Source organism: Massilia sp. TWR1-2-2 (assembly GCF_049897565.1).
Classification (GTDB): Bacteria; Pseudomonadota; Gammaproteobacteria; order Burkholderiales; family Burkholderiaceae_D; genus JAFCUW01.
Genome location: NZ_JAFCWM010000018.1, coordinates 55,515 through 104,178, shown reverse-complemented (window position 1 = coordinate 104,178; position 48,664 = coordinate 55,515). Strand labels below are relative to the sequence as shown.

The window sequence follows — 48,664 nt, the reverse complement described above, 5'->3', positions numbered from 1 at the left end:
ATTATCACAATGACAGTGCCGCCGCAGGCCGATCTTTTGCTCGCCTGGCGGCAGCAAAGGGCAGCGTGCGACGGATGGGGCCGTGTCCGATTGTCGGCACTGACCCCCGGGGCAGTTAGGCACGATGGCAGAGCGGCGGCGCGCCCTGAAGGCACGCCGCCGCTCACATTATCACAATGACAGTGCCGCCGCAGGCCGATCTTTTGCTCGCCTGGCGGCAGCAAAGGGCAGCGTGCGACGGATGGGGCCGTGTCCGATTGTCGGCACTGACCCCCGGGGCAGTTAGTTCTTGTACTGCTCGAGCTGGACGGCGAGGGCGGTCTTGTGGTTCTTGACGAACTGGACTGCCTCGGCGCGCACTTCGGCGCGGGTGGCGCCGGCGTTCTTGGTGATGCTGACGACCGGCAGGTTCAGGTTGGCGGCCAGTACGGCCGAGGCGGCGCTGGCGGCCGCCGGGGCGGCGACGGTGGCGTCGGCGGCAAACGCGGAACCTGCGGCAACGAACACGGCGGCGGCGGCGAGGAATTTTTGAACGGTCATGGTGTTTCTCCTGTTGCGGTTATCGGTGAGCCAATGAATCCAGTGTACGCATTGCATGTTCCGCAAAAAAGGCGAATAATCGCAATAGATAATTGCGGAATTCGCAATAATGAACAAGGAGTGGCGGATGGACAGGCTGGTATCGATGCGCGTGTTCGCCAAAGTCGTCGAGCAGGGCAGCTTTGCGCGCGCCGCCGAAGCGCTGGAGATGTCGGCCACGGTGGTCACGCGCAATGTCGCCGACCTCGAGGCGCACCTGGGCACGCGCTTGCTCAACCGCACGACGCGGCGCCTGTCGCTGACCGAAACGGGCCAGCAGTACCTGGAACGGGTGCGCCAGATCCTGTCCGACATCGACGACGCCGACGCGCTGGCGTCATCGAGTTCGCGCAAGCCGAGCGGCACGCTGCGCATCTACTGCCACCCCGGCTTCGGCCAGTCGCAGCTGGCCATGCTGCTGCCGCTCTACGCGCAGTCGATGCCCGACGTCGTGCTCGACGTCACGCTGGCCGACCACGCGGTCGACCTCGTCGAGGAGGGCTTCGACGTCGGCATCTTCATCGGCCTGCAAAAATTCGACGCCAGCATGATCGCGCGCCGGCTGGCCACGTCGAGCGTGGTGCTGTGCGCCTCGCCCGACTACATCGCGCGCCGCGGCGCGCCGGCCACGGCGGCCGAAGTGTCGCAGCACGACTGCCTCAATTTCGCCTTCGAGCAGCTGCGCCATTCGTGGCCGGTGGAGTGGGACAACCAGCAGATCAATGTGCCGATCGTCAGCCGCATGGTGTCGAACAGCGGCGCCGTGCTGCGCCAGGCGGCGCTGGCCGGCATGGGCATCATGGTGCGCTCGTCGTTCACGCTTGAAGGCGACCTTGAAAGCGGGCGGCTGGTGCAGCTGCTGCGCGGCCACCACCTGGGCGACCTGTCGGTGCGCATGGTGTACCCGAGCCGGCGCCTGCTGTCGGCCAAGGTGCGCAGCTTCGTCGATTTCATGAACGCGCAGTTCCCCCATCCGGAGCGCGACCCGTGGCTGCCTGACGCTTAGCCCCGACGGCGCATGCGGTCGTCCACCGCGCGTGTATAGTTAAGGAAGTCGCAACAATATTCGTCACTTAACTTCCCTTCGAGGCAAGCCATGGCCACGCTCACGGTGCGCAAGCTCAACGTCGACCTGTCGAAAGGCTTCGGCCGCCACTGGCTGGGCGGCGATCCATACCGCACCCAGTTGTTCAATGCACTGTCGATGACTTTTCCGCTCGGCGAACAATCGTTCATCGACAGCGTGCGTGCGATCCCCGAGGCGATGCTGCCCGATCCCGCCATGCGCGCCGAGATTCGCGAATTCATCGGCCAGGAGGCCAGCCACCGTTTCGTCCACGCGCAGTACAACCGCGTGCTGGCGGCGCAGGGACTGGTGTTCGTGTGCGGGCCGAGCATCGGCCGGCGGCTGCAGCGGGTGTCGCGCGCCGGCCCGGAAATCCGGGTGGCGGCCACCTGCGCCATCGAGCACTACACGGCCATGCTGGCCGACGGCGTGCTGGCGCTGCCGAGCTGGATGGAAGGCGCCGAACCGGACATGCACCTGCTATGGAGCTGGCACGCGGCCGAGGAGAACGAGCACAAGGCCGTCGCCATCGACGTCTATCGCGCCATCGGCGGGCGCTACGTGCCGCGGGTGCTGGTGTATATGCAGGCCAGCTTCTTCCTTGCCTTCGACATCTTCTGGCAAACCGCCGACAACCTGCGGCGCGACGGCCAGCTGTGGAAGGCGCGCACCTGGATCAGCGCGTGCCGCACCTGGCTGGGACGCGACGGCATCTTCTGGCACCTGCTGCTGCCGTCGCTGCGCTACCTGGCGCCGTCGTTCCATCCGTGGCAGCACGATAACCGGCAGCTGTCCGAGCGCTGGCTCGACGAGCACCGCGGCGCCTTTCGCAGCAGCGGCGCGCGCGGCGCGCAGGGCTAGCGTTTGCGGTATTAATGGCGTCGGCTCGCCGTGCGGTGTCATAATGGAGGCGATACCCACCTACGCAAAAACCAGGAGCCTGCCATGACCAAAGCACAAGACAACAAAAAAGAGACCAAGAAGGAACCGGCCAAGACCATGAAGGAAAAGAAGGAAGCCAAGAAGGTCAAGAAAGAAGAGCGCTCGCGCCAGTAATCGCGCCGCATATCGATGCGCCAGCACGCCGGCCCGGGAACCACAGCAGCGCGCGCGGCCCTCGCCGCGGCGCTGCTGTGGCTCGCCGCGCCGCCGCCGGCCGGCGCCGGTCCGCTGCCGTCCACCTTCGGCCCGGTGATCGGCAACGCGGTGCTGTGCCGCAGTCACCTCGATAACGCCTATTTCTACTCCTACCTGTCGAGCGCTTTCGGCCCGTCCTACAAGCACGAAGGCGGCGCGTTCTGGTTCAAGACCGAGGGCACTTTGTGGGGCGCGACGGTCACCGACATCGTCGTCAGCGACGACACCAGCGAGCTCGTATTCATCGGCGCCGTCACACTGAGTCCGCCCGACAAGCTCGAGGAAGCGATCCGCGCCGCCGTCGGCACCCGTCACCGCGCGCTGGACGGCTCGGCATTCCCGGTGCGCGCCTCCGGCCCGGGCAGCCAGATCGTCTACTTCAACGACAAGTCGAAAATCTACTGCGCCAAGTACAAGCCGCTGCCCGTGGCGCGCTAGGGAATCCATGTACACGCAATACTTCAACCTGAAGCAGCCGCCGTTTTCGATCGCGCCCGATCCGCGCTACCTGTTCATGAGCGAACGCCATCGCGAGGCGCTGGCGCACCTGCTGTACGGGGTCGGCAGCGGCGGTGGCTTCGTCCTGCTGACGGGCGAAATCGGCGCCGGCAAGACCACCGTGTGCCGCTGCTTCATGGAGCAGATTCCGGCCAACTGCAAGCTTGCCTACATCTTCAATCCGAAGCTGTCGGTCGAGGAGCTGCTGCTGTCGATCTGCGACGAATTCGGCATCGTGCTGGCCGCGCCCGGCGCCGGCGCCGTCAGCGTCAAGAGTTATGTCGACGCCATCAACGGCTACCTGCTCGAGAGCCACGCGCAGGGCCAGAACAACGTGCTGGTGATCGACGAGGCGCAGAACCTGTCGGCCGACGTGCTCGAACAACTGCGCCTGCTGACCAACCTCGAAACGAGCGAGCGCAAGCTGCTGCAGATTATCCTGATCGGCCAGCCGGAACTGCGCGCGATGCTGGCGCGGCCCGAGCTCGAACAGCTGGCGCAGCGCGTCATCGCCCGCTATCACCTTGGCTCGCTGACCGAAAGCGAGACCGCCAGCTACGTCGCGCATCGCCTGGCGGTGGCCGGCGCTGGGGCGGCGTCGCCGTTCCCGCGCGCGCTGATGGGCACGATCTACCGCCTCACCAAAGGCGTGCCGCGCCGGATCAACCTGCTGTGCGACCGCGCGCTGCTTGGCGCCTATGTCGAAAACAGCAGCGTGGTCACGCGCGCCATCGTGCGCAAGGCGGCCGGCGAAGTGTTCGCCGTCGTCGCCGGCCCGCAAGCGCCGGCGCGCCGCTGGCCGCTGGTTGGCGCCGCGCTGCTGGCCGGCGCCGCCGTCAGTGGCGCCGCCGCGTGGCAGCTGATGCCGCAAAAAACCGCGGCGCCGCCGACCGTGGCGGCGAAGGCCGCGCCGGCGCCGGCGGTCAAAACACCGCCGCCTGCGCCTGCCGTGACGCCTGCCTACGCCAGCAGCAGCGACGCGCTGCGCGAACTGGGCGGCCTGTGGGGCAAGCCGCTGCCGGCGGGCGAGCCTTGCCAGGCCGCGCTGAAGCTGAACCTGCGCTGCTACCAGGGCAAGGGCAGCCTGTACGAACTGCGCCTGCTCGATCGGCCGGCCATCCTCACGCTGCACGACGGCCGGCAAGTCGGCTACGCGGTGCTTACCGCGCTCGACGACAATACGGCGACGCTGCGCGTGAACGGCAAGCCGCACACGCTTGGCGTGGCGGCGCTGGCGGCGCGCTTCGACGGCGAGTTCTCCACCTTCTGGACCGCGCCGCGCGGCTTTCGCGACCAGGTGGCGCTCGGCTTGAGCGGCCCGGACGTCGACTGGATCGGGGCGCGCCTGGCGCAGTTGAACGGCATCGCGGCGCCGCAAGCGGACCAGCCGCTGGACGCTCGCATGCGCAAGCTGCTGCGCGAATTCCAGGCCGCGCAGCATTTGAAGGCCGACGGCGTGACCGGACCACGCACGTGGATGCGGCTGTCGCAGCTGAGCGGCGTGGCCGAACCGCGCCTGCTGGCGGCTAACGGGCAGGGGAAATAAGATGTCGTATATTCTGGAAGCGCTGAAGAAGTCGCAGGCCGAACGGCAATTGGGCAGCGCGCCGACGATCAACGCGATCGCGGTCGGCGCGGCGCCGCGGGCCGATGGCCGGTCGAGCCGGCGGCCAGTCTGGATCGCGCTGTCGGCCGCCGCACTGGCGTTGGCGCTGGCGCTGCTGGCCTGGCGCCTGATGTCGGCCGTTCCGGCGCCGGCCGTGGCGGTGCTGGCGGCGACGCCGCCGCCGGTGGCAGCGGTCGCGGCGCCGCCGCCGGCGATGGCCGCCGTCGCGCCCCCGCTGGCAATGGTGCCGCCTTCTTCGCCGGAGCCGGCGCGTGCCGCTCCACGTTCGCCACCGCCGGCTTCGGTGAAGGCCGCCTTGCCGGTGACCGCGCCGGCGCCTGCAAAGGCCGCCGCGCCGGCGCCGTCCGCGGCCGACGACGAGCGCTTGCCGACGCTGCGCGAGCTGCCCGAGGCGATCCAGCGCACGGTGCCGCCGCTGACCTTCGGCGGCTACATGTACTCGAAGAACCCGGCCGACCGCCTGCTGTTGATCGACAAGGCGCTGCGCCGCGAAGGCGAGGAAGTCGCTCCCGGGCTGGTGCTCGAGAAGCTGTTGCCGAAGGAGGCCGTCATGAATTTCAATGGATACCGCTATCGAGTCCCGTACTGATCCCATCGTCGCCGTGGTCGGCTGGTCCGGCAGCGGCAAGACGACGCTGCTGGAATACCTGATCGCACAACTGGCCGCGCGCGGGCTGCGCGTCAACGTCATCAAGCATAGCCACCACGATGTGCTGCTCGAGCCGCCGCGCAAGGACAGCGCGCGCCTGCGCATGGCCGGCGCCGCCGAGGTGATGCTGGCGTCGCCGTTCCGCTTGTCGGTCGTGCGCGAACTGCGCGGGGCCGCCGAGCCGGCACTGTCCGACCTGGTGGCGCGCCTGGCGCCGGCCGACCTGACCCTGGTCGAAGGCTACAAGTGGGAAGCGGTCGACAAACTCGAAGTGTACCGGCCCGCGCTGGGCAAGCCGGCGCTGTTCATCGAGGATGCAAACGTTGTCGCCGTGGCATCGGATGCGCCGCGTCCGGACACGGCGCCGGCGCGGTTGTCCTGGCTGGACCTGAACCGGCCCGACCAAGTGCTCGAGTGGCTTGCTGGTGTTGTTGCCGCGCGATCCTAAAGTTTCCTCGAAGGCGTCCGTTAAGAATGGATAGCCCATCAAATGGAGACCGACATGGATATTGCAGGAATGGCCAAACTGGCAAGCAGCATTGCCGAGACCGGCACCAAGCAGGAGGTCGGCATTGCGGTCCTGAAGAAGGCGCAGCAGATCGAAAGCTCGACCGCCGCCCAACTGATCAACTCGATCACGGCCGTGCCAGCCCCACAAAACCTGCCGGCTCACCTGGGCAGCAAGATCAACACCACTGCCTGATAAAGACACGCCGCATCGAAGCCGGCATCTTCCTTTGGAAGCGCCGGCTTTTTTATTGGCAGTCGCGCTACTGGTGAAGAATTCGGTTATGTTGCGAATTGAAAACGGCGCCGTCAGGGCGCCGCGCGGACTTGCAAGCAGCCGCGTTTCAGTGAAATGCGCGGAACACGCGCGCTTCGCCGCTTTTATCGCCGTGCCGGGCGCTAGATGCCTCGGCGGCAAGGATCATGCGTTCGAGCTGGGCGTCCTCGAAACGGGCCAGCTCTTCGGTCGCCGCCGACAGGGCCAGCGCCAGCTTGGCGCGCGCGCTCTGGTACAGCTGGCTGGTGTACCGATCGGTACTTTTCAGCAGTTCTTCAGCGTTATCGATCACCAGGCGCAAGTCGCCGATGAGTCGTACCTGGGTTTGCGGGCTGTGTTCGGGCCTATTCATGGCGGTCACCTTAGGGGCCGGTTGATCACGTCTTATGATATAAGCAAGCAAGGCCAGGTCATTTTGTGTCCACGCAAATGACAGGAACCGCTCGCCTGCATTTTACCTTTGTACTGCCGCCGCGCATGTCAGGCGCCGTCGGCATTTCCGGCAATCACGCTAATGCGCACGTCGCCCACGCTGACGGTCTGGCCGGCGCGGATTTTCGCGGTCTTGCGTAATTCCTTTTTGCCGTCGACCGACACCGCGCCGCTGGCAACGAGGTTCTTGCCGGCGCCGCCGCTGTCGACCAGGCCGGATAACTTCAGCAGCTGGTTGACTTCGACAAATTCGGAATTCAGTTCGAAAGTAAGTTTTTGCATCTTATCCTTGTAAAAATTAAATGATCGTTCGATAACGCACAGTGCGCAACACGCGCGAGGATTTTATCCCGGCCCGGGCCGGGTCATCTCGAGCGGCACAATCCACTGGTCGAATTGCTGCTCGGTCACAAAGCCAAGCTGCAGCGCCGCTTCCTTCAGCGTGGTGCCGTCGTGCTGTGCCAGTTTCGCAATCTGCGCCGCGCGGTCGTAGCCGATGTGCGGCGCCAGCGCGGTGACGAGCATCAGCGAGCGCTCCATCAGCTCGGCAATGCGGGTGCGGTTCGGTTCGATGCCATGGGCACAGTGATCGTCGAACGAGCGCATGCCGTCGGCCAGCAGGCGGGCGCTTTGCAGAAAATTATGCGCGATCATCGGCTTGAAGACGTTCAGTTCGAAGTTGCCGGAAGCGCCGCCGATGGTGATGGCGACGTCGTTACCGAACACCTGGCAGCACAGCATCGTCAGCGCCTCGCACTGGGTCGGATTGACCTTGCCCGGCATGATGGAGCTGCCCGGCTCGTTTTCCGGGATGGTAATTTCGCCCAGCCCGGAGCGCGGTCCCGATGCCATCCAGCGCACGTCGTTGGCAATTTTCATCAGCGCGGTGGCCAAGGTTTTCATGGCGCCATGGACGGCCACCAGTGCGTCGTGGCCGGCCAGCGCGGCAAACTTGTTCGGCGCCGTCTTGAACTGCAGGCCGGTGCGCGACCCCAGTTCGGCCGCGATGCGGTTGGCAAAATCGGGATGGGCGTTCAGGCCGGTGCCGACCGCGGTGCCGCCGGCGGCCAGCAGCAGCAGGCCGGGCAGGGCGCCGCGGATCAGTTGCTCGGCATACTCGAGCTGGGCGACATAGCCGGAGAACTCCTGGCCCAGGGTCAGCGGCGTTGCGTCCTGCAGGTGGGTGCGGCCGATCTTGACGATGTCGGCGAACTGGCGCGCCTTGCCTTCGAACGTGGCGCGCAGCTTCGCCAGCGCCGGCAGCAGTGCCTGCGCGACGGCGCCCGCCGCCGCCACGTGCATTGCCGTCGGGAAGATGTCGTTCGACGACTGGCCCAGGTTGACCTGGTCGTTCGGATGCAGCAGGCGGCCTTCGCCGCGTGCGCCGTTCATCAGCTCGGAGCCGCGGTTGGCCAGCACTTCGTTCATGTTCATGTTGGTCTGAGTGCCGGAGCCGGTCTGCCAGACGGCCAGCGGAAACTCGTCCGGATGTTGCCCTGCCAGCACTTCGTCGGCGGCGCCGATGATGGCGGCGGCCGGTTCGTCCTTGAGCAGGCCGAGCGACCGGTTCACGGCGGCCGCGGCGCGCTTGACCTGGGCCAGCGCGGCGATCAGTTCGGGCGCCATCCGCTCCGACGAAATATGGAAGTGTTCGAGCGAGCGCTGCGTCTGCGCCCCCCATAAACGAGCGGAAGGCACCTCGATCGGCCCGAAACTGTCCTTTTCGATTCTGCTTTCCATGCTCGATTCCTGTTCTTGGTGAGGATAGTATTAAAGAGTTTACTCCAACGCTCCGTTAACGACGCTGGGAGTGCCGATTTTGACATCCAACAATTACCAGCCGATCGAGTCCAACTATATGCGTCAACGCCCTTACGCCGTCCTTGCCTTTCTTGCCTTGCTTGCCTCCGCCGGCGCGCATTCGGTCGAGTTGGGAGAGACGCGGGTGCGCTCGCACATCGGCCAGCCCTTGTCGGCCGACATCGAGCTGAACGGGATGGAGAATGACAAGGCGCCGCTGCAGGCGGCTTTGGCCGACATGGACGTCTACCGCGGCGCCAACATCGCCATGCATCCGGCGCTGACGGGAGCGAGCATTTCCGTCATCCAGCGCGAGGGCAAGCGCTACCTGCGCATTTCCTCGCCGCGCCGGGTCGAGTCGGAGCTGGTCAACGTGTTTTTCGAGCTGATCGAAAACGGCCAGCGCTCGGTACGCCAGGTGACCTTGTGGCTGAAGGCCGATCCAAGCCCGGCGCCGCCGCCTGCGGCGGAGGTGATCGCGGCGGCGGCGCCGCCGCCGCCGCCGGTGCGTGCGCCAATCGTCGCGCCGATCCTGCGCGCTGCTTCACCGGTCGCGCCGGCTGCCTGCGTCGCGCAATTTAGCGCCGCCCAGATCGCTAGCTGTACCGCGCTCGACGCCAAGAACGTCGCGCTGAAGACCCAGATTCTCGATCTCGAAGAGAAAGTCAAGCGCCTGACGGTGGCGATGCAGGCCGGCGCCCTGGTGCCGGCCGTGGCGGCGCCCGCCGTGGCGACGGCTGCGCCAAAGCCACTGCCGTCCAAGCTGACCCCAATGGGTGCGCCGGAGGCCAAGCCAGCCGGCTCGACGCCGTGGTTGTTCATCGGCGTGGCCGGCGCCGTCGTGTTCGTGCTGATCGGCTTGCTGTTACTGTTACTGACGCGCAAACGCAACGCGACCAAGGTGAAGCCGCAGGCGAAAGTCGGCCTGGGCTTCATCGCCAGCGTCAAGAACCGGCTGCTGCCAGCCAAGAACGAGTTCAGCCTGACCACTGCAGAAGAGCCCGCCGCAGGATAATTTTTAGGAAATGTTGCTAAAAAGAGAGGCGCGCACACGCTTGTCTACACAAGCTTGCTTTTTGCGCTATACTTATTTCCGTGCTCCTGAGGGAACACAAAAAACGCGGCAAGGATCTGGCGCAGCCACCAACGATAGTGTGGCGCGGCAAGCAGATGAACGTTGAAGAAACGCCTGTCCCGGAAGCGGTCTGTTGGGCCAACGATGTGCTCGCGGACGCCGGATGCAACCGGCACGAGGCGACACCAGGAGATACCTGGTGTTCGCTCTCCCCCATTCAGCGGGTTCCACCAGGAACCGGCATAAAAATAGCGCCCCGCGGGGCGCTTTTTTTATGTATCTGGTGCTCAGTGGGCGGCCATCGCCTTTTCCAGCTGGCCCATCCATGGCTCGGTCGCGTCGCGGATTGCGCGGTCGTTGGCCATGATCTGCTTGAGCAGGTCGATCTTGCGCATCCGTGGCGCGCCCGACAGGGCCGGCACGCCGCTGTCGATGGCCGCGGCGTGGCTGGCGCACTGCTGTTCCATGTTGGAAAGCGCGTTCCAATCACCTGCCTGTGCTGCCAGCGACATCTTTGCTGTCAGCCCTGCAAGGTTTTCGTACATCGAGAGAACGTCGTTGGATGTCATCATTACACCAGCTAAAAAATTAGAGCGGATCACCGCGTGTCCCTACATAACGGTGCGCCTGAGCACAACTTTAGGTTTTTTTTGAAATTAATCAAAAAATTATTTCAATTTGTTACGCGGGAAAGAAACCTTAGCCGATTCGCCACGCCGTTCAACGGCCATTCCGCGGTTTCGACGTTCTGCCCCATGTCTATGCAGTTCGTCGCATTTGTCGCCCGGCGCTGCCGCGCTTTCCCTACAGTGCATGCTCGGCGCGTACGCCACCGTCATCGACCAGAACAAGAAAAGGATCTTCATGAGACATTTTCAACCCAAGCACCTTGCCGGTGCTGCCGCGCTCGCCGTGGCGGCCCTCGCCGCCCATGCCGAGGCGCCGTACAAATTCGCCGCCACGCCCGGCAAACTGCCGAAAGACGTGGTGCCGGTGCAGTACGCCGCTCACCTGGTGCCTAATATTGCCGACAACACCTTCCTCGGCGCGCAGACGGTGGAAATCGACGTGCTCAGCGCGACCTCGAAGATCATGCTCAACGCCGTCAACCTCGAGATCGACAGCGCCAGCCTGTCCGGCCGCGACATCGGCGAGATCAAGCTCACGCCCCAGCTCGACAAGGCGCAGGAAACGCTCAGCTTCGACCTGACGCGGCCGCTGGCGCCGGGACGCTACAAGCTGGCGCTTAAATTCCACGGCCTGATCAACCGCGAGGCGCGCGGCATGTTCCACATGGATTACAAAGTGGGCGGCGCCGACAAGAAGATGATCGCCACCACGATGGAGCCGACCGACGCGCGGCGCCTGCTGCCGACCTGGGACGAGCCGTCGTTTCGCGCCACCTTCAAGCTGACGGTGGACGTGCCGGCCAGCTTCAAGGCCTATTCCAACACGCCGGTCGAAAAGCTCGAAAAGCTCGACGGCGGCCTGCAGCGCTTCTCGTTTGGCGTCACGCCAAAGATGCCAAGCTACCTGGTGGTGCTGGTCGCCGGCGAGCTCGAAAGGCTAGTCGGCAAGCAAGACGGCGTCGACCTCGGCATCGTCACCACCGCCGGCAAGCTCGGTTCGGCGGCCTACCCGATGGCGGTCACGCGCGACGTGCTGCGCTACTACAACAATTACTTCGGCGTGCCATACCCGCTCGCCAAGCTCGACCAGATCGCCATTCCGGGCGGCTTCAATGGCGCGATGGAAAATTGGGGCGGCATCGTCTATAACGACGCCGCGCTGCTGTTTGACCCGAAGACCAGCACCGAAAGCACGCGCCAGCTGACATTCAAGGTCAACGCGCATGAAGTGGCGCACCAGTGGTTCGGCAACCTGGTGACGATGGCGTGGTGGGACAACCTGTGGCTCAACGAAGGCTTCGCCTCCTGGATGGCAGGCAAGGCCACCGAGCACTTCCACCCCGAGTGGCGGCCTTTCCTCGACGACCAGGTCGACCGCGAGTCGGTGCTCAATCTCGACGCCCGCAAGACCACGCACCCGATCCAGACGCCGATCCTTAACGAGGCGCAAGCGGCCAACGCGTTCGACGCGATTACCTATGGCAAGGGCCAGGCTTTCCTGCGCATGCTCGAGGCCTACCTCGGCGAGGAGCCGTTCCGCAAGGGTATCCGCGCGTACATGGCCAGGCACCAGTATTCCAACACCACCAGTGCCGACCTGTGGATTGCGCTGGAAAAAGCATCTGGCAAGCCGGTTGAGAAACTGGCTTCCGACTGGACGACCCAGCCGGGCTTTCCGCTGGTGAAGGTGGAACAGGCGTGCGAGGGCGGCAAGCGCAAGGTGACCTTGTCGCAGGAACAGTTCCGCCTCGACGAGCCGGCCACACAAAAGCGCCTGTGGAACGTGCCGGTGCAGGTCGGCACCGTCAACGGCAAGGCGTATTACACCTTGCTGTCGGGCCCAAGCACGACGGTGATGCAGGGCAGTTGCGACGGCACCCTGGTGGTCGATCCGGCCAGCGTCGGCTTTTTCCGCGTGCAATACGACCAGGCGTCGTTCGACGCGCTGGCCAACCAGGCCGGCAAGCTGACCGACACCACGCGCCTCAAATTGCAAAGCGACGCCTGGGGCATGGTGATGGCCGGCCGCATGCAGCTCGACAGCTACGTCAAGCTGATCTCGCGCTACGGCGACGAGCCGCGCTTCGCGGTATGGAGCGGCATCCTCGACAACCTCGGCACGCTCGAGCGCCTGACCGCCGGCGAGCCGGAGCAGGCGCAGGTGTACCGCTTCATCATCGCGCTCGTCAGCCCGAAGTTCGCCAAGCTCGGCTGGGACGAGCGGGCCGGCGAGCCGGCGGAAGACCGCCAGCTGCGCTCGCGCCTGGCCGGCATGCTCGAGCGCGCCGGCGACCCCGCCGCCGTCGCCCAGGCGCGCAGCCGCTTTGCGCGCTACCTGGCCGATCCGGCCAGCGTCAGCCCGTCGATGATCGACTTCGTCGTGCGCGGCGCCGGCCGCAGCGCCGACCAGGCCACCTACGATGCGCTCACCGCGCGCGTGCTGCAAACGCAAAGCACCGAGGAACGCAACCGCCTGAGCGGGGCGCTGGCAAGCGCGCGCGATCCGGCGCTGAGCGCGCGCACGCTGCAGCTGTCGTTGTCGCGGCAATTGCCGCCGCAGGTAACCACGATGATGGCGCCGATGGTGGCCGGCAATGGCCACATCGACCAGGCCTGGGACTTCGCCGTCGCCAACCGCGAGGCGCTGGCCAAGGACACGGATGCGATGAGCCAGAACCGCGCGTTTTCGGGTATCGTAGCCAGCTCGACGAAGGAGGCCGATGCCGACAAGATGGAGTCGTTCGTCAAGCAACACTTCGGTCCGGACGCGCTGGTCGAAGCGCAGCGGATCGGCAACGGCATCCGCATCCGCGCCGCACTTAAAGCGCGGCTGTTGCCGCAAGTGCGCGCCGCACTCAAATAAAAGTCATCTCTTACGGAAAAGGACATCATGAAAACCAGCTGGACTCCCATCAAGACCGCCGTCAGCGTCGCCCTTTGCAGCGCCGCCCTTTGCAGCGCCGCCTTCTTCACGTCGCCTGCCTTTGCACAAAGCACGCCTGCCGCCGCGCCCCAGGCACAAGCGAACATGGCGCTGCTGCCGGGCGACGACTTCTTTACCTACGCCAACCGCGAGTGGCTCGACAAGACCGAGATACCTGCGGACCGCAGCAGCTGGGGCGCATTCGCCGCCATCGCCGAGGACACCAACGCGCGCATCGTCAAGATGTTCGACACGATTAACGCCGACAAGAAAGCCAGCGCCGAAGCGAAGAAGGTTGCCGCGTTCTACCAGACCTACATGGATGAGGCGGCGATCGAAGCGAAGGGCGCCGCGCCGCTCAAACCAATTCTGGCGAAGATCGACGCCATCCGCGACAAGGCCGAACTGACGCGCGCGCTCGGCGCGTCGGTGCGCGCCGACGTCGACCCGCTCAACAATACCAACTTCTTCACCGAGAATGTCTTCGGCGTGTGGGTGGCCCAGGGCCTGACCGATCCGTCGCGCAACACGCCGTACCTGCTGCAGGGCGGCCTCGGCATGCCTGACCGCGCCTACTACCTGACCGACAGCACGCGCATGGCGGAGCTGCGCGTCAAGTATCAGCAGCATATCGCCGCGATGCTGAAGCTGGCCGGCTACGCCGACAGCGATGCGCGCGCCGCGAAAGTGTTCGCACTGGAAATGGCGATCGCCAAGTCGCACGCCACGCGGGAAGATTCGGCCGATGTCCAAAAAGGCAACAACACGTGGACCTTGAAGGACTTTTCCGCCAACGCGCCCGGCATCGACTGGCCGGCTTTCTTCAAGAGCGCCGGCCTGGGCGGGCAGGGCAAGTTCATCGTCTGGCATCCGGGCGCCGTCAAGGGTGAAGCGGCGCTGGTCGCCAGCGCCGACCTGGCCAGCTGGAAGGACTACCTGGCGTTCCACCAGATCAACCACTTCGCGCCGCACCTGTCGAAGGCCTTTGTCGACCAGCGCTTCGCCTTCTACGGCACAGCACTGTCGGGCACGCCGGAGCAGTCGCCACGCTGGAAGCGCGCGCTCGGCGCCACCAATACCGCGCTCGACCAGTCGGTCGGCAAGGTCTATGTCGAGCGCTACTTCGCCGCCGAAGACAAGACGCGCGTGCGCCAGATGGTCACCAACATCATCGCAGCGTTCAGCAAGCGCGTCGACAAGCTTGACTGGATGGCGCCGGCCACCCGCGCCCAGGCGCAGCAAAAGCTGAAGACGCTGTATGTCGGCGTTGCCTACCCGGATCGCTGGGATTCGTACGCCGCCCTCAAAGTGCTGCCGGGCGATGCATTCGGCAACGTCGTGCGCGCCGAGGAATTTCACACCGCGCAGCAATTGGCCAAGCTGAACAAGAAAGTCGACAAGACCGAATGGTCGATGCCGCCGCAACTGGTCAACGCCGTCAACATGCCGCTGCAAAACGCCATCGTGTTCCCGGCGGCGATCCTGCAGCCGCCGTTCTACGATCCGAAGGCGTCCGACGCCACCAACTACGGCGCCATCGGCGCGGTGATCGGCCACGAAATCAGCCACAGCTTCGACGACCAGGGCGCCCAGTTCGACGCCCAGGGCCGCCTGCGCGACTGGTGGACCAAGCAAGACATGGAGTATTTCAAGAAAGCGTCGGCCAAGCTGGCGGCGCAATATTCCGCCTACAAGCCGTTCCCCGACCTGGCCGTCAACGGCAACCTGACCTTGTCGGAGAACCTGGCCGACTTGGCCGGCCTGTCGGCTGCCTACGACGCCTACCGCGCCACCTTGGCCGGCAAGCCGGCGCCGGCCGATGCCGACAAGGCGTTCTTCCTCGGCTTCGCCCACAGCGAGCGCAGCAAGATGCGCGAGGCGCAACTGCGCCGCATCGTCATGACGGATGGCCACGCGCCGTCGCAGTACCGCGCCGCGACCGTGCGCAATGTCGACGCCTGGTACGACACGTTCAACGTGCAGCCTGGCCAGAAGCTGTACCTGGCGCCGGCGGAACGCGTGCGCGTCTGGTAATGTGATGCTCGGGATCGCGCGGCATGTGCCGCGCGGTCCGCTCACTGCGCCCCGACATGACCGACAACATCGACAACATCACCCGCCGCACCCTCGACTATTACGACGGCCACGCGCGCGAATTTTTCAACGGCACCATCGACCACGACGTCACGCAGAACATCGATGCGCTGCTCGGCGCGATCGGGGCGACGCCGCCTTTCACCATTCTCGACCTCGGCTGCGGGCCGGGACGCGACCTGAAGACGTTCAGCGCGCTGGGCCACCGCGCCATCGGCGTCGATGGCTCCGCCGAGTTCGTCGCGATGGCGCGCGCCTACAGCGGCTGCGAGGTGTGGCAGCAGGATTTCGTCCACCTCGACTTGCCCGCCGAAATGTTCGACGGCATCTTCGCCAACGCGGTACTGTTTCACATACCGAGCCGCGCCTTGCCGAAGGTGCTGGCCGACCTGTACGCGGCGCTGAAACCCGGTGGCGTGCTGTTCAGTTCAAACCCGCGCGGCGACAACGAGGAGGGCTGGAACGGCCCGCGCTACGGCAGTTATTACGATTATGAAACTTGGGAGCGGTTCATGATTGCCGCTAAATTTTCCGCCGTGCATCACTACTACCGCCCGCCGAATCTGCCGCGCGACGAGCAGCCGTGGCTGGCGAGTGTGTGGCGCAAGTAATATGTGAAGTACCGAACAGAAATGATGCCTGGATCGTCTTATCGTGATTGCTCATCCACGAAGTGAGGTAGCGCCATGAACAAGGACCAGGTCAAAGGCAAGGCGAAAGACATCGGTGGCAAAATCCAGGAGGAAGCCGGCAAGGTAGTAGGCAGCAACAAGCAGCAGGCCGAGGGATTGGCGAATCAGGCCGAGGGCAAGCTGCAGGAGAAAGCGGGCGACGCCAAGGAAGTCATCCGGGACAGCACCCGCGGCAATCGCTGATCAGCTTGTCGTTACAAATTCAGCCGCGATCCTGTCGCGGCTGTTTTTTTGCTGGACGCCATCGCTAGTAATTGCGTCCGCCAAGACTTTGCCCATCCGCGCGGCTGATGGTGAACTTGGCCCGGTTGCCAAGGGTTCCTCCCGCGCTCGCTTCAATGCAGTCGACTTCGCCGCCGATGTTGGCGCCTTCGGCATTGGTCTGCTTCGACGTGATGCAGAACAGGGTCACGCCCGCGTCTTCTTCCACCGACCAGCTGAATGCCGTCGAGCCCAGGCGCTGCCCGGTGACCTTGCAGCCGGCGTAGCCGTCGAGTACGAACAGGTCGCCCTGCTGGCCGACACTGGCCGCCGCCGGCAGCGCCGCGATCGCCCCGCGCGCCGGCGCGCAGGAGCCGTCGGTGCTGGCCTCGCCGATGAAAGTGTCGTTGGTGAAGTACAGCGCGCCGTTGGTCACGTTGGTGGCGCCGTTGATGGTGAAGCGCACCGACTGGTCGACCGTCTGGCCGCTCGATCCGGTCATGGCGAAAGTGGCGGTGGGCCCGGGCTTCATGTCGACCGCCAGTTCGTAGGCGCGCCCGTCGCTGCCTTTGCCTGCCATTTTCCAGCTGTGCGCCACGGTCAGGTAATCGCGCCACGCGGCCGCGACGTTGACCGTAGCGACCACCGGTCCGGGCGAGACCACTGGTGGCGGTGACGCGCCGCCGCCGCCGCCTCCACCGCCACAGGCCGCGAGTAGTGCGGCGCAGGCAGCGATCGGCAATGTCCATCTGGCCAAGTGGGTCATGACAACCTCCTATCGATTATGGGTATTGATCGTTAGAGCCAGCCGTTCGCGCCGTGACCGATGAGAATGAAGGTTGTTTGATATTTCGTAAGGTCGAGCCAATTGATGAGCTATGGTTCGCTTCCGCACAGACCGCCAGGCGCGCGGCGGATATTCTGGCTTCACTGCATGGCGATCCTGCCACGCGCTTTCCCAAGGAGCTCATCATGAACAAAGACCAAGTCAACGGCAAACTGCAAGACATCGGCGGCAAGATTCAAGAAGAAGCTGGCAAGCTGGTCGGTAGCACCGAGCAGCAGGCCAAAGGCCTGGCAAACCAGGTCGAAGGCAAGACGCAGGAAAAGTTCGGCGATGCCAAAGAAGTCATCAAGGACGCGACCAACTGATCTGGTCCCGCACCGGATAAGTGGTAGCAAATAGAAACAGCCGCGATATCGCGGCTGTTTCTATTTGTACTGCAGTTTTTCATACTGCAGTTTTTTTGCTGCGGCGTTTATGGCTGCAGGTTTTTCTTGAAGAAAGCCTCGATGGTGCCGTACACGTGGCGCTGGCCGGCGCGCGACGAAATGCCGTGCTTGGCGCCCGGATACGTCATCAGGTCGAACTTGATGTTGCGGTTGACCAGGCCATCGATCAGGCGCGTGGTGTTGGTAAACAACACGTTGTCGTCGGCCATGCCGTGCACCAGCAGCAGCGGCGACTTCAGGCCATCGAGGTGGGCGAACACGCCGCTTTTCTTGTAGGCCTCGGCGTCGGACTTTGGCGTGGCGCCGACGAACTGCTCGGTGTAGTGGGTGTCGTACAGTGCCCAGTCCGTCACTGGCGCAACCGACACGCCCATCGCGATCTTGTCGGACGCGGCCGACAGCAGGCGCAGGCTCATGAAGCCGCCGTAGCTCCAGCCGAACACGCCGATGCGCCTGGCGTCGACGAAGCTTTGCTTGCCGAGCCAGTCGATGCCGGTGAGCTGGTCCTCGACTTCGTGCTTGCCCAGTTCCTTGTAGATGACGTCGGTAAAGGCGCGCTCGCGGCGCGACGAACCGCGGTTGTCCAGGCGGAATACGACGAAGCCCTGCTGCGCCATGTACTGGTCGAACAGGTTGCCCCACTTGCGCGCCACGTGCTGCGCGTGCGGGCCGCCGTAGGTCGACAGGTAGACCGGATAACGCCTGGCCGGATTGAAGTTGCTCGGCTTGATGAGCGAGTAGTACAGCGCCTGGCCGTCGTTCGCTTTCAGGGTGCCGTATTCGGTGGCCAGGTGGTCCGCCTTGTACTTGCCGTACGGGTGCGTGTCGTTCAGTTCGTTCTGCTCGAGCCAGCCGACCATCGAGCCGTCCGGGCGGCGGATCGAGATCTGCGGCGGCGTCGACGGATCGGAGAAGGTGTCGACGAACACTTCGCCGTTGCGGGCGAACGTGGCGTCGTGCCAGCCGTCGGTCTTGGTGATGCGCACCGGCTTGGCGGCGTTGCTGCCGTCGAGCGCGAGCGAATAGATCTGCTTGTCGACGACATTGTCGCGGTTCGACGAGACGAACACGCGGCCGTTTTTCTCGTCGACCGCGGCGATCGCGTCGATGCCCCATTCGCCGCTCGACAGGGTGCGCAGCAGTTTGCCGTCCATGCTGTAGTGGTACAGGTGATTGCGGCCGCTGCGTTCCGACGTCCACAGGAAACCTTGCTTGTTTTTCAGGAAGCGCAGGTCGTCATGGATGCTGACCCAGGTAGTCGACGTTTCCGTCAACACGGTACGCTGCGCCAAGGTGGCGGCGTCGACGGATATCAGCTCGAGGCGCTTCTGGTCGCGCGTCTGGCGCTGGTACAGCAACTGCTTGCTGTCGGCGCTCCAGTCCGCGCGGACCAGGTAGATATCCTTGTCGGCGCCGATGTCGACCTTGCGCTGCACGCCGGTGGCCGGCGAGACGATCATCAGTTCGGCGATCACGTTCGGGTCGCCCGCGGCAGGGTAGCGCTGCTCGACGACGTCGGTGCGGTCGGCAAAGATCTCGAAGCGGCGCACCACCGGCACCTGCGCCTCGTCGAAGCGCTTGTAGGCGATGGCGGAGTCGTCCGGCGCCCAGTAGTAGCCGGTGCGCTGGCCCATTTCTTCCTGCGCCACGAATTCGGCTTCGCCGTTGTGGACCGTGCCCTTGCCGTCGGTCGTCAGCTGCTTCTCGGCGCCGGTGGTCAAGTCGATCACCACCAGGTTCTGGTTGCGCACGAACGACACGTAGCGGCCTTTCGGCGAGATCTTCGGATCGGCCACGTTGCCGGAAGCGACCTTGCGCGGCGCGTCAGGGCGGGCCGCGTCGATCAGGTACAGGTCGCCGCCGATCGGCACCAGCAGCTGCTTGCCGTCCGGCGACCAGCTGTACGTCAGGATGCCGTTCAGGCTGGCCGTGCGCGCGCGTTCGCGGCGGGCCTGCTCTTCGGGCGAAATCGATTCGTTCGGCACCAGCACTTTCGAGTCGACCAGGCGGCGCGCGGTCTGGTCTTTCATGTTGAATTCCCACAGGTCCAGCTGGAACTGGTTGTCGGCACGGCCGCGCAGGAACGTGATGCGTTCGCCGTCAGGCGACACGCGCAGGTTGCGCATGCCCGGTCCCGCCAGCGCCGGGTCGGCGTGGATACGGTCCAGTGTCAGCCGCTCGGCAGATGCGGGAACGGCCGACAATGCGGCTAAAAAACAGAGGATAAAACGCATGGATTGTCTCGAAGTGGAGGTTGAACTGGAACAACTCGGAGAAGATACCAGAGTCCATCGCAAAACGCTGTAATTACGGGCATCAAAATGCCCGCCGCGCAAACCTGACACCGGAGTTCAAGGGCGGCGCGCAACGCCCAGCACGCGCCGGTTGGCCAGCTTTTTCAGCGCCAGCGTCAGCAGGACGGCGGCGACCGTCAGCCCCAGCACCAGGCCGATCCAGAAGCCGTACACTTCCATCGGCGCGCGCGGCGCCCACGGCAGCCACGCCGGCGCCAGCCCGAGCACGACGCCCAGCGGCAGCGAGAAGATCCAGAACGCTACCAGCTGGATCACCATCGGCTGGCGCGTCACCTTGTAGCCGCGGATCGCGCTCGACGTCGCCACCTGGGTCGCGTCCGACAACTGGAACAGGGCGCCGAACAGCAGCAGCTGCACGCACAGTTCCTGCACCGCCGGGTCGGACGTATAGGCGCGCGCGATTTCCCATCGGAACAACGCGATGAACGCGGCCGAGACGACGCCAAACGCGATCGACATCCACACGCCGACCCACGACACGAAGCGCGCCTTGTGCGGATCGCCTTCGCCGAGCGACTGGCCGACCCGCGTGATCAGGGCGATGCCGAAGCTGAGCGGCACCATGAAGACCAGCGAGGAAAAATTGAGCGCGATCTGGTGCGCCGACACCTGCACCACGCCAAAGCGCGCCACGAGCAGGCTGATCGCGCCAAACGCACTCACTTCGGCAAAGTAGGTAACGCCGATCGGTACGCCAAGCCTGAGCATGCCGGCAATCTCGGGCCAGTTCGGCCACTCCCAGTGGGTGAACGGATAGGTCTGCTCGTAGGCGGGCGCGACCCGCACCCAGCCCACCATGGCGCCGAGCATCAGCCACATGCCGACCGCGGTTGCCACCGCGCAGCCGACCCCGCCCAGCTTCGGCATGCCAAGGTTGCCAAACACCAGCAGCCAGTTGACCACGATGTTGAACAGCAGCCCGACGATGGCGATGACCATCACCGGCTTGGTCTGGTTGATGCTGGTGGTGTAGCCATACAGCGCGCGGTAGCAGGCGAACGCCGGCATGCCGAGGCTGATCACGTGCACGAACATCGAGGCGCTGTCGTTGACGTCCTGGTCAAGGCCGATATGGTCAAACAGCAGCGTGGCCAGGTTGGCCGCAGCGCACGCGAGCAGGCCTACGCCGAGACCCTTCCACAGCGCCTGGCGCACCGAATGCGGAATCAGGTGGTGGTTGCCGGCGCCGATCTCGTGGGCGACGACGGTGTTAATCGCCATCATGACGCCCATCACCGTGACCAGCACGATCGACCATACCGATGCGCCGAGCGACACGGCGGCCAGTTCGGCGGCGCTGACGTGGCCGGTCATGGCGACGTCGGCCACGCCCATGCCGACGGTGGCGAGCTGGCCGACCAGCATCGGCCAGGACAGGCGCCACAGCGCTTTGACTTCGGTGACGACGGCGCAGTAGGAGGAGGGGGCGATGACGGTGAGCATGAAAGAAGCAGCGGACCAAACCGCTGATTCTACTTTATTTGCAAGATTGGTAGCAGTCGCGACAACACCGGGCCGATCGGCGCGTGCGGGCCCGGATCGAACTTGCACACCGCAACGCTACGAGCCGTCTTTCCCGCGCTGGCGCCGGAGTTGTACGCCAGGCGTCAGCGGTTGCCGAACGCCACTGGCGGCAAGCTCTTCAGATACACATACAGCGCGCGCAGGTCCGTCTCGTTCATTTCCTTGAATGAATTGATTGGCATCACCGGGCTGATGGCGCTGCCGTCCGGGCGCCGGCCGCTTTGCAGCGTGGCGATGAACACTTCCGGCGTCGGGTAGCGCGGCATCACGCTGCCTTTGCCCGGCGTCAGGTTGGCCGTGGCCGGCCAGGTCGGCGGGCCGCCCGGAATCTTGCCGCCGCTCAGGCGCGCGCCGTGGCAGCTGATGCAGGTATTGGCCACGTAGGCGCCGTGCTCGACAGAGATGGCGGCCGCCACCGGTTGCGCCGGCGGCAGTGCATGGTCGATCTTTTCGGCCGCGTCCTTGACTACCCCGAACGCATACAGCACCTTGACTGCGGTCGGCAGCTGCACCACCGGGGTGCTGCCGGCGACCGGCGGCAACGACTTGGCGTAGGCGATCAATGCCGCCATGTCGTCGTCGGTGAGGCGGTTGTAGTCTTCGCTCGGCATGATCATGATCGGGTTGCCGCTCGGCTTGACGCCGTGGCGAACGGTGCGCACCCAGTCCTCGATGCGGTACTCGGCGGTGACGCTGTTGGCGCCGGCGGTGATGTTGGGCGAGATCACCAGCATCGGCCCTTCCTTGAGCACCGTCATGCCGCCGCCGTTGGCGCCATGGCAGTCGGCGCAGCCGCGGGTGGTAAACAGGTAGCGGCCATGGTCGATCGTGGCCGCGTCAGAGCGCATCGTCACCGGCGCGACCGTCAGCGCGATCTTGCGGGCCACCTTGCGCTCGCCTTCCGCCTTGCCGCCCACGACGGTGCCAACGCCGATCAGCGCGAGCGATACCAGCACGAAGCTGGTGCGTTTCACCCACTTGTTCATGTCAAGTTCCTTTTTTGAACGGACTGGCCGCCGCTGTAATTTATCATCCTGGCAAGGCCTCTGATACCAGAAAATCAAGAAGTCGGTGGGTTCTTATAACGAATTGATCAAGCTTTGACGCAAGCCGTGCGCCCGCGGACCGCACCGCGCAGTACGATGAAAGAAAAGCTGCGCGGGAGCCAATTCGTGGAATACAAGGACTATTACCGGGCCCTCGGGGTCGACAAGAGCGCCTCGGCCGACGACATCAAGAAGGCCTACCGCAAGCTCGTGCGCAAGTATCATCCCGACGTCAGCAAGTCCAAGGATGCCGACGCCAAGACCAAGGAAATCAACGAGGCCTACGGCGTGCTGGGCGACCCGGAAAAGCGCGCTGCCTACGACGAACTGGGCAGCGGTCGCGGCCCTGGCCAGGAATTCCGGCCGCCGCCCGACTGGGCCTCTTCCCATGGCGGGGCCGACATGGACAGCGATTTCTTCTCCGACCTGTTCGCCCATGTCGGCCGGCGCTCGCGCGCCGGCGCGCGCGGCGGCGGCTACCAGATGCGCGGCGTAGACATTCACGCCAGCATCGGCATCGACCTGGCCGACGCCTACCACGGCGCCACCCGCACCGTGACGATGCGTGCGCCGCCGCGCGATGCCGCCGGCCGACTCGTCAGCACCGACAAGCAGCTCAACGTTAACATTCCGAAAGGCGTGCTGCCGGGCCAGCAGCTGCGCCTGGCAGGGCAGGGCCATGCCGGCATCGGCGGCGGCCCGCCGGGCGACCTGTTCCTTGAAATCGGCCTGACCCCGGACGCGCGCTACCGGGTCGAAGGCAGCAGCGTGTACGAATCGGTGCCGGTGGCGCCATGGGAAGCGGCGCTCGGCGCCCACATCACCGTGCCGACGCCGTCCGGCGAGGTCGAGGTCAAGGTGCCGATCAATTCGCAGACCGGGCGCAAGCTGCGCCTGAAGGCGCGCGGAATTCCGGCCAACCCGCCCGGCGACCTGTACCTGGTGCTCGACGTCGTGCTGCCGCCGGCCGACAACGACAGGGCGCGCCAGCTATACGAAACCATGGCGCGCGAATTCGGATCGTTCAATCCGCGCGCAAGAACAGGAGGCTGATGAATGGCGCTTGACAATTCCGTCAGCGGCGTACTGATCGACCAGGTCGCGCTCGGCGTCGAGGAACTGGCGCGCGCCTGCGACGTCGAAGCTGAGTGGGTCGTGCGCCATGTGCGCGCCGGCGTGCTCGGCGGCGACATCGACGCGTCGGCGCCTGAACGGTTGCAATTCGGCAGCGCCGACCTGGTGCGCGCGCGCCGGCTGCTCAGCCTCGAAAGCGTGTTCGACGCCAACGAGGACATCGCCGCGCTGGTGCTCGACCTTGGCGACGAAATCCATCGCCTGCGCGCGCGCCTGCGGGTGCTGGGCGCCGAGTAGTAGCATACGCTACTACAAGTTAGAAATTCATCGGCACCCGTACCGACAGCGACACGTCCGGTGTGTCGCGTGTGACGCCGGCACCGATTGACACGTTCAGCGTGCGCTTGTCGCTGAGGCGGTACGAATAACCGATCAGCAAGGTGCCGAGCTGGGTGCGTACCGAGCCTGGCACCGGTGCGCCGCTCTGGCGCATGCGCGCGATCGTACTATGATCATAGCCGAGGCTGAGCGAGGTTTTCTCGTTGAGCGCCAGGCCCATGCCGAAATTGAAGCCGATCACACCGCCCGGTTCCAGCTCGCCGATCGGTTCGCGCACGCCCCCGAGAATGAGCCGGCTGACGTTGCTGCGCTTGATGGTATGGATGTAACTGACGCTGCCGAAGAAAATTGCCGGATCGGACGGAAACAGCCAGGTCAGGCTGGGCTGCAGTGAGTAGAAGCCTGAGCCGGTCGGCAGCTCCAGCGGCAGGCCGGTGCCGGTGACATTCTCGCCGATGCAGCGCTTGGTGCAGTCGGTAACGACGTCGAAAGGATCGCGCCCGGTGCGTGACTTCAGACGCAAGCCACCAAGGTAATACGGTTTGTTGGCGCCGCCGTCATTGAGCTGGTAGCGCGCCGCAAGCTCGACATCGCCGAGCGCCTTGCCAGACGTATCGAATGCTCGCTCTACCGCGGTGCCGGTGAATATTTCGCGGCTGACCGTCGCGTCCGAACGATACACATACGGCACCTTTACTTCCACTTCCAGCCGGTTCGACAGACCGGTGCGCCCGCTCAGCGACGCGGTGAACGTGTTGCGCTTGATTTCGCGAACGTCGATCAGGCCGATCAGCAGGGCGGGGATGATGGTGTAGCCAACCAGCGCGACCCGGTTGCTCGACGAGTAGCCAAATTGCAGCGCGGGCTCCAGCACGTATTTCCCCTTCTGGGTCAGCACGCCGGGCTGCTCGAACAGCGGTGCGATTTCGGGCGGGCGGCCATCCTTGGCTGGCGCCTTGCCGACCGCTTGCTGCGCGCTTTGCATCTGTACTTGCGCCTGACCTTGTGCCTCGCCCTGGGCCTGGGCGGCACTGCCCGGACCCGTGCCGCGCTGGCTGGCCAGCAGTTCGGCTGAACCGCGCTGCATCGCGCGCAGCTGCTCGCGCTGAACGCGCATTTCGCCGGACAACTGTTCGACCAGGCGACGCTGGTCGTCAAGGGCACTCTGTAATTTCTTCAGCGCTTCTTCAATCTGTTGCATGCTCTGACCGGCCTGTTGGGCAAACACCGGCGGCGCAAGCAGCAGCGCCGTCAGGCCGGCGCCGCCGAGTCGTGCTACGATTTTTCCATGCATCAGTCTCTCCTGTCTCGACACAAAACTATTCCGCACCGGCCTACCCTAGTGCGTCCCGATCGCCCTGACGGCGGCTTCTCGCATCCCGGCTTGGAAATGCATATCCTTCAGCAGCGACGCGCTGTTGACGGTCGAACTTATCGTCGTCTGGCTGTTGATCGACTGGCCATCGAGCGTGTTCTGCACGAAGGTGCCGCCGCCGGCAAGCGCATCGCCGACGGCGAAATTGTTGGCGCCGTTCTGCACCAGCCTGGCGGAGCTCAACGCGTCATGCGCCTGGCTTGCCTCGGCGCCCGTGATGCTGCGCACACTGGCAATCTGAAAATTGGTGTGGGCGACGACTGCGCCATTGATCGATACCAGCCGCTCGATGCCGAGCGAGACGGTAAGGCCGCCGGGCGCAAGGAAGCCGCCGCGCATCGAGTCGAGCGCAATGGCGTCGACCCTGCGCCAGCCGTCCGGCGCCGCGCAGATGACTTCCAGGTCCAGCGCGCGGGCTGTCAGTTGCGGCGTCGGCGCTTGCTCATTGGCCGTCGCCGTCATGCACGCCATGGCCAACAGCAGCACCGGCGTTGATCGATAACGCATGGCAAACTCCTTCTAAAAATCGCCTGGCCCAAATTTAGGCAGGCCGACGTGATCGAGGCTGGCGCGAGCGAGGCCTTCCGCCAGCGGCGCCATCGGCGCCAACCGCCAGTCGGAACTGCGGTTGAACCCCACCTCACCCTTGTAACCGTGAATGACGAACAACAGCTTGCTGGTCCACATCTGGCGGAACTGCTCGATCGGCACCGAACGCGCGCCGCTCGACGGGTCGCCCAGCAGGACCCGGCCATCGGCAAGGCCCTTGATGACCACGAAATGGTTGTATCCCTTGTCCGCCACCAGGACGATCGCGGGCAATTTCGATTCCGCCAGTTTCTCGAGCGGTAATTCAAAACCGTCGGCGGGCAAGCCACGGGTGGCGAGGAAACGCTGCATGTCGAGCAGAGAAAAGCCTTGCTGGCGAATCTTGGCCTGATCGCCGTTCTGGTACATCTGTTCGAACGCTTCCTGTTCGGATACGCGCATGCCGTAATGATGGGTAAGCAAAGTCGCCAGCGCGGCCGAGCCGCAACTGAAATCGTATTGCTGGCGTACCGTCGCGTCGAAGCGCACCTGCTTGAGCGTTTTTAACGGCACCACCATCCTGATCCCCGACGCTCCCGCCAGTTCGATCGCGTGCGCAGCCTGGGGTGGCAGGGCCAGCATCGACGTCAGGCACAGCGTCAGGCATTGCTTTTTGATTATCATCGTAGCTGCAAATTGATCACGGTGGCGTTCTGGATGAGGACGTTCGCACCGGTGTTTTGAATGACCATCGGCAGGCCGCTCATGTTGGCAAACGAACCGCTGTCGATCGTGTTGTTTCCGCTCGAGACATTGGTCGCTGTGTTGTTCGTCACGGTCGCGTTCAGCCGCGCGTCGCTGATCGCGGTAGCGGTGTCGGCGCCGCCGCGCGAACTGGCCAGTTGCGCCGATTTCAGCGGCGCACCCAGTCCCGGCACCGCACGGCTTGCTTCTTCCAACGGCGGCGCACTCACTGCGGGCGCTGCCGACGCCGGTGGGTCAGCGCTGGTCCGGGCCGGTGCCTGCGCCATCGCATGGGCGCTGGCGCAGGCCAGGCCGCCAACGAGGGTCATCCTCATCAAAAACTGGTTCATCTGCTCTCCCTGCTCGAAAAAGCACCGCCATGCCGGCTTCGGCATGGCGGTGAAAGGGCTTAGCGACTGCCCACCGCGAGGTTGGCCTGGACGTTGACGCTTTGCTGGACCAGGGACGAGATGCCGCTGTTCTGGCTCATGACCATGATGCCGGCGGCCGACTGGGCCGCGCCACTCATCGCGTTGGACATGTCGAACGCGCCGGTGGTGATCGAGTTGGTGCCGCCAGCACCGCCGCTGCCTGCGCCGCCTGCGCCGCCATTGCCAATTCCGGCAGTATTGGAGCCTGCTGCGCCGCCCATGCCGCCGGTGTTGGTGCCGCCTGCACCACCGGCGCCGCCGGCACCGCCGCTTGCCGCGCCGCTCGTGCTGGTGCCGCCGGTTGCGGTACCGCCAGTGGCCGCGCCACCCGTGGCGCCGGCGCCGCCGGTATTCGAGGCCATGCCGCTGGTGCCGCCTGCGCCGCCGTTGCCAGCCGTAGCGCCGGCGCCGCCTGTTGCAGTGCCGCCCGAGCCTGCGCCCGCCGTTGCCGTGCCGCCACCAGCCGCGCCACCGGTCGAGGTACCGCCGGTTGCGGCGCCCGCCGTTGCTGTGCCACCCGAACCGCCACCGGCAGTTGCCGTACCGCTGGCGCCGGAGCCGCCGCCGCCGCCTGCGCCACCGCTGCCGCTAGCGCCGGCGCCGCCGGTGCTGGTCAGGGTGCCGCCCGCGCCGCCTGCGCCGCTCGTTGCCGTGCCGCCTGCCGCGCCTGCCCCAGCCGTGTTGCTGACGCCGCCACCGGTGCCGCCAGCCCCGCCGCTGCCTGCGCTTGCGCCTGCGCCGCCCATCCCCGCGGTCGAGTTGCCTGCGGTGGCGCTATTGGCGCCGCTGGTGCCGGCACCGCCCGTGCTGGTGCCGCCCGCGCCGCTCGTCGCGGTGCCGGCGCCGGCGCCGCGCTCACGCGACATCGCTGTGCTGGCGCCAGCCATCGCGTCGCCGCCACCGGCGCCGTTCGATGCCGTCTGGCCCGAACCGGTCGAACCGCCACCAGCGCCGCCACCACCGCCAGCACCGCCCGCGCCGCCGGCTTGGCCGGTACCTGCCGTTGCTGCGCCGATGCGGCCGCCGTCACCGCCATCGGCACCGCGTGCATTGCCCGTGCGTGCGCCATTCGCCCCGTCGAGAGGTCCGGCGACGCCGCCTGCGCCGCCGGTGGCGTCGCCGCCGCGGGCGCCGCGCGCGCCGGCGCCGCCGGTGCCGGTGGCGTCGCCGCCATCGCCGCCGGTGCCGCGCGCCAGGCCGCCGTCGCCGCTGGTCGTCCCGCTGGCCCCACCGGCGCCGCCGTTGGCGTTGGCGTTGCCGCCGTCACCACCGGTGCCGCGCGCCAAGCCGCCTGCGCCGCCATCGCCGCCGGCGCCACCGGCGCCGACCCTGCCGCTGGTCGCATCGCGCGCCGCGCCGCCGTTACCGCCGTCGCCGCCATTCGCGGCGCCGACCCGCACGGTGCCGTTCGACGCCGCGCCCGACGTGGCGTCGCCGCCTTCAGATCCGGACGATGCGTTGGCGCCGCTGGCGCGGGCGCCGTCGCCGCCGCGTGCCCCTTCCGCGCTGCCGCCGGTACCGACACCGCCTCTGGCGCCGTTGCCGGCGCCGCCGTTGGCGTTGCCCGAATTGGTGGCGACGTTACCGATATTGGTGACGTTGTTGCCGCCGACCGAACCATTCAGCGTGCTGGTCGCTGTTGCCGTGTTGGCGTTGAATGAATCGGAAAAATTGGCCGTGGCGGTGCTGCCGTTGTTGGCCGCTGCAGATCCTGCTGCAGTGGCGCGGGCGTTCCCGGTACTGTTGTTCTGGCCGCTGGAATCATCCTGCGACGAGTTGTTGTCGGTCGATGAGACCGTCGTCGTGGCGGTTTGCGTGTTATTGCCACCAACCCGGCGCACCGTGTTCTCTGGGTCGCTCGACTGTGCTTGTGCCGTGATACTGAAGGCCATCAAAAGCGCCGCTGCAATGGTAGTCCGTTTCATGAATATCCCCTCCAGTTGAGAATTCTTTAAGAAAGATTGCGACCGGCATATTTATGCCGGACAAGAGAGGGATAGCAATAACGGTGCCAAGAACAGGTCCTGTTTGCAAGTGATTGATTTTCCAAGCGGAAGATATTCCGCTCGTGTTCGCTTCAACATTAGATTGCCGGATGTCAAACGAGGGCGTGAAGAAGTGTCACAGGGCTGTTACAGTGTGCGGAAAATAGCGGCAGGTTTGCCTATCCAGCGTGGGTAATCCGCGTTGCGGCGAGTGGCAGCGTGCTTGGCTTTGGGGAAAGTGTAACTGCGGCGTTACAACCGGTTACAACTGCGAGGCGCGCGCGTGTCGTCAGACGCTGATGTTGTATTTGGCGAGCAGGCGATACAGAGTCATGCGCGACACGCCCAAGTCTTTCGCTGCATGAGTGACGTTCTTGCCGGCGTTCGCCAGACTGACGCAAATGGCGTCACGCTCGGCGCGCAGGCGCGATTGCCCCAGCGCGTCGCCGTGGAAAGCGGACGTTTCGCCAGCAAGGTTGAGGTCGGCAGGGGTGATCAGCCGGCCATCGGCGAGCACCATCGCGCGCCGGATGCAATTGATCAGCTCACGCACGTTGCCCGGCCAGTCATGCTGCTCCATGGCGCGCATTGCCTTGCTGCTGAATCCCTTTACGTGCGCGCCTTTTTCGGCCGAATATGCACGGAAGAAGTGCTCGGCCAGCAACGGCAGATCTGACTTGCGCTCTCTCAGCGGGGGGACCTCGATCGGCAAGACGTTCAAGCGGTAGTACAAATCTTCGCGGAACTGGCCCTGCGCGACCGCGTTTTTCAAGTTAACGTGTGATGCCGCGATGACACGTGCGTCGACTGCGATTTCGCGCGTGGCGCCGATGCGCGTGATGGTGCGTTCCTGCAGGAATCGCAGCAGATTTGACTGAATATCTTTCGGCAGGTCCCCGATTTCATCGAGGAAGATGGTACCGCCGGCAGCCGATTCGATCAGGCCTGCCTTTTCCTTGGCGGCGCCGGTAAATGAGCCGCGCTCGTAGCCGAACAGCTCGGACTGAATCAGGCCCGGCGGCAGGGCGCCGCAATTGATGGGGACAAACGGACCGCGGGCGTGCGGCGAATTGGCGTGAATGGCGTGCGCGGCCAGTTCCTTGCCGCTGCCACTCTCACCCCAGATCAACACCGGCGCATTGACCGGAGCAACCTTGCGTATCTGCACGCGCAACGCGTTGATGGCCGCCGAGTCGCCCTGAATTGATTGAAAACCGCTGGCGCTGGCCTGATCAATTGGGCGCTCGCGCAGCATCGCCCATCCGTGCGCATGGCCAAGAGTGTGATGCAAACGAGCGTGGTCAAGCGGCAGCGTATGGAAATCGCACAAGTGGTCCACCATCAGCGCGCGCGATTCGGGGGCATCGAGCACGCTGCGCTCGATGACGCCGACCCATTGAACGTTACAGTGGCGGCGCAAGAATTGATCCGACTCTGCCGCCGTGGCAGTGTCGATACAATCCAAGAGCAACCCGACCAGGTAACGCTGCGTTTGCAGTACACGGTTAGCCTCATGCAAGCTTGAAATGACGCACACATCCCAGCCGCTAAGAGGTCCGCATGTGTCGCGCACCGCGTTTCCGCCTTTGGTCGAGATGCAGATTAAACGCTTTACCGCCATTGTCGGCTTTCGTTGGGTGGGGCGCTCGCAAAGGCGCGGACGCCGTCCGCACCTACCCTGCATATTATTCTAGGCTTTTTGCATAGCATTGTGTACACGGACGAGCTGCTTTTTTTCGCCAGCGGGATGTTTCGGCACAGTTACTACCGCGCATTTGCTCATCGATCTGCAGCGCGCGGGCGCCGCCCGCGCGCGCCGAAGACAATCCAAACACACTATGATTGAACCGTGAAAGACGAAACCGGGAGAGGCAATGGAGCACGATCGGATCAATGACCAGCCCCTGAAGGGCAAGCGCGTGGCCGTACTGATGACCGATGGCGTCGAGCAGATCGAGTACACGTCGCCGCGCGAGTTTCTGGAGAAAAATGGCGCCGAGGTGGTGTTGCTGTCGCCGAAAAACGACGGCGACGCGATCCAGGGCTTCAATCACGTGACGCCGGGCGACAAATTTACGGTCGAGAAAAACATCACCGACGCCAAGACAGGCGATTACGACGGCCTGGTGCTGCCTGGCGGCGTGGCCAATCCAGACATGCTCCGGCTCAGTCCGGAATCGATTACCTTCATTCGCGACTTCGCCGAGTCCGACAAGCCGATGGCGGCGATCTGCCACGGCCCGTGGACACTGATCGACGCCGGCGTGGCGATGTCGAAACACATGACCAGCTGGCCCAGCCTGCAGCAAGACCTGCGCAACGCCGGCGCCGAGTGGACCGACGACGAAGTGGTCGTCGACGGCCGGCTGATCACCAGCCGCAAGCCGGACGACTTGCCGGCGTTCAACGACGCTCTGCGGAAGGAACTGCTGGGCTGCGGCGAGGATGACACCGTGCCGTCGTCGTGACTACGCCAGCGCTTCGCCGATATCGATGCGGCCATCGACGATGTCGTAGTAGCGCATCTGCTGGCTGTGGCTGCTGCCGCGTACCTTGAGCACGGCAATGGCACGGCGGCGTTGGCCTGCCACTTCAACGTGACGCTGCGTGACGATGGCGTCGGCCAGGAAGCCGGCGGCGCCGTCCTCGGCTCCGCTTGGCATCATCACGGTGACGCCGACGGCCTTGAGCACCTTGACCATCCGGCGCAGCGCCTGGCCAATGTCATCGGTCGGCGCAAGCGCCAATGCGGACAGTGAGTCGATGACGACCCGGGTCGATTTTTTTTCGGCGATCAGCGTGACCAGGTCATGCAGGAATTCGTCGAACGACACGTCCTGCAAGCGCGGATGGCAAACGCCGATGTTGCCGTCCAAGACGAGCTGGTGCAGCCGCGGGTTGTAGTCGGTGTCGAAGGTGGCGAGGATGCCGTTGCCGCCGGCGCGCACGCCCTCGACCAGGAACTCTGACGCCAGCACCGACTTGCCCACGCCGGACGGCCCCGCCAGCAGCGGCGCATAACCCTTCGGCACGCCGCCGCCGAGCATCGCATCGAGCCCGGGCACGCCGCTCGCCAGGCGCACGGCAGTCGAGCCGGGCCGCGGCGCATCGGCGCCGGCCGGCGCCGTCATTGGAAGCACCCTGACGCCGGCGTTGTCGATGCGGAAGCTGCACGCGCCGAGGTCATGCGCTGCGTTGCGCATCTTCAGGATCTGGATCTGGCGCGCCATGGTGTTGCCGCGCGACTGCTGCGACAGCCAGATGATGCCGTCCGCGACTGTGAACAGCGCACCGGGTCCGTCCTCGGGCATTGCGAACTCGGCGATAAGGAACGTGGTGGCCAGCCAGCTGATCATTTGCATGCCCAGTTGCTGGATAAAGAACTGCAAGGCGGCGGCGCCTTCGCTATCGGGCTGTGCCGAGCGCATGATGGAGCGGAACGAATCGACGAATACCAGGCTCGGCGAAAAATCCTGGACTTCGTCGATAATGCGCGCGATGACGCGGTCGAAATTGCCGTCGACCAGGTCGGCGGCCAGGTTGACGAACTTGACCGACGTGTCGAGCTTGTCGAAATCGAAGAACTCTTACTGCTGCTGGTAGCGCAGCATCTTCAGGGGCGGTTCGCCCATCACGGTAAAGAACAGGGCGCTGCAGGCGGGATTGGCCATGCCGAACAGCATCTGGTGCGCCAGCGTCGTCTTGGCCGCTGCCGGCGTTGCCGGCGATTAGGTTCAACGACAGTTCGGGCACCCCGGAGCCCATCAGTTCGTCTAGGCCTGGAACGCCCGTGCTGAGCCGGCCGATTCCGACGCGATCCCCATCTTGGTGCTCCGGTTAATTGTTTTGCGCTTCGGCGCGGCGCAGTGCCGCGTGCAGGGTCGACATCGTCAGATGGTCGCCGATCAGCAGCGTCAGGCAGTCGATCAACGTGTTGTATTTCGCTCATACCAACGTCTCCGATGCACGCGCGGTTTTTGCAACTGTCGTCGACAACGTCCGTTTAGCGCGGGTACCGCACGGACGGCCCTTCCAACCCTGCTGGCATCAGGCAGCGCCGCCCAGCAAGGCTCGTTTGTATTTGCAAAAAGGTATCGACAAAACGTAACTACGGGTTAAACTTAAAACATATGCCGCTTGCATCGACGCCATGATTTCGGTCATTTGCGGCCTACTAAGGTTTGACCGATGAGTGACATCCTTTCCAAACTGGCTTGGTACGCGCCCGAGACTTTTGCGGCTGCGTTTTGCCTGAAAATGCAAGTCAGCAATATTTGTGGTGCGATGGAAGCGACGATTTCGACGTGCCAAGCCCCATTCATCCAACAACCGCCGCGGGTAAGCGCCCGACGTTATTGAAGTTCCAGAACCACCAAGCCGCATTGCCTGATAGACGAGACGAGAAGCGGCGGAGGCGAATGCCATGCAAAAGCAGGCGCAGATTGTAGTCACGTATGAGGCCTGCTCTCTTACATGCGACCGCGCGGGTTCGGACTCACCTTGAGGTGTGAAGTGTCCCAAGTCCGTCTTGCAAACTTTATCGAACAGAATCTCGAATCAATTCTGCAGTGCTGGGAGGGCTTCGCTTGCAGTATCGAGCCGCGGGCTTTAGCGATGGATGACAGAGAACTTCGCGATCACGCAAAGCTATTGCTTGAGGTGATCGCCAAGGATCTGACAGTGCCGCAGACTGACCAAGAGCGCGTGCACCAATCGAAAAAAGTGACAGACCATAGGTTCAATGTCGCAATCGCCGAGGCGCATGCAGAATCGAGGCTATTATCTGGCAGCACGTTCATTCAACTTGTTTCTGAATTCAGCGCATTGCGATCGAGCGTACTGACGTTATGGGCTGCATACCCTCAGCAGAATAGCGCCACGTCCATGGTCGATATCACGCGCTTTAACGAGGCGGTGGACCAGTCGCTGGCAGAATCGATCGCCAAGTATGAGGAGATGGTCTCAAAGAGCCAGAACATGTTTCTTGCGATCCTCGGGCATGACTTGCGCAACCCTTTGGGCACCATCACAACAGCGAGCAGTTTCTTGATGCAGGCCGGCGATCTACCGGCGAAGTACGTGCTGATTGCAACCAAAATGTTCAACGGCGCCCAGCGAATGAGTCGGCTTATTAATGACCTCATCGACTTCACTCGGACGCGTTTGGGGCCCGGCATCCCCGTCAATGTTCATACCGCGAATTTGTCGCGGGTGTGTGGCGACGTGGTTGACGAATTGCGGACATTTCATCCGGGACAGTTGATTGACTTACGGATGCCGCCCCGCCTCGAAGCCGTGTTCGACGAGCCCCGCATCGCGCAAGCATTGTCAAACTTGATCGGCAACGCCATTCAATACGGCGACCATGGGAAGCAGGTAATTGTCACCTTGAGCAGCCAAGGGCCCAACGCCGTCATCGCGGTAAATAATCGCGGCCAGACTATTGCGCGAAATGATATGACCGCGATCTTCGATCCGTTCGTTCGCGTCGCATGCACTCCTGGGCAGGGCGCAACAGAACGCAGCAGCCTCGGGATTGGGTTGTTTATCGCACGCCAAATTGCGCGCGCACACAATGGCGACTTGCAGGTCACGTCGACTGATTGCGAAGGAACGACTTTTACGTTGACGTTGCCCCATGGCTCGGCTTCATCCGATTCAAACTTTAGTAACACCGTTACGCCAACATGCGCCCCGCACCAACGGTAGCCATGATCGGGCTGAATTTTTAAAACATACGCCAGGCGTTGTAGGATTGTTTGCGCATGACAGCTTCTAGCCGATCCCACTCGCTCGCCATGACGGGCGATACCGGTGTCGACGCTGCCTGGCAGGGCGGTCTACGGGGTTGAGTTTGCCAGCAATTTCGCGCCCGTCAGTGGTGACATGTTTTTTCTTTCGCCTAAGCGAGTGTGGATGCGCCGTCGGTTATCGGTGTGTTATCTGGTGCCGAAGTTGGTGCAGGGGAGTTGCGCTCGGCCCGGCGTGGCCGATGCGGGCAATGATTGGCAGCTGTCGATGCGCACGCCGAAGCAGGTGGTGTATGTGTTGGTGGCGCCTTGGCAGGGCCAGGGTTGAAACGTTACGCCGTTGGAGGCACCCAGGTGCGCCTCCAGCGGCGTTGGACGTCGATTACTTCTGCTTGCGGCGGCGGTGCTGTTACCCTAAGAGTTACCGCACAGACGCGCTGTCTCTCATCGGTCGTGCTCATCTGGGGCGGCACCTGAGTAACTATTCTAGCGGCCAGAACCAGATTTCTGAAGCGCTGAAATAGCAACTCCGTGCGCATTCGTGAAATCCGTTAATGCCGGGCCAAATCAAGTCTATGTGACCACCGTCCGCTGGGCCTCCGCCGTGGATGCGGAAGAATGAAACAACTCCGCTGCGCTTTCCGATGCCGTCTCGTGCGGAGAGCTTTCCTTTGTAATCCTCCGGCTTTCCCCACGTGCGCTTGAGGATCAGCGACAGTTTGCCTTGACCGGGCTCGATGTACCTGACCTCGAGCATCCCTGCGGTTGCCTTCATTCTCGCCTTCGGCAGTGACATCCCGGAAGCCAGCAACGCCACGCTCATGCGAATTGCGCATGTGTCGCGATAGGCCGGCTTGCTGACCAGGTCGGTCCAGCCAATGTCGGCGAACAGGGCTTCTTGTAGCGTGTTTCGAGGGTAGTGTTGGCGCAGGGCTATGAAGGAAGGCTTCATTGCCTGCCTCCAGCTGGACGGCAGGGGTATTTTCGGTGAAGCAGGTCGAGCAGCAGTAGCGAGGCGTTTTTCTTGCGCTCGGCTGGAGCCATTTTGGCGATTTCATGCGCCAGGTCGTAAGCCATGTCCGCCGTTTTAAGTACGTTGACGTCGCACCATACTCGGCCCTCGCCTGAATCGCGGGCCCCGTCGAGATAGCTGTAAGCCTTTTCGCGGTCCATGTATTGCACCGAGTTCAGCTCCGCCGGGTGGGACATCATTCGAACGAACTGATCGCCGCTCAGCGAGTAGGCGTATGGCGCGGCGACCGCGGCAGCAGGCAATGCGGAGGACGCGATGGCCAGTGCGAGAATGGCCACCGAAGGATACTTTGCGGGGCAGAACCCAGCGGTCACTTTCTCAGGCCGGCTGCGCAGATGGGGCGGCCTGCCGAGATCCAGCGAACTTTCCAATCCCATGATGCCCTCCCGTGGTAGCGAAGCAGACATGGTGTCAGAGTAGAGTGCAGGCAACTTGGCTCATGTCAACAGTCCAGACGACTGACTCGAATGAGTTCGTACACATGTTGGCCGAGGAGTTAAAGGCGTTCTTGACCCATCATCCCCGACACGGGTTTCGCATATAGACTTCCGTAGCCCAGCTAACGGGTTCGCCTCAAAACTCGGCTTGAGCTCCATCGCGAAAAGGAGAATATGCTTAAACGTTTTAGGCTGGTGATAGGCGTCGCCTTGCTGGTCGCATGTCAGCCATTGCTAGCCCAAGCAGTCGTCGAGGCGCAGCAGGTGCAACTGCAGGCGCAGATTAGGCGCGACTCCAAAGGCTTTTCTAGCTGTGGCGTTCGCGTAGTGGCGCTTACCTCAGCGGCCGACACAATGGACGCGTACGATTTTTCGATCATGATCGGCACCGATGCATACGGCACGCTGAAAGCGGGGAAGTACCGGGCCAAGCTTACCCCAGTCGGCGGAAAGGCTGACTTCGCCAGGGACGCTGTAAGTCCAGGTCCACTGAGCTTCTGTATAGCCAAGGAGCTTGAGGGAAAGCCCCTGCTCCCCATTAAGGTCATGCCCGCTGAAACACCGGGGTTCATCCTGGCATTGGGCGATGGCCTCCAGACGCTCGAGAAAATCGTCGCGATCTCGCTCGGTGAGCGCCTGCAGTTCGCATTGCGATATAAAAATCAGCCTGGCGACAAAATTGTCGCGTTCAAAGGCTTTCTTACCAACGAGGAACGCGCTCCGATTTTTGCCTGCATAGAAGGACTGATGGTGCGTTGGCGACAGGACCTTGGCGGTAGTACGAACAAATGATCTGTTTCCGGCGCCCGGCAGGCCGGCGCCTCGGGACGGCGAAAAAATGCAACGGTCAGCTTGCTGATTTGACCGCCGCAAGGATGCTGGCACGATAGACGCCGTACAGCCGCGCCAGCGCGCTAACCCTTTCGTCCTGCTGATACCTGCTGACGATCTCGGCGCGCTCCTTGGGGGCCGTTTTAAGCGGTCTGCCGAGGATTTTTCCCTGCGCCTTCGCGCGGGCTAGTCCTGCCTGGGTACGCTCCACCAACAGATCCCGTTCCATCTCGGCCACCGCTGCGAGCATTGTCAACATCAGCTTACCAGGAGGCGAGGCCAGGTCGAGCTTGCCGAGCTGCAGGACGATAACTTGTACGTCCATTGCGGCCAGCGTTTTGATTGTCGAACCTACGTCGTGCGCATCGCGGCCTAACCGGTCGAGCTTGGTGACCACCAGCGTCTCGCCTGGTCGAATCTTGTCCAGCATCGCGTTGAACTGCGGGCGCTGCGTGGCATGCGTCGACCCGCTGATTCCGACGTCCTCATACCATGACATCAGCTTGTAGCCCGCCTGTTCGATTTCGAGCTTCTGGTTCTGGGTGTTTTGGTCAAGCGTGCTGACCCGTCCGTATCCGAAGAAATTCATGGCCGCTTCTCGCTGTTGGAATAGGGTGGAAAACTTTTCTACATGTAGGTAAAAGTTTACCCCTATTTTTTCGACAGCGATCAATCGGCTAATTTCGACTGTTGGAATTCCTTCGTTTTTCAACCCATACCCTAGTGGGAAATAGCGAAATCCCCGCACGTTTGGGACGGGTGCCCTACGCTGTCAAAGTTCTGCCATACCGGTCCAGATGGCCCATCAGCGAGAAAATGCGAATCTCGTCCGTAATAGAACACTTGGGCGTTGACTAGTACGCGCGAATTGACCTTGGCGACAGCCTGCTTCGAAAGGAAGACCAGCTGCGGTGCTGGATGATCATAGACACCGAAAAGTAGGGTTTTCGATGAAGTGGAAATAAGACCTCGGCGTCGGCATCGGCGAGGCCAGCAGGCGCCGCCGCCGCGTGACGCCCCCGCGACCGAATCGTGACGGGACGGTCTGTGGAAATAAAATCAAACTCGCCTGACACAAACAACGACCAGCTCATCTTGCCGAGTTTCTTCAGTGCCGCATCCTGCGCGTCAAACTCGAACACGTGCTGCCGGGTTGGATCGGCCTCCACCGTGAACTCGCCGCGGTCAATGAAGTCCTTGGCGTCTTCGTAGCACAGTTGTTCTGCGGGATCCATGTACCCGGCGTCCTGCGCTGCCTTCATCTCGTGCTCCCACCTTGCCGTGTTATTCGTGACCGTGCGCATGATATTCATAGCAAGATCGGTGTTTGCGGACTTTATTCTTTTCCTCACTTCCGGATGTCGGGCGTGAAGCAAGGACGCCAAATTGAGGATAAGGTTCAGATCGTCGGCAGCAGGGAAGGTGCGCGATTTCGCCACGGCTGCCAAGATAGGGGCAAGCTCGTTTTCGAACTTGCTCAGTGCGGTTTCGAGCGCGTCGAGGCGATGACCATCAATGTCGACTCGGTTGAAGTCTCGTTCCGCCCCTACACCCTGTGGTCTCGAAGGGAATGCGGCGACGCCGTCCAGCCTGCGCGCGTTCAACCAACCATCTTTCCGGCCATTGTCCGTGAAACCGGCTAGGTAGCATTGCGGCACGTAGTGATGTTTTCGGGCGAGCGGACGATTTGAAGTCATCGTTAAAGGATGCACCACGCACTGGACCACTGACCCGTCTGACGGCCGACCTGCCGGTCTGGATACCGGTTCCGACGTCAGTGCCGACATTTGGACACGGGCTCGACGGGGTGGCGATAAGAATAATGCCAACGAAAAAGTTTCCTAGAAAAAATCGCCTTCGGCGATTTTTTGAGACGGGCAGTGGAGACGGAAGGCAAGAAATCGTTTGCGCGATTTCCCTCTAATCAGACGAATCGGAGAGGCTTGCGCTTGCAAGCGCAAGCCGGATTTGCGGCGGGGAGCAGTGCTCCCCGAATTCCCGCAAATCCCCCGCGGACGCGGGTTCAATTCCCGCCGTCTTGTTGGCCGACGAAAAAAAACCGCCCACCGGGCGGTTTTTTAGGATGCTATGGTGGAGACGGCGGGAATCGAACCCGCGTCCGAAAGCACTCTACAGACAGTTCTACATACTTAGCACTGCCATTTAATTTAACCGGTACAACGCGGACGTGCACGCTGTGTACAAGCGAGTTACCTATTATTTAGTCCGATACTAAGTAGCCCAGTATCAGACGAGTCCCTGTAAATGACTCTAGAGCTTTTGACGGCCCACCCCAGGGACGAGGTGTTCTAGAGCTAGCAGCAATTAAGCTGCGAGTGCGTACGAGTTATCGTTTGCAGTTAAGTTTTTCAGGTTGTATTTACGAGGTAGCCCGCCCTCGGTATGCCCTGCGCTGCTTTGTAACCCCCGTCGAAGCCAGGTCGTCCCCACAGAACCTGCATTGTAACGCAATCCGCGCGCCAGTGCCGCCCGCTTCACGCCAGTAGAACAGACCCGCTCGGCACGCCGCTGAACGACCTCACCATGTCGAGCAGGTCGCCTGGCGTGTCGAGCAACAGGTCGGCGCCCCAGCCAGTGGGCTCGTGTGCGCCGCAGTAGCCCCACGCGCACGCCACCGTGACCATGCCGGCCGCGCGGCCCGCTTCGATGTCGCGCAAGTCGTCGCCGACATACCAGCAGTGTTCGGCGGCAATGCCGAGCCGGCGCGCGCCTTCCAGCAGCGGCGCCGGATGCGGCTTCGCGTGGCCGGTAGTGTCGCCCGACACGATGCAGCCGGCGTGCGTCAGCCCGATCTGCGGAATCAGCGGATCGGTAAAGCGCGCCGGCTTGTTGGTGACGATGCCCCACGCCAGGCCGGCCGCCGTGATCGCGGCCAGCAGTTCGGGGACGCCGCCAAACAGCGTGCTGTGCACCGCCATCGCCGACTGATAACGGTCGAACCATTGCACCCGCAACTCTTCGTAGCCGGCATCGGCCGGCGTCAGCCCGAAGGCGGCGCCGATCATGCCTCGCGCGCCGGCCGACGCCGTCGGGCGCAGCACGGAGTACGGCGTCGGCGCCAGCCCGCGCTCGGTGCGCAGGAAATTGACCGCCGCGGCAAGGTCGGGCGCGGTATCGGCCAGCGTACCGTCAAGGTCGAACAGGATGGCACGCGGTGCCGGCAAGGTAATAGCGGTCATGAAGTCTTGGAAAAAGTGCGCGTCAGAGCGGACGGCTGCACGCCACCATGTAGTTGACACTGGTGTCGTCGTTAAGTGAGTACATCTGGGTCAGCGGGTTGTAGCCGAGCCCCTTCATCGCGTCCAGCTGCAGCCCGGCCTGGCGAACGAACTGCGACAGCTCGGCCGGCGTGATGAACTTGCCGTAGTCATGGGTGCCCTTCGGCAGCATGCGCAGCAGGTACTCGGCGCCCACCACCGCGTACAGATACGATTTCGGATTGCGGTTCAGGGTCGAGAAAAACACGTGGCCGCCCGGTCTGACAAGGGCCGCCGCGGCGCGCACGATCGACGCCGGATCGGGCACGTGCTCGAGCATTTCCATGCAGGTGACGACGTCGTACTGGCCCGCCTCCTGCACCGCCATCTGTTCGGCGGCGATCAGCTGGTAGCGCACCTGCACGCCCGATTCGAGGCTGTGCAGGTCGGCCACTTTGAGCGCTTTTTCCGACAGGTCGATGCCGGTGACGTCGGCGCCCTTGCGCGCCATCGATTCGGCCAAAATGCCACCGCCACAGCCGATGTCGATGACCTTGCGGCCGGTCAGCAGCGCGCGCGCATGGATCCACTCGAGGCGCAGCGGATTGATGTCGTGCAGCGGACGGAACTCGGATGTGGGATCCCACCAGCGGTGGGCGAGGTCACTGAATTTCTGGATTTCGTGCGGGTCGGCGTTCATAGGCGGAATAATAGCGGGAAAAATGGCGGAAGGGCGGACGCGAGCGTAAATAATGCCGGCCATAAAAAAACCCCGCCGGAGCGGGGTTCTTTAGATGCGGCCGGCGAGCCTCGGGAGGCAAGCCGCGCGAATTTACTTGGTGCGGGTACCGACGACTTCGATTTCGACGCGACGGTTCTTGGCGCGGCCAGCGGTGCTCTTGTTGTCAGCAACAGGCTGCTTCTCGCCCTTGCCTTCGGTGTAGACGCGGTTCGCTTCGATGCCTTTCGACTGCAGGTAGGCCTTGACGGCTTCGGCGCGGCGGATCGACAGCTTCTGGTTGTAAGCATCGGTGCCGATCGAGTCGGTGTGGCCGACGGCGATGATGACTTCCAGGTTGATGCCTTGCAGCTTCGAGGTCAGGTCGTCCAGGCTGGCCTTGCCGGCTGGCTTCAGGACCGACTTGTCGAAGTCGAAGAACGCATCGGCCGAATAGCTGACTTTTTCCGACGTGACCACTGGCGCTGGTGCCGGCGCAGGTGCAGGCGCTGGCGCAGCAGGAGGCGGAGCCATCACGACTGGCGCTGGGGCGACGCACTTGCCGTCAACCAGGGTTTCCGGTGCTACGCACAGCGGCAGATCGCAACCTGGCACCGCATCGGCTGGGGTCCAGTACCCGGTGCGCCAGCACAGGCCGAACGGGTTGCGCACGATGATGCCGCGCGCATCCTGGACGTAGGCGCTGTATGGCGAATTGGCCTTGATGTCGGTCGTCAGCGGTGCGTATGGCGGCGCCGTTGGTGCCGAGCTCTGCGCAAATGCGCTGCCAGCGATCGCTGCGGAAGCTGCGAGGACGAAGGTTGCTAATTTATTCATATTGTGTCTTCCTTTCGGGGGTGATATCCGCAGCAAAAACTGCGCAACTTGGCGTGCATGGACAGAATAGTAACACTCCGACTCCTGCTTGTCCTGTTCCCAGATTGCGAAACAGGCAACGACTCCATATCATTCTGCCACACCAGACGAGATCGAGCGACGCTGCGCAAATCAAACGAGGATCAATCTGAAATTGACGTTGTTTTCGTGCAACATATTGGTGCGCGCATGCACCATCCTTGACATCGGGTAAACGTCACTGCTTTTTGCATGGAAGGCCGAACGGGGGAATTGCGCTGCTGCTATATCGGCCGTGGTAAAATCGCCCGCTTGTAACATAACCACAGCCTGAGACCAGCCCCCCGCCAATGGATCAATTCGCAAAAGAAACAATCCCAATTTCCCTCGAAGAAGAGATGCGCAAGAGCTATCTCGATTACGCCATGAGCGTGATCGTCGGCCGCGCATTGCCGGATGTGCGCGACGGCCTCAAGCCTGTGCACCGCCGCGTGTTGTTCGCCATGCATGAAATGAACAACGTGTACAACCGCCCGTACGTCAAGTGCGCGCGGGTGGTCGGCGAAACGATGGGTAAGTACCACCCGCACGGCGACGCGTCGATCTACGACACGCTGGTGCGCATGGCGCAGGACTTTTCGCTGCGGTATACATTAGTCGATGGCCAGGGTAACTTCGGCTCGGTCGACGGCGACAGCGCCGCGGCGATGCGTTACACCGAGTGCCGCCTCGACAAGATTGCCAGCGAGATCCTCGCCGACATCGACAAGGACACGGTCGACTTTCAGCCTAACTATGACGGCAAGGAAAAAGAGCCGACGGTGCTGCCGACCAGGATCCCGAACCTGCTGATCAACGGTTCGTCCGGCATCGCGGTCGGCATGGCGACGAACATTCCGCCGCACAACCTGACCGAAATCATCAACGGCGCACTGCACGTGCTGCGCAATCCCGACTGCACCATCGACGAACTGATCGAGATCATTCCGGCGCCGGACTTCCCGACCGCCGGCATCATCTACGGCGTCTCGGGCGTGCGCGATGGTTACCGCACCGGCCGCGGCCGCGTGGTGATGCGCGCCAAGACCCACTTCGAAGAGTACGGCAAGGACGGCGGGCGGATCGCCATCATCGTCGACGAGCTGCCGTACCAGGTCAACAAGAAGTCGCTGCTCGAGCGCATTGCCGAAAACGTGCGCGACAAGAAGTTAGAGGGCATTTCCGACATCCGCGACGAGTCCGACAAGTCCGGCATGCGCGTGGTCATTGAACTGAAGCGCGGCGAAGTGCCGGAAGTTGTGCTCAACAACCTGTACAAGCAGACCCAGCTGCAAGACACCTTCGGCATGAACATGGTGGCGCTCGTCAACGGCCAGCCAAAGCTGCTGAACCTGAAGCAGATGCTGTTCTACTTCCTGTCGCACCGCCGCGAAGTGGTCACGCGCCGCACCGTGTTCGAACTGCGCAAGGCGCGCGAACGCGGCCACATGCTCGAGGGCCTGGCCGTCGCACTGGCCAACATCGACGACTTCATCGCCATCATCAAGGCCGCGCCGACGCCGCCGGTCGCCAAAACCGAACTGATGCAGCGCGCCTGGGATTCGTCGCTGGTGCGTGAAATGCTCACCCGCACCGCCGAAGGCACGACTGTCGGCGGCATCGAAGCGTTCCGCCCGGAACACTTGCCGAAGCACTACGGCATGCAGGCCGATGGCCTCTACAAGCTGTCCGATGAGCAGGCGCAAGAGATCTTGCAGATGCGCCTGCAGCGCCTGACCGGCCTCGAGCAGGACAAGATCGTCAACGAGTACAAAGACATCATGAGCCACATCGCCGACTTGCTCGACATCTTGTCCAAGCCGGAACGCGTCACCGTCATCATCACCGATGAAATGACGGCCGTCATGAACGAATACGGCGCCGGCAACAAGGACGTGCGCCGCTCGCACATCGAACTGAATCCGACCGACCTCGAAACCGAAGACCTGATCACGCCGCAGGACATGGTGGTGACGCTGTCGCACACCGGCTACATGAAGTCGCAGCCGATCGCCGAGTACCGCGCGCAAAAGCGCGGCGGGCGCGGCAAGCAGGCGATGGCTACCAAGGAAGAGGACTGGATCGACCAGCTGTTCATCGCCAACACGCACGACTACATGCTGTGCTTCTCGAACCGCGGCCGCATGTACTGGCTGAAGGTGTGGGAAGTGCCGCAAGGCTCGCGCAGTTCGCGCGGCAAGCCGATCGTCAACATGTTCCCGCTGCAGGACAACGAGAAGATCACCGTGATCCTGCCGCTGTCGGGCGAGAACCGCACCTTCCCGGAAGACCATTACGTGTTCATGGCGACCAGCCTTGGCACCGTCAAGAAGACGCCATTGAAGGACTTCAGCAACCCGCGCAAGGCCGGCATCATCGCGGTCGACCTCGACGAGGGCGACTTCCTGATCGGCGCCGCGCTGACCGACGGCGAGCATGACGTGATGCTGTTCGCCGACTCCGGCAAGGCAGTGCGCTTCGACGAAAACGACGTGCGTCCGATGGGCCGTACCGCACGCGGCGTGCGCGGCATGAACCTCGAAGAAGGCCAGCACGTCATCGCCTTGCTGGTGGCCGAGAACGAGCAGCAGTCGGTCCTCACGGCCACCGAGAACGGCTTCGGCAAGCGTACTCCGATCACCGAGTACACCCGCCATGGCCGCGGCACCAAGGGCATGATCGCCATTCAGACCAGCGAGCGCAATGGCAAGGTCGTTGCCGCCACCCTGGTCGAAGTGAGCGACGAGATCATGCTGATCACCACCGGCGGCGTGCTCATTCGCACCCGCGTGTCGGAGATCCGCGAAATGGGCCGCGCCACGCAAGGGGTGACCCTGATTGCGGTCGAGAACGGCACCAAGCTGTCCGGCCTGCAGCGCATCGTCGAGACCGACCTGGAAGAACCGGACCTCGAGCAGGCGCCGCAGTAAGGTCGTAGTGGGGAGGGCGTTGCTCTCCCCATTTTTTTGTCCATTCACCGAGCATACTCATGAAAAAAATCGTTCTCGCCGCCTGCCTGGCCCTGTCGTTCGCCATTCCTTCGGCCCGGGCGCAAAGCGCCGCGCCGGTCAGCGCCGATACCACCGCCGCGGTCAAGGATCTGCTCGAGGCCATGCACTACCGCGACACCATGCGCCAGACGTTCGCCCAGATGCAGAAAAATATGCCGGCCGTGATGCTGCAAGGCGCCACCGCGTCGATCAGGAACAACAAGACCATGACCGACGAGCAGAAGAATGCAGCGCTGGCCAACGCGAGCCGCGAGATTCCTCAGGCTGCCGCGGCGATGGAAGCCGTTGTCAACGATCCGACCCTGATGGATGAGATGGTGGCCGAATTCATCCCGCTGTATGCGCGCCACTTCAGCGCCGCCGAAGTGCGCCAGATGGCTGCCTACTACCGCACCCCGGTGGGCGCCAAAACGATCTAGCTGATGCCGCAGATCGCCGCCGAGTCGATGCAGATCAGCCAGAAGATCATCGGGCCGTGCTTGAACGCGGCAATCGAAAAAGTGGTAAAACCGAAGTAAGCCAAATATTTCAGGAAGCGCCGTGACCCACATCTACAATTTTTCCGCCGGTCCCGCAGTGCTGCCCAAGGAAGTGCTGCAGCAGGCCGCCGCCGAGATGCTCGACTGGCACGGCAGCGGCATGTCGGTCATGGAGATGAGCCACCGCGGTCCGGAATTCATCTCGATCTACCGCCAGGCGGTGGCCGACCTGCGCGAACTGCTGGCCATCCCGGCCAACTACCAGGTGCTGTTCCTGCAGGGCGGCGGCCTTGGCGAAAACGCCATCGTGCCGATGAACATGCTGGGCCGCGCCGGCCAGCCGGCCACCATCGACTTCGTCCTCAGCGGCTCGTGGTCCGGCAAGTCGATCAAGGAAGCGGCGCGCTACGCCAACGTCAACGTCGCCGCCAGGCCGGCCGGCGACGCCTTCACCAGCGTGCCCCCGCAAGAGTCGTGGCAGCTCACGCAGGGCGCCGCCTACCTGCACATCTGCACCAACGAAACCATCGACGGCGTCGAATACAACTTCGTGCCAACCGTGCAGGGCGACACGCCGCTGGTGGCCGACATGTCGTCGCACATCCTGTCGCGCAAGATCGACGTCTCGAAGTACGGCGTCATCTTCGCCGGCGCGCAAAAGAACATCGGCCCGGCCGGCCTGACCCTGGTGATCGTGCGCGACGACCTGCTCGGCCACGCGCTGCCGATCTGCCCGTCCGCGTTCGACTGGAAGATCGTCGCCGACAACGAATCGATGTACAACACGCCGCCGACCTACGCCATCTACATTGCCGGCCTGGTGTTCGCGCATCTGAAACGCCAGGGCGGCGTCGCCGCCATGGAGCAGCGCAATATCGAAAAAGCACGCCTGCTGTACGCCGCCCTCGACGTCGACGATTTTTACGCCAACCGGGTGGCGCGGGAAAACCGTTCGCGCATGAACGTGCCGTTCTTCCTGCGCGACGAAACGCGCAACGACAAATTTTTGGCCGGCGCAAAAGCGCGCGGCCTGCTGCAACTGAAGGGCCACAAGTCCGTAGGCGGTATGCGCGCATCGATCTACAACGCGATGCCGATCGAGGGCGTGCAAGCCCTGGTCGATTATTTGAACGAGTTTGCCAACCGCTAGTAAATTGCTGGCCTGGCTCCAATCGAACCAAATGTAAGCAGACGATGACAGACAAACTCACTCCCTTGCGCGTGCAGATCGATGCAATCGACGCGCAACTTCTCGACCTGCTGAACCAGCGCGCCCGCCTGGCGCAGGAAGTCGGCCATGTCAAGGCCGAAACCCTGGCGCCGGTGTTTCGCCCAGAACGCGAGGCGCAGGTGCTGCGCGGCGTGGCCGAGCGCAATCCCGGTCCGCTCAAAAACGCCGACGTGCAAACCGTCTTCCGCGAGATCATGTCGGCCTGCCGCTCGCTCGAGAAGCGCGTTACCGTCGCCTACCTCGGGCCGGCCGGCACCTTCAGCGAGCAGGCCGTGTACCAGCAGTTCGGCGGCGCCGTCGACGGCCTGCCGTGCGTGTCGATCGACGAGGTGTTTCGCGCCACCGAAGCCGGCACGGCGGACTTCGGCGTCGTCCCGGTCGAAAATTCGTCGGAAGGCGCCATCAACCGCACGCTCGACCTGATGCTCGCCACCACCACCATCATCAGCGGCGAAGTGTCGATTCCCGTTCATCACAGCCTGATGACGAAGACCGGCTCGATGGACGGCGTGCTCGTGGTCTGCGCCCACTCGCAGGCGCTGGCACAGTGCCAGGTCTGGCTCAACCAGCACTATCCGAACGTCGAGCGGCGCGCGGTGGCGTCGAACGCCGAAGCGGCCGTGATGGCCAGCGCCGATGCGTCGATCGCGGCGATCGCCAGCGAGATGGCGGGCGAGCAGTACAAGCTCGGTGTGGTGCAGGCGCACATCCAGGACGACCCGCACAACCGCACCCGCTTTGCCATCATCGGCCACCTGCAGACCAATCCGTCCGGCGAAGACCAGACCTCGCTGGTGCTGGCGGTGCCGAACAAGGCCGGCGCCGTCTACAATCTGCTCGCGCCGCTGGCCAAGCACGGCGTGTCGATGACCCGCTTCGAATCGCGCCCGGCGCGCATCGGCACCTGGGAATACTACTTTTACGTCGACATCGAAGGCCACGTGTTCGATCCGGCCGTCGCCGCCGCGCTCGAGGAACTGAAAGACAACGCCGCCTTCTTCAAGGTGCTCGGTTCCTACCCGCTCAGTCTCTAACTTTTTTCGAGAACATCATGCCAAATCAATTCGGTCCAGAATACGTCCGCGCCATCGCCCCTTACCAGGCCGGCAAACCGATCGCCGAGGTGGCGCGCGAGTTTGGCCTGGACGAGGCCAGCATCGTCAAGCTGGCGTCCAACGAAAACCCGTTCGGCGTGCCCGAGTCGAGCAAGCAGGCGATGGCCGCCGCGGTGGCCGACCTGGGCCGCTATCCGGACGCCAACGGCTTCGAGCTGAAGGCGGCGCTGTCGAAACGCTACGACGTGCCGGCCGACTGGATCACGCTTGGCAACGGCAGCAACGACATCCTCGAAATCGCCGCCCACGCATTCGTGCAGGGCGGCCAGTCGGTGGTGTACTCGCAGTATTCGTTCGCCGTGTACGCGCTGGCCACCCAGGGCGTCGGCGCGCGCGCGATCGTGGTGCCGGCCAAGGCATACGGCCACGACCTCGACGCGATGGCCGCCGCGATTTCCGACGACACGCGCCTGGTCTTCATCGCCAATCCGAACAACCCGACCGGCACGTTCATCCCGGCCGCCGACATCGAAGCGTTTTTGCAGCGCGTGCCAGCCCACGTCATCGTCGTGCTCGACGAGGCCTACAACGAATTTCTCGCGCCAGGGCAGCAGTTCGAGTCGGCCGACTGGGTGCGCAAGTACCCGAACCTGATGGTGTCGCGCACCTTCTCGAAAGCCTATGGCCTGGCCGGCCTGCGCGTCGGTTTCGCCATCGCCCAGCCGGCTCTCACCGACCTGATGAACCGCATCCGCCAGCCGTTCAACGTCAATTCGCTGGCGCAGGCGGCGGCCATCGCGGCACTGAACGACAAGCACTTTCTGGAGCAGGGCGCGAAGAACAACGCGGCCGGCTACCAGCAGTTCGTCGAGGCGTTCGACGAGCTCGGACTCGAATACGTGCCGTCGTACGGTAACTTCGTGCTGGTGCGGGTCGGCGACGACGACCAGGCCGGCGCGCGCGTGAACCTGGCGCTGCTCAAGCAGGGCGTGATCGTGCGCCCGGTCGGCAATTACGGCCTGCCGCAGTGGCTGCGCATCTCGATCGGGCTGCCGCGGGAGAACGCCATCTTCCTCGCCGCGCTGAAAAAGGCGCTGGCCTGATGCTGGACCGGGCCACGATAGGCAAGGTCGTCATCTTCGGCGTCGGCCTGATCGGCGGCTCGTTCGCGCTGGCGCTCAGGCGCGCCGGCGCCGCGCGCAGCATCGTCGGCGTCGGCCGCTCGCC

The 48,664-nt window shown here is 63.6% G+C and carries 49 protein-coding genes and 1 other RNA gene (1 of these 50 running past the window's edge); 25 read left to right on the top strand and 25 right to left on the bottom strand.

Going from position 1 to position 48,664, the window contains the following annotated elements; translation table 11 throughout:
• Positions 1-282: 282 nt before the first annotated feature.
• Complete coding sequence (locus ACP7DD_RS17865) at positions 283-540, bottom strand: hypothetical protein (protein WP_426176142.1); 258 nt, start codon at positions 538-540, stop codon at positions 283-285.
• 127 nt (positions 541-667) lie between these two features.
• On the opposite strand from ACP7DD_RS17865, the gene ACP7DD_RS17860 reads away from it, so the two are divergent.
• From ACP7DD_RS17860 to ACP7DD_RS17830, 7 genes are all read left to right on the top strand, one after another.
• Positions 668-1,585, top strand: coding sequence for a LysR family transcriptional regulator (locus tag ACP7DD_RS17860; protein ID WP_426176141.1), 918 nt, complete (start codon positions 668-670; stop codon positions 1,583-1,585).
• A 90-nt stretch (positions 1,586-1,675) separates the two neighbouring features.
• Positions 1,676-2,506: a metal-dependent hydrolase gene (locus ACP7DD_RS17855; RefSeq protein ID WP_426176140.1), complete on the top strand. Its 831-nt coding sequence runs from the start codon at positions 1,676-1,678 to the stop codon at positions 2,504-2,506.
• A gap of 210 nt (positions 2,507-2,716) precedes the next feature.
• Positions 2,717-3,220: a hypothetical protein gene (locus tag ACP7DD_RS17850; protein WP_426176139.1), complete on the top strand. Its 504-nt coding sequence runs from the start codon at positions 2,717-2,719 to the stop codon at positions 3,218-3,220.
• Positions 3,221-3,227: 7 nt separating this feature from the next.
• Complete coding sequence (locus ACP7DD_RS17845; protein ID WP_426176138.1) at positions 3,228-4,826, top strand: AAA family ATPase; 1,599 nt, start codon at positions 3,228-3,230, stop codon at positions 4,824-4,826.
• Between the two features lies 1 nt (position 4,827).
• A complete protein-coding gene (locus tag ACP7DD_RS17840; protein WP_426176137.1) occupies positions 4,828-5,496 on the top strand; it encodes a general secretion pathway protein GspB in 669 nt (222 codons plus the stop codon).
• Positions 5,468-6,004, top strand: a complete 537-nt coding sequence (gene mobB / locus ACP7DD_RS17835) for a molybdopterin-guanine dinucleotide biosynthesis protein B (protein ID WP_426176136.1) — start codon at positions 5,468-5,470, stop codon at positions 6,002-6,004. Before ACP7DD_RS17840 ends, mobB begins: the two co-directional genes overlap by 29 nt.
• A gap of 54 nt (positions 6,005-6,058) precedes the next feature.
• The gene (locus ACP7DD_RS17830) at positions 6,059-6,259 is read left to right on the top strand and encodes a YjfB family protein (RefSeq protein ID WP_426176135.1); all 201 of its coding nucleotides are present in this window, start codon (positions 6,059-6,061) and stop codon (positions 6,257-6,259) included.
• Between the two features lie 148 nt (positions 6,260-6,407).
• Here the strand turns inward: ACP7DD_RS17830 and ACP7DD_RS17825 are convergent, their stop codons facing one another.
• The 3 genes from ACP7DD_RS17825 to fumC all read right to left on the bottom strand — a co-directional run bounded on the left by ACP7DD_RS17825 (position 6,408) and on the right by fumC (position 8,512).
• Positions 6,408-6,692 (bottom strand): DUF883 family protein, encoded by a 285-nt coding sequence (locus ACP7DD_RS17825; protein ID WP_426176134.1) that lies wholly within the window; start codon positions 6,690-6,692, stop codon positions 6,408-6,410.
• 128 nt (positions 6,693-6,820) lie between these two features.
• Entirely contained in the window at positions 6,821-7,054 is a 234-nt protein-coding gene (locus ACP7DD_RS17820) for an RNA-binding S4 domain-containing protein (RefSeq protein WP_426176133.1), read from the bottom strand.
• A 63-nt stretch (positions 7,055-7,117) separates the two neighbouring features.
• On the bottom strand, positions 7,118-8,512 hold the full coding sequence (gene fumC / locus ACP7DD_RS17815) for a class II fumarate hydratase (RefSeq protein WP_426176132.1): 1,395 nt from the start codon (positions 8,510-8,512) through the stop codon (positions 7,118-7,120).
• A gap of 118 nt (positions 8,513-8,630) precedes the next feature.
• On the opposite strand from fumC, the gene ACP7DD_RS17810 reads away from it, so the two are divergent.
• Positions 8,631-9,587 carry a type IV pilus assembly protein FimV gene (locus ACP7DD_RS17810; protein ID WP_426176131.1) on the top strand — a complete coding sequence of 319 codons (957 nt, stop codon included), beginning with the start codon at positions 8,631-8,633 and terminating at the stop codon, positions 9,585-9,587.
• Positions 9,588-9,934: 347 nt separating this feature from the next.
• On the opposite strand, the gene ACP7DD_RS17805 is transcribed toward ACP7DD_RS17810, so the two are convergent.
• Positions 9,935-10,216, bottom strand: a complete 282-nt coding sequence (locus ACP7DD_RS17805; protein WP_426176130.1) for a flagellar protein FliT — start codon at positions 10,214-10,216, stop codon at positions 9,935-9,937.
• Between the two features lie 295 nt (positions 10,217-10,511).
• Between ACP7DD_RS17805 and ACP7DD_RS17800 the strand changes: the two genes are divergently transcribed.
• From ACP7DD_RS17800 to ACP7DD_RS17785, 4 genes are all read left to right on the top strand, one after another.
• The gene (locus ACP7DD_RS17800; protein WP_426176129.1) at positions 10,512-13,139 is read left to right on the top strand and encodes a M1 family metallopeptidase; all 2,628 of its coding nucleotides are present in this window, start codon (positions 10,512-10,514) and stop codon (positions 13,137-13,139) included.
• A gap of 27 nt (positions 13,140-13,166) precedes the next feature.
• Complete coding sequence (locus ACP7DD_RS17795) at positions 13,167-15,233, top strand: M13 family metallopeptidase (protein WP_426176128.1); 2,067 nt, start codon at positions 13,167-13,169, stop codon at positions 15,231-15,233.
• 56 nt (positions 15,234-15,289) lie between these two features.
• Positions 15,290-15,904, top strand: coding sequence for a class I SAM-dependent methyltransferase (locus tag ACP7DD_RS17790; RefSeq protein WP_426176127.1), 615 nt, complete (start codon positions 15,290-15,292; stop codon positions 15,902-15,904).
• A 75-nt stretch (positions 15,905-15,979) separates the two neighbouring features.
• The gene (locus ACP7DD_RS17785; protein ID WP_426176126.1) at positions 15,980-16,168 is read left to right on the top strand and encodes a CsbD family protein; all 189 of its coding nucleotides are present in this window, start codon (positions 15,980-15,982) and stop codon (positions 16,166-16,168) included.
• A 64-nt stretch (positions 16,169-16,232) separates the two neighbouring features.
• Here ACP7DD_RS17785 and ACP7DD_RS17780 read toward each other — a convergent pair whose 3' ends face one another.
• Positions 16,233-16,952: a hypothetical protein gene (locus tag ACP7DD_RS17780; protein WP_426176125.1), complete on the bottom strand. Its 720-nt coding sequence runs from the start codon at positions 16,950-16,952 to the stop codon at positions 16,233-16,235.
• 206 nt (positions 16,953-17,158) lie between these two features.
• Between ACP7DD_RS17780 and ACP7DD_RS17775 the strand changes: the two genes are divergently transcribed.
• Positions 17,159-17,338 (top strand): CsbD family protein, encoded by a 180-nt coding sequence (locus ACP7DD_RS17775; protein WP_426176146.1) that lies wholly within the window; start codon positions 17,159-17,161, stop codon positions 17,336-17,338.
• A 107-nt stretch (positions 17,339-17,445) separates the two neighbouring features.
• Here ACP7DD_RS17775 and ACP7DD_RS17770 read toward each other — a convergent pair whose 3' ends face one another.
• The 3 genes from ACP7DD_RS17770 to ACP7DD_RS17760 form a co-directional block, all read right to left on the bottom strand.
• Complete coding sequence (locus tag ACP7DD_RS17770; RefSeq protein WP_426176124.1) at positions 17,446-19,653, bottom strand: S9 family peptidase; 2,208 nt, start codon at positions 19,651-19,653, stop codon at positions 17,446-17,448.
• Between the two features lie 117 nt (positions 19,654-19,770).
• Positions 19,771-21,177: an MATE family efflux transporter gene (locus ACP7DD_RS17765; protein ID WP_426176123.1), complete on the bottom strand. Its 1,407-nt coding sequence runs from the start codon at positions 21,175-21,177 to the stop codon at positions 19,771-19,773.
• A 164-nt stretch (positions 21,178-21,341) separates the two neighbouring features.
• Positions 21,342-22,244: a c-type cytochrome gene (locus ACP7DD_RS17760; RefSeq protein WP_426176122.1), complete on the bottom strand. Its 903-nt coding sequence runs from the start codon at positions 22,242-22,244 to the stop codon at positions 21,342-21,344.
• A gap of 186 nt (positions 22,245-22,430) precedes the next feature.
• Here ACP7DD_RS17760 and ACP7DD_RS17755 point away from each other — a divergent pair, with 186 nt between their 5' ends.
• Together ACP7DD_RS17755 and ACP7DD_RS17750 are read left to right on the top strand one after the other, a co-directional pair.
• Positions 22,431-23,357, top strand: a complete 927-nt coding sequence (locus ACP7DD_RS17755) for a DnaJ C-terminal domain-containing protein (protein WP_426176121.1) — start codon at positions 22,431-22,433, stop codon at positions 23,355-23,357.
• 3 nt (positions 23,358-23,360) lie between these two features.
• Positions 23,361-23,675 carry a MerR family transcriptional regulator gene (locus ACP7DD_RS17750; RefSeq protein WP_426176120.1) on the top strand — a complete coding sequence of 105 codons (315 nt, stop codon included), beginning with the start codon at positions 23,361-23,363 and terminating at the stop codon, positions 23,673-23,675.
• A 19-nt stretch (positions 23,676-23,694) separates the two neighbouring features.
• On the opposite strand, the gene ACP7DD_RS17745 is transcribed toward ACP7DD_RS17750, so the two are convergent.
• The 6 genes from ACP7DD_RS17745 to ACP7DD_RS17720 form a co-directional block, all read right to left on the bottom strand.
• Positions 23,695-25,011 (bottom strand): acetate kinase, encoded by a 1,317-nt coding sequence (locus ACP7DD_RS17745; RefSeq protein ID WP_426176119.1) that lies wholly within the window; start codon positions 25,009-25,011, stop codon positions 23,695-23,697.
• A 45-nt stretch (positions 25,012-25,056) separates the two neighbouring features.
• Positions 25,057-25,599 (bottom strand): hypothetical protein, encoded by a 543-nt coding sequence (locus ACP7DD_RS17740; protein WP_426176118.1) that lies wholly within the window; start codon positions 25,597-25,599, stop codon positions 25,057-25,059.
• Between the two features lie 12 nt (positions 25,600-25,611).
• On the bottom strand, positions 25,612-26,262 hold the full coding sequence (locus tag ACP7DD_RS17735; RefSeq protein ID WP_426176117.1) for a C39 family peptidase: 651 nt from the start codon (positions 26,260-26,262) through the stop codon (positions 25,612-25,614).
• A gap of 38 nt (positions 26,263-26,300) precedes the next feature.
• Positions 26,301-26,714 carry a hypothetical protein gene (locus ACP7DD_RS17730; protein ID WP_426176116.1) on the bottom strand — a complete coding sequence of 138 codons (414 nt, stop codon included), beginning with the start codon at positions 26,712-26,714 and terminating at the stop codon, positions 26,301-26,303.
• Between the two features lie 59 nt (positions 26,715-26,773).
• On the bottom strand, positions 26,774-28,720 hold the full coding sequence (locus ACP7DD_RS17725) for a hypothetical protein (RefSeq protein ID WP_426176115.1): 1,947 nt from the start codon (positions 28,718-28,720) through the stop codon (positions 26,774-26,776).
• A gap of 349 nt (positions 28,721-29,069) precedes the next feature.
• Positions 29,070-30,401 carry a sigma 54-interacting transcriptional regulator gene (locus tag ACP7DD_RS17720; protein ID WP_426176114.1) on the bottom strand — a complete coding sequence of 444 codons (1,332 nt, stop codon included), beginning with the start codon at positions 30,399-30,401 and terminating at the stop codon, positions 29,070-29,072.
• A 253-nt stretch (positions 30,402-30,654) separates the two neighbouring features.
• Here ACP7DD_RS17720 and ACP7DD_RS17715 point away from each other — a divergent pair, with 253 nt between their 5' ends.
• The gene (locus ACP7DD_RS17715; RefSeq protein ID WP_426176113.1) at positions 30,655-31,248 is read left to right on the top strand and encodes a type 1 glutamine amidotransferase domain-containing protein; all 594 of its coding nucleotides are present in this window, start codon (positions 30,655-30,657) and stop codon (positions 31,246-31,248) included.
• On the opposite strand, the gene ACP7DD_RS17710 is transcribed toward ACP7DD_RS17715, so the two are convergent.
• Together ACP7DD_RS17710 and ACP7DD_RS17705 are read right to left on the bottom strand one after the other, a co-directional pair.
• Entirely contained in the window at positions 31,249-32,268 is a 1,020-nt protein-coding gene (locus ACP7DD_RS17710) for an RAD55 family ATPase (RefSeq protein ID WP_426176145.1), read from the bottom strand.
• 559 nt (positions 32,269-32,827) lie between these two features.
• Entirely contained in the window at positions 32,828-33,205 is a 378-nt protein-coding gene (locus ACP7DD_RS17705) for a hypothetical protein (RefSeq protein WP_426176112.1), read from the bottom strand.
• A gap of 87 nt (positions 33,206-33,292) precedes the next feature.
• On the opposite strand from ACP7DD_RS17705, the gene ACP7DD_RS17700 reads away from it, so the two are divergent.
• Together ACP7DD_RS17700 and ACP7DD_RS17695 are read left to right on the top strand one after the other, a co-directional pair.
• Positions 33,293-34,489, top strand: a complete 1,197-nt coding sequence (locus ACP7DD_RS17700) for a sensor histidine kinase (protein WP_426176111.1) — start codon at positions 33,293-33,295, stop codon at positions 34,487-34,489.
• A 105-nt stretch (positions 34,490-34,594) separates the two neighbouring features.
• Entirely contained in the window at positions 34,595-34,858 is a 264-nt protein-coding gene (locus ACP7DD_RS17695) for a hypothetical protein (protein WP_426176110.1), read from the top strand.
• A gap of 153 nt (positions 34,859-35,011) precedes the next feature.
• Here the strand turns inward: ACP7DD_RS17695 and ACP7DD_RS17690 are convergent, their stop codons facing one another.
• Together ACP7DD_RS17690 and ACP7DD_RS17685 are read right to left on the bottom strand one after the other, a co-directional pair.
• Positions 35,012-35,482 (bottom strand): T6SS effector amidase Tae4 family protein, encoded by a 471-nt coding sequence (locus ACP7DD_RS17690; RefSeq protein ID WP_426176109.1) that lies wholly within the window; start codon positions 35,480-35,482, stop codon positions 35,012-35,014.
• Positions 35,479-35,970 (bottom strand): Rap1a/Tai family immunity protein, encoded by a 492-nt coding sequence (locus ACP7DD_RS17685; RefSeq protein ID WP_426176108.1) that lies wholly within the window; start codon positions 35,968-35,970, stop codon positions 35,479-35,481. The genes ACP7DD_RS17690 and ACP7DD_RS17685 overlap by 4 nt, the downstream gene beginning before the upstream one ends.
• Positions 35,971-36,174: 204 nt before the next feature.
• On the opposite strand from ACP7DD_RS17685, the gene ACP7DD_RS17680 reads away from it, so the two are divergent.
• The gene (locus tag ACP7DD_RS17680) at positions 36,175-36,792 is read left to right on the top strand and encodes a hypothetical protein (RefSeq protein ID WP_426176107.1); all 618 of its coding nucleotides are present in this window, start codon (positions 36,175-36,177) and stop codon (positions 36,790-36,792) included.
• Positions 36,793-36,847: 55 nt separating this feature from the next.
• On the opposite strand, the gene ACP7DD_RS17675 is transcribed toward ACP7DD_RS17680, so the two are convergent.
• The 6 genes from ACP7DD_RS17675 to ompA all read right to left on the bottom strand — a co-directional run bounded on the left by ACP7DD_RS17675 (position 36,848) and on the right by ompA (position 41,604).
• Positions 36,848-37,420 carry a recombinase family protein gene (locus ACP7DD_RS17675; RefSeq protein ID WP_426176106.1) on the bottom strand — a complete coding sequence of 191 codons (573 nt, stop codon included), beginning with the start codon at positions 37,418-37,420 and terminating at the stop codon, positions 36,848-36,850.
• 265 nt (positions 37,421-37,685) lie between these two features.
• A complete protein-coding gene (locus tag ACP7DD_RS17670) occupies positions 37,686-38,528 on the bottom strand; it encodes a DUF4238 domain-containing protein (protein WP_426176105.1) in 843 nt (280 codons plus the stop codon).
• Between the two features lie 392 nt (positions 38,529-38,920).
• Positions 38,921-39,280, bottom strand: a transfer-messenger RNA (tmRNA) gene (gene ssrA / locus ACP7DD_RS17665).
• Positions 39,281-39,326: 46 nt separating this feature from the next.
• Positions 39,327-40,031, bottom strand: coding sequence for an HAD family hydrolase (locus ACP7DD_RS17660; protein WP_426176104.1), 705 nt, complete (start codon positions 40,029-40,031; stop codon positions 39,327-39,329).
• Between the two features lie 22 nt (positions 40,032-40,053).
• Positions 40,054-40,749, bottom strand: coding sequence for a bifunctional 2-polyprenyl-6-hydroxyphenol methylase/3-demethylubiquinol 3-O-methyltransferase UbiG (gene ubiG, locus ACP7DD_RS17655; protein ID WP_426176103.1), 696 nt, complete (start codon positions 40,747-40,749; stop codon positions 40,054-40,056).
• A 132-nt stretch (positions 40,750-40,881) separates the two neighbouring features.
• Positions 40,882-41,604: an outer membrane protein OmpA gene (gene ompA, locus ACP7DD_RS17650; protein ID WP_426176102.1), complete on the bottom strand. Its 723-nt coding sequence runs from the start codon at positions 41,602-41,604 to the stop codon at positions 40,882-40,884.
• Between the two features lie 368 nt (positions 41,605-41,972).
• Between ompA and gyrA the strand changes: the two genes are divergently transcribed.
• From gyrA to ACP7DD_RS17620, 6 genes are all read left to right on the top strand, one after another.
• The gene (gene gyrA, locus ACP7DD_RS17645; protein ID WP_426176101.1) at positions 41,973-44,591 is read left to right on the top strand and encodes a DNA gyrase subunit A; all 2,619 of its coding nucleotides are present in this window, start codon (positions 41,973-41,975) and stop codon (positions 44,589-44,591) included.
• A 59-nt stretch (positions 44,592-44,650) separates the two neighbouring features.
• Positions 44,651-45,091, top strand: coding sequence for a DUF2059 domain-containing protein (locus ACP7DD_RS17640; protein WP_426176100.1), 441 nt, complete (start codon positions 44,651-44,653; stop codon positions 45,089-45,091).
• A 121-nt stretch (positions 45,092-45,212) separates the two neighbouring features.
• Entirely contained in the window at positions 45,213-46,301 is a 1,089-nt protein-coding gene (serC, locus tag ACP7DD_RS17635; protein ID WP_426176099.1) for a 3-phosphoserine/phosphohydroxythreonine transaminase, read from the top strand.
• A 44-nt stretch (positions 46,302-46,345) separates the two neighbouring features.
• Positions 46,346-47,416, top strand: coding sequence for a prephenate dehydratase (pheA, locus tag ACP7DD_RS17630; RefSeq protein WP_426176098.1), 1,071 nt, complete (start codon positions 46,346-46,348; stop codon positions 47,414-47,416).
• 17 nt (positions 47,417-47,433) lie between these two features.
• Entirely contained in the window at positions 47,434-48,540 is a 1,107-nt protein-coding gene (gene hisC / locus ACP7DD_RS17625; protein ID WP_426176097.1) for a histidinol-phosphate transaminase, read from the top strand.
• A protein-coding gene (locus ACP7DD_RS17620) for a prephenate dehydrogenase (RefSeq protein WP_426176096.1) crosses the window boundary here: on the top strand, positions 48,540-48,664 show its 5' end (the start). The gene runs 793 nt beyond the window's last position; 125 of the gene's 918 nt are visible here — the first part of the coding sequence; its start codon is at positions 48,540-48,542; its stop codon lies off the right edge, out of view. The genes hisC and ACP7DD_RS17620 overlap by 1 nt, the downstream gene beginning before the upstream one ends.

Coding starts and splice junctions, on each gene's coding strand:
- ACP7DD_RS17865 (WP_426176142.1), bottom strand. CDS start 540: ATGACCGTTCAAAAATTCCTCGCCGCCGCCGCCGTGTTCGTTGCCGCA.
- ACP7DD_RS17860 (WP_426176141.1), top strand. CDS start 668: ATGGACAGGCTGGTATCGATGCGCGTGTTCGCCAAAGTCGTCGAGCAG.
- ACP7DD_RS17855 (WP_426176140.1), top strand. CDS start 1,676: ATGGCCACGCTCACGGTGCGCAAGCTCAACGTCGACCTGTCGAAAGGC.
- ACP7DD_RS17850 (WP_426176139.1), top strand. CDS start 2,717: ATGCGCCAGCACGCCGGCCCGGGAACCACAGCAGCGCGCGCGGCCCTC.
- ACP7DD_RS17845 (WP_426176138.1), top strand. CDS start 3,228: ATGTACACGCAATACTTCAACCTGAAGCAGCCGCCGTTTTCGATCGCG.
- ACP7DD_RS17840 (WP_426176137.1), top strand. CDS start 4,828: ATGTCGTATATTCTGGAAGCGCTGAAGAAGTCGCAGGCCGAACGGCAA.
- mobB (WP_426176136.1), top strand. CDS start 5,468: ATGGATACCGCTATCGAGTCCCGTACTGATCCCATCGTCGCCGTGGTC.
- ACP7DD_RS17830 (WP_426176135.1), top strand. CDS start 6,059: ATGGATATTGCAGGAATGGCCAAACTGGCAAGCAGCATTGCCGAGACC.
- ACP7DD_RS17825 (WP_426176134.1), bottom strand. CDS start 6,692: ATGAATAGGCCCGAACACAGCCCGCAAACCCAGGTACGACTCATCGGC.
- ACP7DD_RS17820 (WP_426176133.1), bottom strand. CDS start 7,054: ATGCAAAAACTTACTTTCGAACTGAATTCCGAATTTGTCGAAGTCAAC.
- fumC (WP_426176132.1), bottom strand. CDS start 8,512: ATGGAAAGCAGAATCGAAAAGGACAGTTTCGGGCCGATCGAGGTGCCT.
- ACP7DD_RS17810 (WP_426176131.1), top strand. CDS start 8,631: ATGCGTCAACGCCCTTACGCCGTCCTTGCCTTTCTTGCCTTGCTTGCC.
- ACP7DD_RS17805 (WP_426176130.1), bottom strand. CDS start 10,216: ATGACATCCAACGACGTTCTCTCGATGTACGAAAACCTTGCAGGGCTG.
- ACP7DD_RS17800 (WP_426176129.1), top strand. CDS start 10,512: ATGAGACATTTTCAACCCAAGCACCTTGCCGGTGCTGCCGCGCTCGCC.
- ACP7DD_RS17795 (WP_426176128.1), top strand. CDS start 13,167: ATGAAAACCAGCTGGACTCCCATCAAGACCGCCGTCAGCGTCGCCCTT.
- ACP7DD_RS17790 (WP_426176127.1), top strand. CDS start 15,290: ATGACCGACAACATCGACAACATCACCCGCCGCACCCTCGACTATTAC.
- ACP7DD_RS17785 (WP_426176126.1), top strand. CDS start 15,980: ATGAACAAGGACCAGGTCAAAGGCAAGGCGAAAGACATCGGTGGCAAA.
- ACP7DD_RS17780 (WP_426176125.1), bottom strand. CDS start 16,952: ATGACCCACTTGGCCAGATGGACATTGCCGATCGCTGCCTGCGCCGCA.
- ACP7DD_RS17775 (WP_426176146.1), top strand. CDS start 17,159: ATGAACAAAGACCAAGTCAACGGCAAACTGCAAGACATCGGCGGCAAG.
- ACP7DD_RS17770 (WP_426176124.1), bottom strand. CDS start 19,653: ATGCGTTTTATCCTCTGTTTTTTAGCCGCATTGTCGGCCGTTCCCGCA.
- ACP7DD_RS17765 (WP_426176123.1), bottom strand. CDS start 21,177: ATGCTCACCGTCATCGCCCCCTCCTCCTACTGCGCCGTCGTCACCGAA.
- ACP7DD_RS17760 (WP_426176122.1), bottom strand. CDS start 22,244: ATGAACAAGTGGGTGAAACGCACCAGCTTCGTGCTGGTATCGCTCGCG.
- ACP7DD_RS17750 (WP_426176120.1), top strand. CDS start 23,361: ATGGCGCTTGACAATTCCGTCAGCGGCGTACTGATCGACCAGGTCGCG.
- ACP7DD_RS17745 (WP_426176119.1), bottom strand. CDS start 25,011: ATGCATGGAAAAATCGTAGCACGACTCGGCGGCGCCGGCCTGACGGCG.
- ACP7DD_RS17740 (WP_426176118.1), bottom strand. CDS start 25,599: ATGCGTTATCGATCAACGCCGGTGCTGCTGTTGGCCATGGCGTGCATG.
- ACP7DD_RS17735 (WP_426176117.1), bottom strand. CDS start 26,262: ATGCTGGCCCTGCCACCCCAGGCTGCGCACGCGATCGAACTGGCGGGA.
- ACP7DD_RS17730 (WP_426176116.1), bottom strand. CDS start 26,714: ATGAACCAGTTTTTGATGAGGATGACCCTCGTTGGCGGCCTGGCCTGC.
- ACP7DD_RS17725 (WP_426176115.1), bottom strand. CDS start 28,720: ATGAAACGGACTACCATTGCAGCGGCGCTTTTGATGGCCTTCAGTATC.
- ACP7DD_RS17720 (WP_426176114.1), bottom strand. CDS start 30,401: ATGGCGGTAAAGCGTTTAATCTGCATCTCGACCAAAGGCGGAAACGCG.
- ACP7DD_RS17715 (WP_426176113.1), top strand. CDS start 30,655: ATGGAGCACGATCGGATCAATGACCAGCCCCTGAAGGGCAAGCGCGTG.
- ACP7DD_RS17705 (WP_426176112.1), bottom strand. CDS start 33,205: ATGGCATTCGCCTCCGCCGCTTCTCGTCTCGTCTATCAGGCAATGCGG.
- ACP7DD_RS17690 (WP_426176109.1), bottom strand. CDS start 35,482: ATGAAGCCTTCCTTCATAGCCCTGCGCCAACACTACCCTCGAAACACG.
- ACP7DD_RS17685 (WP_426176108.1), bottom strand. CDS start 35,970: ATGTCTGCTTCGCTACCACGGGAGGGCATCATGGGATTGGAAAGTTCG.
- ACP7DD_RS17680 (WP_426176107.1), top strand. CDS start 36,175: ATGCTTAAACGTTTTAGGCTGGTGATAGGCGTCGCCTTGCTGGTCGCA.
- ACP7DD_RS17675 (WP_426176106.1), bottom strand. CDS start 37,420: ATGAATTTCTTCGGATACGGACGGGTCAGCACGCTTGACCAAAACACC.
- ACP7DD_RS17670 (WP_426176105.1), bottom strand. CDS start 38,528: ATGACTTCAAATCGTCCGCTCGCCCGAAAACATCACTACGTGCCGCAA.
- ACP7DD_RS17660 (WP_426176104.1), bottom strand. CDS start 40,031: ATGACCGCTATTACCTTGCCGGCACCGCGTGCCATCCTGTTCGACCTT.
- ubiG (WP_426176103.1), bottom strand. CDS start 40,749: ATGAACGCCGACCCGCACGAAATCCAGAAATTCAGTGACCTCGCCCAC.
- ompA (WP_426176102.1), bottom strand. CDS start 41,604: ATGAATAAATTAGCAACCTTCGTCCTCGCAGCTTCCGCAGCGATCGCT.
- gyrA (WP_426176101.1), top strand. CDS start 41,973: ATGGATCAATTCGCAAAAGAAACAATCCCAATTTCCCTCGAAGAAGAG.
- ACP7DD_RS17640 (WP_426176100.1), top strand. CDS start 44,651: ATGAAAAAAATCGTTCTCGCCGCCTGCCTGGCCCTGTCGTTCGCCATT.
- pheA (WP_426176098.1), top strand. CDS start 46,346: ATGACAGACAAACTCACTCCCTTGCGCGTGCAGATCGATGCAATCGAC.
- hisC (WP_426176097.1), top strand. CDS start 47,434: ATGCCAAATCAATTCGGTCCAGAATACGTCCGCGCCATCGCCCCTTAC.